Annotated in this window: 54 protein-coding genes and 2 pseudogenes (2 of these 56 only partly in view); 28 read left to right on the forward strand and 28 right to left on the reverse strand. The window is 72.6% G+C overall.

The window, feature by feature from the left end; genetic code table 11:
* The 9 genes and pseudogenes from ACFYV5_RS12675 to ACFYV5_RS12715 form a co-directional block, all read left to right on the forward strand.
* Positions 1-1,253 carry the 3' portion of a carbamoyltransferase gene (locus tag ACFYV5_RS12675; protein WP_389167636.1) on the forward strand. The gene continues 412 nt to the left of window position 1, outside the view, so 1,253 of the gene's 1,665 nt are visible here — the last part of the coding sequence; its start codon lies off the left edge, out of view; the stop codon is at positions 1,251-1,253.
* Entirely contained in the window at positions 1,250-2,317 is a 1,068-nt protein-coding gene (locus tag ACFYV5_RS12680; RefSeq protein ID WP_389167639.1) for a glycosyltransferase family 2 protein, read from the forward strand. The genes ACFYV5_RS12675 and ACFYV5_RS12680 overlap by 4 nt, the downstream gene beginning before the upstream one ends.
* Positions 2,314-3,108: an HAD-IIIA family hydrolase gene (locus ACFYV5_RS12685; RefSeq protein WP_355110215.1), complete on the forward strand. Its 795-nt coding sequence runs from the start codon at positions 2,314-2,316 to the stop codon at positions 3,106-3,108. Before ACFYV5_RS12680 ends, ACFYV5_RS12685 begins: the two co-directional genes overlap by 4 nt.
* A complete protein-coding gene (locus ACFYV5_RS12690) occupies positions 3,105-4,184 on the forward strand; it encodes a glycosyltransferase family 9 protein (protein ID WP_389167643.1) in 1,080 nt (359 codons plus the stop codon). Before ACFYV5_RS12685 ends, ACFYV5_RS12690 begins: the two co-directional genes overlap by 4 nt.
* Positions 4,181-5,146, forward strand: a complete 966-nt coding sequence (locus ACFYV5_RS12695) for a glycosyltransferase (protein ID WP_355110213.1) — start codon at positions 4,181-4,183, stop codon at positions 5,144-5,146. The genes ACFYV5_RS12690 and ACFYV5_RS12695 overlap by 4 nt, the downstream gene beginning before the upstream one ends.
* Positions 5,143-6,396, forward strand: a complete 1,254-nt coding sequence (locus ACFYV5_RS12700) for a glycosyltransferase (protein WP_355110212.1) — start codon at positions 5,143-5,145, stop codon at positions 6,394-6,396. The genes ACFYV5_RS12695 and ACFYV5_RS12700 overlap by 4 nt, the downstream gene beginning before the upstream one ends.
* Positions 6,397-6,576: 180 nt before the next feature.
* Positions 6,577-7,293 carry an SIS domain-containing protein gene (locus ACFYV5_RS12705; protein WP_355110211.1) on the forward strand — a complete coding sequence of 239 codons (717 nt, stop codon included), beginning with the start codon at positions 6,577-6,579 and terminating at the stop codon, positions 7,291-7,293.
* Between the two features lie 10 nt (positions 7,294-7,303).
* Positions 7,304-8,701 (forward strand): D-glycero-beta-D-manno-heptose 1-phosphate adenylyltransferase, encoded by a 1,398-nt coding sequence (rfaE2, locus tag ACFYV5_RS12710; protein WP_389167647.1) that lies wholly within the window; start codon positions 7,304-7,306, stop codon positions 8,699-8,701.
* Between the two features lie 14 nt (positions 8,702-8,715).
* A pseudogene (locus ACFYV5_RS12715) lies at positions 8,716-9,954 on the forward strand (glycosyltransferase family 9 protein); the annotation flags it as partial.
* A gap of 243 nt (positions 9,955-10,197) precedes the next feature.
* On the opposite strand, the gene ACFYV5_RS12720 reads toward ACFYV5_RS12715, so the two are convergent.
* Positions 10,198-11,508: an MFS transporter gene (locus ACFYV5_RS12720; protein WP_389167879.1), complete on the reverse strand. Its 1,311-nt coding sequence runs from the start codon at positions 11,506-11,508 to the stop codon at positions 10,198-10,200.
* Positions 11,509-12,106: 598 nt separating this feature from the next.
* On the opposite strand from ACFYV5_RS12720, the gene ACFYV5_RS12725 reads away from it, so the two are divergent.
* From ACFYV5_RS12725 to ACFYV5_RS12740, 4 genes are all read left to right on the forward strand, one after another.
* Positions 12,107-12,853: an SDR family oxidoreductase gene (locus ACFYV5_RS12725; protein WP_355110209.1), complete on the forward strand. Its 747-nt coding sequence runs from the start codon at positions 12,107-12,109 to the stop codon at positions 12,851-12,853.
* 107 nt (positions 12,854-12,960) lie between these two features.
* Positions 12,961-13,770 carry an SDR family oxidoreductase gene (locus ACFYV5_RS12730; protein ID WP_389167651.1) on the forward strand — a complete coding sequence of 270 codons (810 nt, stop codon included), beginning with the start codon at positions 12,961-12,963 and terminating at the stop codon, positions 13,768-13,770.
* A gap of 90 nt (positions 13,771-13,860) precedes the next feature.
* A complete protein-coding gene (locus ACFYV5_RS12735) occupies positions 13,861-14,379 on the forward strand; it encodes a DUF5709 domain-containing protein (RefSeq protein ID WP_355110207.1) in 519 nt (172 codons plus the stop codon).
* Positions 14,376-14,954, forward strand: a complete 579-nt coding sequence (locus ACFYV5_RS12740; RefSeq protein WP_389167655.1) for a hypothetical protein — start codon at positions 14,376-14,378, stop codon at positions 14,952-14,954. Before ACFYV5_RS12735 ends, ACFYV5_RS12740 begins: the two co-directional genes overlap by 4 nt.
* Positions 14,955-15,036: 82 nt before the next feature.
* Here ACFYV5_RS12740 and ACFYV5_RS12745 read toward each other — a convergent pair whose 3' ends face one another.
* A complete protein-coding gene (locus ACFYV5_RS12745) occupies positions 15,037-16,905 on the reverse strand; it encodes a thiamine pyrophosphate-requiring protein (protein WP_389167658.1) in 1,869 nt (622 codons plus the stop codon).
* A gap of 314 nt (positions 16,906-17,219) precedes the next feature.
* Here ACFYV5_RS12745 and ACFYV5_RS12750 point away from each other — a divergent pair, with 314 nt between their 5' ends.
* From ACFYV5_RS12750 to ACFYV5_RS12760, 3 genes are all read left to right on the forward strand, one after another.
* A complete protein-coding gene (locus ACFYV5_RS12750) occupies positions 17,220-18,299 on the forward strand; it encodes an iron-containing redox enzyme family protein (RefSeq protein WP_389167661.1) in 1,080 nt (359 codons plus the stop codon).
* Positions 18,300-18,365: 66 nt separating this feature from the next.
* A complete protein-coding gene (locus ACFYV5_RS12755; protein ID WP_389167882.1) occupies positions 18,366-19,163 on the forward strand; it encodes a nucleotidyltransferase family protein in 798 nt (265 codons plus the stop codon).
* Positions 19,160-20,344, forward strand: a complete 1,185-nt coding sequence (locus tag ACFYV5_RS12760) for a zinc-dependent alcohol dehydrogenase (protein WP_389167664.1) — start codon at positions 19,160-19,162, stop codon at positions 20,342-20,344. The genes ACFYV5_RS12755 and ACFYV5_RS12760 overlap by 4 nt, the downstream gene beginning before the upstream one ends.
* A gap of 65 nt (positions 20,345-20,409) precedes the next feature.
* Here ACFYV5_RS12760 and ACFYV5_RS12765 read toward each other — a convergent pair whose 3' ends face one another.
* From ACFYV5_RS12765 to ACFYV5_RS12790, 6 genes are all read right to left on the reverse strand, one after another.
* On the reverse strand, positions 20,410-20,607 hold the full coding sequence (locus ACFYV5_RS12765; protein WP_355110201.1) for a DUF2795 domain-containing protein: 198 nt from the start codon (positions 20,605-20,607) through the stop codon (positions 20,410-20,412).
* A gap of 147 nt (positions 20,608-20,754) precedes the next feature.
* Complete coding sequence (locus ACFYV5_RS12770) at positions 20,755-21,246, reverse strand: SRPBCC family protein (RefSeq protein WP_389167667.1); 492 nt, start codon at positions 21,244-21,246, stop codon at positions 20,755-20,757.
* Between the two features lie 110 nt (positions 21,247-21,356).
* On the reverse strand, positions 21,357-22,247 hold the full coding sequence (locus tag ACFYV5_RS12775) for an SDR family oxidoreductase (RefSeq protein ID WP_355110199.1): 891 nt from the start codon (positions 22,245-22,247) through the stop codon (positions 21,357-21,359).
* Positions 22,248-22,301: 54 nt separating this feature from the next.
* Complete coding sequence (locus ACFYV5_RS12780; protein WP_389167671.1) at positions 22,302-22,631, reverse strand: CDGSH iron-sulfur domain-containing protein; 330 nt, start codon at positions 22,629-22,631, stop codon at positions 22,302-22,304.
* A gap of 91 nt (positions 22,632-22,722) precedes the next feature.
* On the reverse strand, positions 22,723-23,373 hold the full coding sequence (locus ACFYV5_RS12785; protein ID WP_355110198.1) for a HemK2/MTQ2 family protein methyltransferase: 651 nt from the start codon (positions 23,371-23,373) through the stop codon (positions 22,723-22,725).
* 65 nt (positions 23,374-23,438) lie between these two features.
* Positions 23,439-24,455 (reverse strand): DNA topoisomerase IB, encoded by a 1,017-nt coding sequence (locus ACFYV5_RS12790; RefSeq protein ID WP_355110197.1) that lies wholly within the window; start codon positions 24,453-24,455, stop codon positions 23,439-23,441.
* Positions 24,456-24,656: 201 nt separating this feature from the next.
* On the opposite strand from ACFYV5_RS12790, the gene ACFYV5_RS12795 reads away from it, so the two are divergent.
* Positions 24,657-26,210 (forward strand): FAD-dependent oxidoreductase, encoded by a 1,554-nt coding sequence (locus tag ACFYV5_RS12795; protein WP_389167676.1) that lies wholly within the window; start codon positions 24,657-24,659, stop codon positions 26,208-26,210.
* 323 nt (positions 26,211-26,533) lie between these two features.
* Complete coding sequence (locus tag ACFYV5_RS12800; RefSeq protein WP_355110195.1) at positions 26,534-26,749, forward strand: hypothetical protein; 216 nt, start codon at positions 26,534-26,536, stop codon at positions 26,747-26,749.
* 46 nt (positions 26,750-26,795) lie between these two features.
* On the opposite strand, the gene ACFYV5_RS12805 is transcribed toward ACFYV5_RS12800, so the two are convergent.
* On the reverse strand, positions 26,796-27,395 hold the full coding sequence (locus ACFYV5_RS12805; RefSeq protein ID WP_389167679.1) for a flavin reductase family protein: 600 nt from the start codon (positions 27,393-27,395) through the stop codon (positions 26,796-26,798).
* 83 nt (positions 27,396-27,478) lie between these two features.
* On the opposite strand from ACFYV5_RS12805, the gene ACFYV5_RS12810 reads away from it, so the two are divergent.
* Positions 27,479-27,916: a nuclear transport factor 2 family protein gene (locus ACFYV5_RS12810; protein ID WP_355110193.1), complete on the forward strand. Its 438-nt coding sequence runs from the start codon at positions 27,479-27,481 to the stop codon at positions 27,914-27,916.
* Between the two features lie 156 nt (positions 27,917-28,072).
* Entirely contained in the window at positions 28,073-29,644 is a 1,572-nt protein-coding gene (gene lnt, locus ACFYV5_RS12815; protein WP_389167684.1) for an apolipoprotein N-acyltransferase, read from the forward strand.
* Here the strand turns inward: lnt and ACFYV5_RS12820 are convergent.
* A complete protein-coding gene (locus ACFYV5_RS12820) occupies positions 29,568-30,473 on the reverse strand; it encodes a Gfo/Idh/MocA family protein (protein ID WP_389167687.1) in 906 nt (301 codons plus the stop codon). The genes lnt and ACFYV5_RS12820 overlap by 77 nt on opposite strands.
* Before the next feature lie 40 nt (positions 30,474-30,513).
* Positions 30,514-31,701 (reverse strand): FAD-dependent monooxygenase, encoded by a 1,188-nt coding sequence (locus ACFYV5_RS12825; RefSeq protein WP_389167690.1) that lies wholly within the window; start codon positions 31,699-31,701, stop codon positions 30,514-30,516.
* An 81-nt stretch (positions 31,702-31,782) separates the two neighbouring features.
* Here ACFYV5_RS12825 and ACFYV5_RS12830 point away from each other — a divergent pair, with 81 nt between their 5' ends.
* Both ACFYV5_RS12830 and ACFYV5_RS12835 read left to right on the forward strand, forming a co-directional pair.
* Positions 31,783-32,487 (forward strand): TetR/AcrR family transcriptional regulator, encoded by a 705-nt coding sequence (locus tag ACFYV5_RS12830; RefSeq protein ID WP_389167692.1) that lies wholly within the window; start codon positions 31,783-31,785, stop codon positions 32,485-32,487.
* Between the two features lie 39 nt (positions 32,488-32,526).
* A complete protein-coding gene (locus ACFYV5_RS12835; RefSeq protein WP_389167695.1) occupies positions 32,527-32,985 on the forward strand; it encodes a hypothetical protein in 459 nt (152 codons plus the stop codon).
* 15 nt (positions 32,986-33,000) lie between these two features.
* Here ACFYV5_RS12835 and ACFYV5_RS12840 read toward each other — a convergent pair whose 3' ends face one another.
* The 12 genes from ACFYV5_RS12840 to ACFYV5_RS12895 form a co-directional block, all read right to left on the reverse strand.
* Entirely contained in the window at positions 33,001-33,474 is a 474-nt protein-coding gene (locus tag ACFYV5_RS12840; RefSeq protein WP_389167697.1) for a hypothetical protein, read from the reverse strand.
* Positions 33,475-33,623: 149 nt separating this feature from the next.
* Entirely contained in the window at positions 33,624-34,307 is a 684-nt protein-coding gene (ung, locus tag ACFYV5_RS12845) for a uracil-DNA glycosylase (protein WP_389167699.1), read from the reverse strand.
* A gap of 70 nt (positions 34,308-34,377) precedes the next feature.
* Positions 34,378-35,955 carry an ABC transporter substrate-binding protein gene (locus ACFYV5_RS12850; protein ID WP_355110186.1) on the reverse strand — a complete coding sequence of 526 codons (1,578 nt, stop codon included), beginning with the start codon at positions 35,953-35,955 and terminating at the stop codon, positions 34,378-34,380.
* A gap of 148 nt (positions 35,956-36,103) precedes the next feature.
* A complete protein-coding gene (locus ACFYV5_RS12855) occupies positions 36,104-36,871 on the reverse strand; it encodes an SDR family oxidoreductase (protein ID WP_389167701.1) in 768 nt (255 codons plus the stop codon).
* 25 nt (positions 36,872-36,896) lie between these two features.
* Entirely contained in the window at positions 36,897-37,658 is a 762-nt protein-coding gene (gene fabG, locus ACFYV5_RS12860; protein ID WP_355110184.1) for a 3-oxoacyl-ACP reductase FabG, read from the reverse strand.
* Between the two features lie 167 nt (positions 37,659-37,825).
* The gene (locus ACFYV5_RS12865) at positions 37,826-38,209 is read right to left on the reverse strand and encodes a DUF3037 domain-containing protein (protein WP_355110183.1); all 384 of its coding nucleotides are present in this window, start codon (positions 38,207-38,209) and stop codon (positions 37,826-37,828) included.
* Positions 38,206-39,051, reverse strand: coding sequence for a HipA family kinase (locus tag ACFYV5_RS12870; RefSeq protein ID WP_389167705.1), 846 nt, complete (start codon positions 39,049-39,051; stop codon positions 38,206-38,208). The genes ACFYV5_RS12865 and ACFYV5_RS12870 overlap by 4 nt, the downstream gene beginning before the upstream one ends.
* Before the next feature lie 313 nt (positions 39,052-39,364).
* The gene (locus ACFYV5_RS12875) at positions 39,365-41,551 is read right to left on the reverse strand and encodes a heavy metal translocating P-type ATPase (RefSeq protein ID WP_389167706.1); all 2,187 of its coding nucleotides are present in this window, start codon (positions 41,549-41,551) and stop codon (positions 39,365-39,367) included.
* 2 nt (positions 41,552-41,553) lie between these two features.
* The gene (locus ACFYV5_RS12880; protein WP_355110180.1) at positions 41,554-41,853 is read right to left on the reverse strand and encodes a DUF1490 family protein; all 300 of its coding nucleotides are present in this window, start codon (positions 41,851-41,853) and stop codon (positions 41,554-41,556) included.
* Positions 41,854-41,941: 88 nt separating this feature from the next.
* Entirely contained in the window at positions 41,942-42,862 is a 921-nt protein-coding gene (locus tag ACFYV5_RS12885) for a metal ABC transporter permease (protein ID WP_389167710.1), read from the reverse strand.
* Positions 42,859-43,737 carry a metal ABC transporter ATP-binding protein gene (locus ACFYV5_RS12890; RefSeq protein ID WP_389167713.1) on the reverse strand — a complete coding sequence of 293 codons (879 nt, stop codon included), beginning with the start codon at positions 43,735-43,737 and terminating at the stop codon, positions 42,859-42,861. Before ACFYV5_RS12890 ends, ACFYV5_RS12885 begins: the two co-directional genes overlap by 4 nt.
* Entirely contained in the window at positions 43,737-44,585 is an 849-nt protein-coding gene (locus ACFYV5_RS12895) for a metal ABC transporter solute-binding protein, Zn/Mn family (RefSeq protein ID WP_389167885.1), read from the reverse strand. The genes ACFYV5_RS12890 and ACFYV5_RS12895 overlap by 1 nt, the downstream gene beginning before the upstream one ends.
* Before the next feature lie 450 nt (positions 44,586-45,035).
* On the opposite strand from ACFYV5_RS12895, the gene rpmF reads away from it, so the two are divergent.
* The 3 genes from rpmF to ACFYV5_RS12910 all read left to right on the forward strand — a co-directional run bounded on the left by rpmF (position 45,036) and on the right by ACFYV5_RS12910 (position 47,341).
* Positions 45,036-45,206, forward strand: a complete 171-nt coding sequence (gene rpmF / locus ACFYV5_RS12900; RefSeq protein WP_282697262.1) for a 50S ribosomal protein L32 — start codon at positions 45,036-45,038, stop codon at positions 45,204-45,206.
* Positions 45,207-45,212: 6 nt separating this feature from the next.
* Complete coding sequence (locus tag ACFYV5_RS12905; protein ID WP_389167717.1) at positions 45,213-46,373, forward strand: GTP-binding protein; 1,161 nt, start codon at positions 45,213-45,215, stop codon at positions 46,371-46,373.
* Between the two features lie 140 nt (positions 46,374-46,513).
* Positions 46,514-47,341, forward strand: a complete 828-nt coding sequence (locus ACFYV5_RS12910) for a class I SAM-dependent methyltransferase (RefSeq protein WP_389167720.1) — start codon at positions 46,514-46,516, stop codon at positions 47,339-47,341.
* Positions 47,342-47,548: 207 nt separating this feature from the next.
* Here ACFYV5_RS12910 and ACFYV5_RS12915 read toward each other — a convergent pair whose 3' ends face one another.
* Positions 47,549-48,940, reverse strand: a complete 1,392-nt coding sequence (locus ACFYV5_RS12915; RefSeq protein ID WP_389167723.1) for a hypothetical protein — start codon at positions 48,938-48,940, stop codon at positions 47,549-47,551.
* A 249-nt stretch (positions 48,941-49,189) separates the two neighbouring features.
* Here ACFYV5_RS12915 and ACFYV5_RS12920 point away from each other — a divergent pair, with 249 nt between their 5' ends.
* The gene (locus tag ACFYV5_RS12920; RefSeq protein ID WP_355110166.1) at positions 49,190-50,275 is read left to right on the forward strand and encodes a DNA alkylation repair protein; all 1,086 of its coding nucleotides are present in this window, start codon (positions 49,190-49,192) and stop codon (positions 50,273-50,275) included.
* A gap of 142 nt (positions 50,276-50,417) precedes the next feature.
* Positions 50,418-50,792 carry a PRC-barrel domain-containing protein gene (locus tag ACFYV5_RS12925; RefSeq protein ID WP_389167726.1) on the forward strand — a complete coding sequence of 125 codons (375 nt, stop codon included), beginning with the start codon at positions 50,418-50,420 and terminating at the stop codon, positions 50,790-50,792.
* 58 nt (positions 50,793-50,850) lie between these two features.
* Here ACFYV5_RS12925 and ACFYV5_RS12930 read toward each other — a convergent pair whose 3' ends face one another.
* Positions 50,851-51,312: a thermonuclease family protein gene (locus tag ACFYV5_RS12930; protein ID WP_389167729.1), complete on the reverse strand. Its 462-nt coding sequence runs from the start codon at positions 51,310-51,312 to the stop codon at positions 50,851-50,853.
* A gap of 287 nt (positions 51,313-51,599) precedes the next feature.
* On the opposite strand from ACFYV5_RS12930, the gene ACFYV5_RS12935 reads away from it, so the two are divergent.
* Complete coding sequence (locus ACFYV5_RS12935; RefSeq protein ID WP_389167732.1) at positions 51,600-52,313, forward strand: DUF4232 domain-containing protein; 714 nt, start codon at positions 51,600-51,602, stop codon at positions 52,311-52,313.
* Between the two features lie 222 nt (positions 52,314-52,535).
* Here the strand turns inward: ACFYV5_RS12935 and ACFYV5_RS12940 are convergent, their stop codons facing one another.
* From ACFYV5_RS12940 to ACFYV5_RS12950, 3 genes and pseudogenes are all read right to left on the reverse strand, one after another.
* Complete coding sequence (locus ACFYV5_RS12940; RefSeq protein WP_355110163.1) at positions 52,536-53,420, reverse strand: geranyl diphosphate 2-C-methyltransferase; 885 nt, start codon at positions 53,418-53,420, stop codon at positions 52,536-52,538.
* A gap of 14 nt (positions 53,421-53,434) precedes the next feature.
* Positions 53,435-54,699, reverse strand: a pseudogene (locus ACFYV5_RS12945) (family 2 encapsulin nanocompartment cargo protein terpene cyclase).
* 136 nt (positions 54,700-54,835) lie between these two features.
* Positions 54,836-56,229, reverse strand: the 3' portion of a protein-coding gene (locus ACFYV5_RS12950) for a family 2B encapsulin nanocompartment shell protein (protein ID WP_389167736.1). 22 nt of this gene lie beyond the right edge of the window; 1,394 of the gene's 1,416 nt are visible here — the last part of the coding sequence; its start codon lies off the right edge, out of view — the gene reads right to left on this strand; the stop codon is at positions 54,836-54,838.

Below are 56,229 nucleotides of genomic sequence, written 5' to 3' on the forward strand. Positions count from 1 at the left end.
ACGCCGAGACCTCCTCCGTCCTCGTCCTCGACGGGCGGGGAGAACGGGCCTCGCACCTGTCGGCCCGGCGCGTCGGGAACCGTCTCGAACCGCTGTACTCGCAGGAGCTGCCGGAGTCCCTCGGCCTGGTCTACGAGGAACTGACCGAGCACCTCGGATTCCTGCGTTCCTCCGACGAGTTCAAGGTGATGGCGCTCGCCTCGCACGGCTCCCCCCGCATGCTGGACGAACTGCGCCGGTACGTGTACCCGACCGGCGACGGGGGCTTCCGCGCCGGTGGCGTGCCCTGGTCCGAGTTCTGTCCGCCGCGCGCGCCCGACGAGCCGTGGACCCAGGACCACGCCGATGTGGCGGCGAGCGCGCAGGCCGTCCTCGAGGAGACGATGCTCGATCTCGTGCGCTGGCTGCACGGCCGCACCCATGACAGGGTTCTGACGCTGGCCGGCGGCGTCGCGCTGAACTGCGTGGCCAATGCGCGGATCGCCCGCGAGGGCCCCTTCGCGCGGGTCTGGGTCCAGCCGGCCGCCGGTGACGCCGGTACGGCGCTCGGCGCCGCCCTGCTGCTGTCCGCGGGGGCGGGCGACGAACCCGAGCCGATGCGAGGAGCCGATCTCGGGCGTGACTGGTCGGACGCGGAGCTCGCCGGCTGGCTCAAGACCGCGGCCGTGCCGTTCGAGCGGCCCCCGGACATCGCGGAGACCGTCGCCGAGGCGCTGGCCGACAACGCCATCGTCGCCTGGTTCCAAGGACGTTCGGAGTACGGTCCGCGCGCGCTCGGGCATCGTTCGCTGCTCGCGCACCCGGGGCACGCCGGCAACCTGGAGCGGCTGAACGACGTGAAGGGCCGAGAGCAGTTCCGGCCCGTGGCCCCGATGGTGGCCGCCGACCGCGCGGCCGAGATCTTCGACGGCCCGCTGCCCAGCCCGTACATGCTCTTCGTCCACGACGTCGCGGCCGCGTGGCGCGAACGCATCCCGGCGGTCGTGCACGTGGACGGCACGGCGCGGATCCAGACCGTCGACCGGGACCAGGAGCCGCTCGTGGCCCGGATGCTCGACGCCTTCGAGCGGCGCACGGGCCTGCCGGTCGTCGTCAACACCAGCCTCAACACGGCGGGGAGACCGATGGTGGACGACCCGCGCGACGCGCTGGAGTGCTTCGGTTCCTCGCCGGTCGATCTGCTGGCCATCGGACCGTACGCGGTACGCCGCGGCGAGGCGTTCCACGCCGGCGCCAACGGGTGGACCCGGTGACGGGCCACGGCGGGGCGCCCGCGTACGCCGTCGTCGTACCCACCCTGGGCCGGCCCAGCCTCGGCCGCTGTCTCGACGCCCTGGCCGCGTCCACCGGGCCCGCGCCCGCACGGCTGGTGATCGTCCACGACCGTCCCGGTGCCGACGGATCGGTACCCGACCTCCCCGTCCCGGACGCGCTGCGGCCCCTCACCGTCGTCGTGCCGGGCCGGGCGGCCGGCCCGGCGGCGGCCCGCAACGCCGGTGCCGCGGCGGCCGGTCCGGTGCCGTGGATCGTCTTCCTCGACGACGACGTGGTCCCCTCGGCCGGCTGGGCCGAGGACCTGGCCCGGGACCTCGCCACGGCGTCCGAGGTCACCGGGGCCGTCACCGCGCACATCGACGTGCCGCTGCCCCCGGACCGCCGCCCCACCGACTGGGAGCGCAACACCGCCGGCCTGGCCACCGCCCGCTGGATCACCGCCGACATGGCGTTCCGCGCGGAGGCGCTGGACGCCTCCGGTGGCTTCGACGAGCGCTTCCGGCGCGCCTTCCGGGAGGACGCGGACCTCGCCCTGCGGCTCCTCGGCGGCGGCTGGACGCTCGCCGAGGGAACGCGCAGGACCGCGCATCCGGTACGGCCCGCGGACCGTTGGGTCTCCGTGCGGCAGCAGGCCGGCAACGCCGACGACGTGCTCATGACGCGGCTGCACGGACCGGACTGGCGGCTGCGGGCGGGCGCCCCTCGGGGCCGCTTCCCCCGCCACGCGGCCGTGGCCGCCGCGGGCGCCGCCGCCCTGTGCTGCGCCGCGTTCGGCCGCAGGACGGCAGCGGCGGTGTGCGGCGCGGTCTGGCTCGCGGGCACCGCCGAGTTCGCCGTCGCGCGCATCGCCCCAGGCCCCCGCACACGGGAGGAGATCACCCGGATGATCCTGACGAGTGCCCTCATACCGCCGGTCGCCGCCTGGCACCGGCTGCGCGGCCATGTCGTCCACCGCGGCGCCCTGCCGCGCGGTCCCGCCCGACCTCCGGAACCGGGGACCGCCAGGGCGGACGCGCCGCGCCGCGCGGAGGTCGGATCATGAACGGACCCTCTCCCGCCCGGCTCCACCCCGTCGACGCGCATGTGGACCAGCGCGTGTCGCCTGGTGTGACGCCCGGCGTGTCCCCCTGCCTGGCCCCTTTCATGGCCCCCTCCGTGTCCCCGAGCGCGTCCGCGAGCGCGTCCTCGCGCGCGGACGGGCCGTGGCTGCTCGACGGCGACCTCGTCGGCGCCCCGGCACCGCCGAGACCGCGATGGGCGCGCGGACCGTACGCACGGCTGCCGGAGGCGGTGCTCTTCGACCGTGACGGCACGCTGGTCACCGATGTGCCGTACAACGGCGACCCCGATCTCGTGGTCCCCATGCCGGGCGCCGCGGCCGCCGTCACGGCCCTGCGCAGTCTGGGCATCCCCGTCGGAGTGGTGAGCAACCAGTCCGGCGTGGCTCGCGGCCTGATCACCCGACGGGACGTCGAGGCGGTACGGCGGCGCGTGGACGGACTCGTCGGCCCCTTCGCCGTGTGGGCGGTGTGCCCGCACGGTCCGGGCGACGGCTGCTCCTGCCGCAAACCGGCCCCCGGTCTGATCCTGGCCGCCTGCGCACGGCTCGGCGTGCGGCCCTCGCGGACGGTGGTCGTCGGGGACATCGGGTCCGACATGGAGGCCGCCCGTGCGGCGGGCGCCCGGGGCGTGCTGGTGCCGACCCCCGCGACCCTGCCCGGCGAGGTGGCCGCCGCGGTCGAGACCGCCACCGGCCTCCCGGCCGTGGTCCGCATGCTCCTCATGGGCGCCCGGGGCCTGGCCGACGCCGCGCACCAGGGCGGTGCGCGATGACCGCGCCGCGCACGCTGGTCGTGCGCCTCGACAGCGCGGGAGACGTCCTGCTCGCGGGCCCCGCCGTGCGGGCGGTGGCGGCGGGCTCCTCGACGACCGCGATGCTGTGCGGGCCGCTCGGCGCGCCCGCGGCCGCGTTGCTGCCCGGCGTGGACGACGTCCTCGTCCACGACGCGCCCTGGGTGGGCCTGGAGCCGCCGCCGGTGTCCCGCCGGGAGTGCGCGGCACTGATCGACGCCGTCGCCGCCCGCCGCTTCGACCGCGCGCTGATTCTCGTCTCGTACCACCAGAGCCCGCTGCCCGCGGCGCTGCTGCTCAGGCTCGCGGGCGTGCCGTGGATCGCGGCGGACAGCGAGGACTACCCCGGGGCGCTGCTCGATCTGCGGCACCGTCGCCTGCCGGGCCGGCACGAGGCGGAGGCGGCACTGGACCTGGCGCACGCCTGCGGATTCGACCTCCCGCCGGGCGACGGCGGGGCGCTGCGGGTCGGCGAACCGCCGGACACCACCGCGTTGACCGGCCCGGAGCCGTACGTCGTGCTCCACCCGGGCGCGGCGGTCCCGGCCCGCGCGTGGAGCCCCGCCCGGGCGGCCCGGGCGGCCGACGCGCTGCACCGGGCGGGCCACCGGGTGGTGGTGACGGGCGGCCCGGCCGAGAAGGCCCTGACGGCGCGGGTCGCGGCCCGGCACGGCCTCGACCTCGGCGGGGCGACCGCCGATCTCGCCGCCCTCGCGGGGGTGCTGGCCCGCGCCCGGGTCGTCGTGACCGGCAACAGCGGTCCCGCGCATCTGGCCGCGGCCGTGGGCACCCCCGTGGTCTGCCTGTTCGCGCCGGTGGTGCCGGCCGAACGGTGGCGGCCCCACAAGGTCCCCCACGTCCTGCTCGGCGACCAGAACGCCCCCTGCGCCCTGAGCAGGGCACGCGTCTGCCCGGTCGAAGGCCATCCCTGTCTCGACGGCGTGAGCGACGCCGAGGTCCTCGCGGCGGTGTCCGCGCTCCTCGGCCGGACATCCCCCGCCCCCGCCGCGGTACCTCCGGAGGGCGTCCACGGGGCGGAACGAGGAGCGACCGTATGAACATCCTCCTGTGGCATGTGCACGGTTCCTGGACGACCGCGTTCGTCCAGGGGCCCCATACCTATCTGGTCCCGGTGACGCCGGACCGGGGAGCCGACGGGCGCGGTCGGGCCGAGACCTTCACCTGGCCGTCGACGGTGCGCGAACTCTCCCCCGAGGAGCTCGCGGACGCCCCGGTGGACCTGATCGTGCTCCAGCGTCCGCACGAGGAGGAACTCGCCACCCGCTGGCTCGGCGGGCGCCGCCCCGGCCGGGAGATCCCCGCCGTGTACGTGGAGCACAACACGCCGCGCGGCGACGTGCCCGACACCCGGCACCCGATGGCCGACCGGGCGGACCTGACACTCGTTCACGTCACCCACTTCAACCGGCTGTTCTGGGACAACGGCACCACCCGCACCGCCGTGATCGAACACGGCATCGTCGACCCGGGCCACCTCTACACCGGCTCCGTGCCGAGAGCCGCCGTCGTCGTCAACGAGCCGGTCCGGCGCCGCCGTTACGTCGGTACGGACCTGCTGCCGCAGCTGGCCGAAGCCGCGCCGCTCGATGTCTTCGGCATGCGGACGGAAGGGCTCGCCGACCATCTCGGACTCTCCGCCGACCGATGCCGCACCGCCGACCTCCCCCAACGGCACCTGCACGCCGCCCTGGCGGAACGCCGTCTGTACCTGCACCCGGTGCGGTGGACCTCGCTGGGGCTGTCCCTGCTGGAGGCCATGCACCTGGGCATGCCGGTGGTGGCCCTCGCCACCACCGAGGCCGTGGAGGCCGTACCCGCCGGAACGGGCACGCTCTCCACCCGCCCCGAGGTGCTCGCCCGCGCGGCCCGGCGCTATCTCGCCGAACCGGAGGCGGCGGCCCAGGACGGTGCGCGCGCCCGGCAGGCGGCCCTCGAACGGTACGGCCTCAAGCGCTTCCTGGACGACTGGGAGCACCTCATCGCGGAGGTTCGGTCATGACATCCTTCTCCTCCCTCGACGGCCGTCCCCTGGACATCGCCCTCGTCTCGGAGCACGCCAGCCCCCTCGCCGCGCTCGGCGGGGTGGACGCCGGCGGGCAGAACGTGCACGTGGCCCAGCTCGCCGGGGCGCTCGCCGACCGCGGCCACCAGGTGACGGTGTACACCCGGCGCGACGCCGCGGAGCTGCCGGTCCGCAGACCGCTGCGGCCGGGAGTGGAGGTCCACCATGTGCCGGCCGGTCCGCCGCGACAGGTCCCGAAGGACGAACTGCTGCCGTACATGAGCGAGTTCGCCCGCTACCTCGCGGGGCGCTGGCGGACGGGTGCCCCCGACGTCGTCCACTCGCACTTCTGGATGTCGGGTCTCGCCTCGCTGTGGTCGACGTACGAGCTGCGGCTGCCGCTGCTGCACACGTACCACGCGCTGGGCACGGTCAAGCGGCGGCACCAGGGCCGCGCGGACACCAGCCCGGCCGCCCGGATCGCCTGTGAGACGGAGGTCGGCCGGGGATGCGACCGGGTGATCGCCACCTGCCGGGACGAGGTGGACGAGCTGGCCGCCATGGGGATACCGCGCGAGAAGGTCGATGTCGTTCCCTGCGGGGTCGACCCGGAGGTGTTCCGGCCGGACGGACCGGTCGCGGACCGGGGCGCGTACCCCTATCGGCTTCTGCAACTGGGCCGTCTGGTACCGCGCAAGGGCGCCGCCGTCGCGATCGCGGCGCTGGCCCGGCTGCCGCGCACGGAGCTGGTGGTGGTCGGAGGCCCGCCCGCCGGAGGGCTCGACACGGACCCCGAGGTCCGGCGCCTGAGGAGGCTGGCGGCGGAGGCGGGCGTGGCGGACCGGGTCCGCCTCCTGGGCGGCGTACCGACGGCGGAGGTGCCGGCCCTGATGCGCGGCGCCGACGTGGTGCTCTGCCCGGCGGACTACGAGCCCTTCGGCATCGTCCCGCTGGAGGCGATGGCCTGCGGCCGGCCGGTCGTCGCCAGTGCCGTGGGCGGACAGCTGGACACGGTCGCCGACGGGGTCAACGGGCGGCTCGTGGAGCCGCGGGACCCCGAGGCCCTCGCCACGGCGGTCGCGGGCCTGCTCGCCGACCCCGCGCTGCGCAGGGCGTACGGGAACGCGGGCCGCCGGCGCGTCCTCGACCGCTTCTCCTGGGCGCGGGTGGCGGCGGCGACGGAGGCGTCCTACCGCACCGCGCTCGCCTCGCGCGCCCCTGTCGCGGGAGCGCTCCGACCTCTCTGACCCCTGCCCCCACCGCCCCCGGGGCCCGGTCCGCCGCGCCGGACCGACCCGACCCCACGACTCGAAGCCGTCACGACTCGAAGTCCAACCACTCGAAGCCGCCAGGACGCGGAGCCCGGAAGGCTCGAAGCCGGAAGGAGGTGCGGCGGGCGCGCTCGACGAAGCGCCGGCCGACACACCATGAGCGAATCGCACACCTATGAGAGCGCACAGCTCCACTGCCAGTCGCTGCAGACCGCCCTCGACCGGCTGCGCCGCCAGGGCCTGGGGCGCCTCGCGCAGTGGGGCGACCGACTCGCCGAGGTGCTTCCCGCGGGTGGCCGGCTTCTGGCGGCGGGCAACGGCGGGAGCGCCGCCCAGGCCCAGCACCTGACGGCCGAACTCGTCGGCCGGTACCAGCGGGAGCGGCCCCCCTACTCGGCGCTCTCCTTGCACGCGGAGACCTCCAGCCTCACCGCGATAGGGAACGACTACGGCTTCGAGCAGGTCTTCGCGCGCCAGGTCGCCGCGCACGGACGCGCCGGCGACCTCCTCGTGCTGCTGTCGACGTCCGGCCGCAGCGCGAATCTGCTGTCGGCCGCGATGACGGCGCGCTCGGGCGGCCTCACGGTCTGGGCCATGACGGGACCGGCCCCCAATCCCCTGGCCGAGGCGGCCGACGAGGCCCTGTGCGTGGACGGGGCGACGACGGCGACGGTCCAGGAGGCGCACCTGGTGGCTGTCCACCTGCTCTGCGAGTTCTTCGACGCCGCCGTGGCGGCGGCGCCGCCGGAGGTCACGACCGGGGTGTCCGCCGCGCCGCCGGACGCCACGGCCGGGCTGTCCGCCGCGCCGCCGCACACCGGCGCCCTGAACGGCCGGCCGCACCCGCCGGCCCGCCCCCTGTCGCCCCGCTGAGGAGGACGCCGTGAACGAAGACGGACCGCTTGTGGTCGTCGGCGACGTCCTGCTCGACCAGGACGTCGACGGCCGGGCCACGCGCCTGGCCCCCGACGCGCCCGTGCCCGTGGTCGACGTCGTGGAGGAGCGGGCCCGCCCCGGCGGGGCCGGACTCGCCGCCGCGCTCGCGGCGCGGCACCACCGCCCCGTCGTCCTGGTCACGGCGCTCGGTCGGGACGAGGCCGGCGACATCGCCCGCCGCGCCCTCCAGGGCCGCGTGAGCCTGGTCGAGATCCCGTTGGAGGGCACGCTGCCGGTGAAGACGCGCATCCTGGCCGACGGCCGTCCCGTGGTCCGGGTCGACCGGGGCGGCGGGACACCGGGACGGCCCGGCGCGCGGGCCCTGTCCGCTCTCGCCGAGGCGCGGGCGATCCTGGTCGCCGACTACGGCCGCGGCACGGCGGACGCCCTCCGCTCGGCGCTGACCGCGGCGGCGCCCCACGTCCCGCTGGTGTGGGACCCGCACCCCCGGGGCGGCTCGCCCGTGGCCGGGGCGCGGCTGGTGACGCCCAACGCCGCCGAGGCGAGCGCGCTCACCGCTGTGGCGGGGACCTCGCTCGGCGCACACGCCGACCGTGGCCGCGAGCTGGCCGAGCGGTGGGCCGCGGGCTCGGTCGTCATCACGCTCGGCGAGCGGGGCGCGCTCCTCGTCCGGCCGGGCGCGGCCCCGGTACTCGTACCGGCCCCGTACCGCGCCGGAGGCGATCCGTGCGGGGCGGGCGACTGCTTCGCCGCCGTGGCGGCCGTCGCCCTGGCCGAAGGCGCCCTGCCGGAGGAGGCCGTCACGCGCGCGGTCGCCGAGGCGGCGGCGTTCGTCGGGGCGGGCGGTGCGGGCAACCGCGGCCTGTGGGAGCCGCCGACCGTGCCCGCCGTCGAGCCGCCGCTCCCCCGCGACGCCATGCGGCTGGCCCGGGAGGTCCACGCGCGCGGTGGCACCGTGGTCGCCACGGGCGGCTGCTTCGATCTGCTCCACGCGGGACACGTGGGACTGCTGGAGAACGCGGCACGGATCGGCGACTGCCTGATCGTCTGCGTGAACTCCGACGCCTCCGTGGCCCGGCTCAAGGGCCCGGGCCGGCCGCTGAACCCGCTGGCGGACCGCGTGCGCGTGCTCAGTGCCCTGGACAGCGTGGACGCGGTGATCGCCTTCGAGGAGGAGACGCCCGTACGGCTCCTGGAATCGCTGCGGCCCGACGTGTGGGTCAAGGGCGGGGACTACGCCGCCGAGGACCTTCCCGAGGCGGAGGTGCTGCGCACCTGGAACGGCCAGGCGGTCGTGCTGCCCTACCTCGACGGCCGCTCCACGACGTCCCTCGCCCACCGCGCGGCCCGCGCCGCGGCCGGCCGCCCGCCCGCCGCCCGATGACGGCGGGGCGCACGATGCCGCCCGCGGGGGCGGGGAAGGCGAGGACGGGAGCGGAGAGCGGCGCCGACCGCGACCGGAGGGCCCCCGTGCCGGACGGCGCTCCTTCCGGGAAGGACGCGCGCGTGCGGGACGGGTCGCGCGCCGGGAAGGGCGTGCGGGTGCAGGACGGATCCCGCGCCGGGAAGAACGCGTCAGAGCCGGACGGCACCCGCCCCGCAAACAGCACCCCCGTGCCGGGCGGCACCGGAGGCGGGCGGCCCACGGTGCCGGGCGGCGCTCCTTCCGGGCAGAACGCGCGCGTGCAGTACGGATCCCGCGCCGGGAAGAACGCGTCCGAGCCGGACGGCACCCGCCCCGCGAACAACGCCCCCGTGCCGGGCGGCGCTCCTTCCGGGCAGAACGCGCGTGGGCATGACGGATCCCGCGCCGGGACGAACGCGTCCGTGCCGTACGACACCCGCCCCGCGAACAGCGCACTCGTGCCGTACGGCACCCGAGGCGGGCGGCCCGTGGTGCTGGTGTTGCGGGCTCTCGGGCTGGGTGACGTGCTGACCGCCGTGCCCGCTCTGCGGGCGCTGCGTCGGGGGTTCCCCGGTCACGAGATCGTGCTGGCCGCGCCGGGGTCGCTGGCGGAGGTCGTACGGGCCACGGGCGCCGTGGACCGGCTGCTGCCGACGAGCGCCCCGGGGCGAGCGGTCCCGGCCGCGCTGCCGTGGGCAGGGCCGCCGCCCGCCCTGGCGGTCGACCTGCACGGCAGCGGGCCGCTCAGCCATCGGCTCCTCGAACGGCTGGGACCCGGCGTGCTCTGGGCGTTCCGCCATCCGGAGTTCCCCGCGCTCGACGGCCCGCCGTGGCGGCCGGACGAGCACGAGCGGGACCGCTGGTGCCGGCTCCTGCGCTGGTACGGCCTGGCCGCCGAGCCCGAGGAGACGCGCATCCCGGTTCCCTGCGGCCCGTCCCCCGCGCCGGGGGCCGTGGTGATCCACCCCGGCGCGGACTCCCCGGCCCGGCGCTGGCCGACGGAACGGTTCGCCGCCGTGGCCGGGGCCGCGCGGCGCGCGGGCCACCCCGTGGTGGTGACGGCGGGGCCGGGAGAGGAGCCGCTGGCACGGGCGGTGGCCGCCCGCGCGGGCCTGCCCGCCACGGCGGTCCTGGGCGGAGCGCGGGGCGTGCCGTTCTCCGCGCTGTGCGCGCTGCTCGCGCACGCCCGCTGTCTGGTGGTGGGCGACACGGGCATCGCCCATCTCGCGACGGCGCTCGGCGCGCCGTCCGTCGTGCTGTTCGGCCCGGTGGCGCCCCGCCTGTGGGGCCCGCCGGCGGGCGGGCCGCACCACGTCCTGTGGCACCCCTCCCCCGGGGCCGACCCGCTCCGGCCCGGGGACGCCCACGGCACCTCGCCGGACCCGCGTCTGCTGCGCGTCACGGTCGGCGAGGTGCTGGAGGCGATGGAGAGCGTGGTCCGTTCCGGCGAGGCGGGCCGGGAGGGACCTGCGGGGTCAGACGGCGGTGCCGAGCTCGGTACGGGGAGAGGACAGCTGGGCGGTCTTCGGCACCAGGGCCTCGGTGAGCGGGGCTTCGACGACGGTGGTGGTCAGCCTCGCCGTGGCCGCGGCCTTCGCCGTGCGCCGGCCGCGGGCGAGGAAGGCCGTGCCGACGGTGGAGGCGACCAGAAGGCCGCCCGCCACGAGCGCTCCGCGGGCCCCGAGCACCTCCATGAGGAGGCCGAGCGTCGGGGGCGCGGCCAGGCCCCAGACCGTACGGATGCTGCTCCAGGCACCCAGCACGCGGCCGCGCATATGAGCCGGCGGGTCGGTCTGCAGGACGGTGTTCTGGGCCGTGTCCGCGACGGACTCGGCGATCGCCATGGGCAGGACGAGTACGAGCAGTACGGCGACCGACGGCGAGAGGCCGGCGAGCACCTGGAGCAGCGCGCCGGCGAGCGTCAGCATGCCCACGAGGCGTACGCCGGGCCGCTGCAGGCGGGCGCCGAGCACCGCTCCGACGATTCCGCCGACGGCGAGGACGGTGGCCACGGTGCTGAACGTGCCGGCGTCGCCCGCGAGGGGACCGGTGACCAGGACCACCAGGGTCAGCGAGTAGTTGCGGCCGAAGAGCGCGCTGATGCCGTTGAGGCCGGCGAGCGCGACGAGCCGGGGACGGCGGGCGAAGAAGACGAGGCCCTCGCGTACGCCGCCGGTGTCGCGCGGCGCCCTGCCCCCTCGCCCCTTCGGGCGCGCCGCGGGGACGGCGCGCTCCTGGCGTCGTACGGGCTTGAGGAAGGGGATCACACAGGCCACGAAGAGGAACGTGAATCCGTTGGCGACGTAGGCCGCCGCCGTGCCCAGCACTCCGACGGTCACGCCGGCGAGCGCGGCTCCGGCCAGCCGCCCCCCGCTGTGGGCGAGGGAGCCCACGCCGATGGCCGAGGGGATGTCCTCGGTACGGACGAGGTCGTTGCCGAGCAGGGCGCAGGCAGGGCCGTCCACGGTCGCGATGACACCGGTGAGCGCGGCCAGGACCATCAGCAGGGGAAGGTTCAGCTGGTCCAGCGCGACGAGGACGGCGGTGAGCACGGCGACGACGCCGAGCAGGACCTGGCCGACCGCGGCCGTCAGCTTCCTGGGCCAGCGGTCGACGAGCGCGCCGCCCAGGGTTCCCAGGAGCAGACCGGGTGCGGCCTGGACGGACATGGAGAGGCCGGTCGCGGCGGCGGAGCCGGTGATCTGGAGCACCAGCAGGTTCTGGACGGTGAGCTGCATCCAGGTGCCGGCGTTGGAGACGAAGTTGGCGACGGCCCACCAGCGCATGCTGCGTCCGCGCAGCGAACGCCACGGCGAGCGGTCGCTTCGGGGCGCTCCGGCACCGGGGACGCCCGTGGGGGCGACGGCCGGAACGGCGGCGGACCGGGTGTCGGCGGACGAGGGCGTGGTGGACGAGGGCATGGGGGAGGAAGGCACAGGGATACCAGGGGGGTGCGCGGCGACGCGGACGGGGAGGGCGGCAGGGATCCGCCCCGTCCGCGGTGTGCCTGAGCGGCGTTCCGCGGGGACTCGGTGAGCGGCGGGAGGTCCCGGCGACCCATCGTGGCAGACGGCTCTCGAGAAGCCGTCGGCCGATCCGGCGAGGCCGCGGGCGAGAGGACCTCGGGGGCCCCAACTGCCGTACGGGGAAAGGCTTTCGACGCTTCTGGTGGGCTTGCTCACACCCGTCGCGGACCCTGGTCGCGGACCCCGTGCGCGGCCCCCGCGAGGTGAGGCGGGCCACACGAGGACCGAAGGCCGGAGGACCCGGCTGAGCCCGGTTGGCCACGGTGGGGCCCGGTTGGGCCCTGCGGCCTAATCCGCCGCGCCCGCGACGGCACGCCGTCCGCAGAGTGGGACAACGACCACATCGGAGGGAAACGGAATGAACAGCGGAGTACAGGTGGAGCTGAGCGGCAAGCAGGCGCTGGTCACGGGCGGCGCCCGGGGGCTCGGGGCCGCCATCGTGGGGCGGCTCGCCCATGCCGGGGCGTCCGTGCTCGTCGCGGACGTACGCCAGGACCTGGCCAAGGAGCTGTGCGAGGGACTGCTCGCCGAGGGCTGCCAGGCCCGGCCCGTCATCCTGGACGTCCGGGACCCGGAAGCGGTGGCGGAGGTCTTCCGCGATCTCGAGACGAGCGGTGAGGCGGTCGACATCCTGGTCAACAACGCCGCCGTGGACGTGACGAAGTCGGTGGCCGAGCTGACCGCCGAGGAGATGACCCTGGTCATCTCCACCAACCTGCTGGGCCCCATGTATCTCTGCCGCGAGGCGTACGGGCGGATGGTGGCGCGAGGCGGCGGTCACATCGTGAACATCCTCTCGACGGCGGCGATCCGCACGTGGACGGAGGCGGGCCCCTACGCCGCGGGGAAGACCGGGCTGCGGACCTTCACCCACACCCTTTTCAAGGAGGCCCAGCGCGACTGCCCCGGTATCGGGGTCACCGGCGTCGTGGCCGGGGGGATGGAGACGGCCTTCATCATGGACCGCTTCCCCGACACGGACGTGTCGCTGCTGCAGAGCCCCGAGATCGTGGCGGACACCGTGATGTACGCGCTGTCCGTGCCGGCCGGCAGCGCGCTGGCCGAGGTGGTCGTCGTACCGCGCCGCGAGACGTCCTGGCCCTGATCGATCGAGACTCCCCATCGGGGGAAGGCGACGGAAGGCAACGGACAGCGAACCGTCCGGACGGGTCCCTCCGATCCGGAATCGTCCTTCGAGGAGGAAGCACAGCCATGGCCGACACACTCGGGTTCAGCCCCAGGACGGCGATCGTGACCGGCTCCGACTCCGGCATCGGGCGTGCCGTCGCGGTGCGGCTGGCCGAAGACGGCCTGGACGTCGGTATCACCTGGCACAACGACGAGGAGGGCGCCTCCGCCACGGCCGAGGAAGTGCGCGCTCACGGGCGGCGGGCCGCGGTGGCCCGTCTGGACCTGACAAGGCTGCCGGAGGCGGCTGACGTGATCGACCTCCTCGCCGAGGAGCTCGGCGGGGTCGACGTCCTCGTGAACAACGCGGGCGTCGGTACGGCCACTCCCTTCCTCGACCTCGACCTCGCGACCGTCCGGCAGGTGCTCGACGTGGATCTCGTCGGCCCCCTGCTGTGCTCCCAGCGGGCGGCCCGCCGGATGATCGGCCAGGGCACCGGGGGCCGCATCGTCAACGTGACCTCGGTCCACGAGCATCAGCCACGGGTGGGCGCGGGCCCGTACTGCGCGGCCAAGGGCGGCCTCGGGCTCCTCACCCAGGTCATGGCGCTCGAGCTGGCGGAGCACGGGATCACGGTCAACGCGGTCGCTCCCGGCGAGATCGCCACACCGATGACCGGCCAGGAGGACGCGAACGTCCGTGCCGCCTCCCGCCCGGGCATCCCGCTCGGCCGCCCCGGGGACGCCCGCGAGGTCGCGGCCGTGATCGCCCTGCTGGCGGGTCGGGACGCCTCGTACGTGACGGGGGCTTCCTGGGCGGTGGACGGCGGGATGCTGCGGATGGGGCCGATGGCGGGCTCCCACCTCGACAGTGACGACTGGCGGAGGCCGTAGACATCCCGCCGGCCGGACCCTCCGCTCGTGTGTCGGGCGGCGGGACCCGGGAAGCCGCTGTGCGTACGTGTACGGAGGAAGGAGCCGATCATGACCGAGAACGAGCCGGGCCAGGACGCGGGAGCGGAGGGAAACGGAGGCCGTGGCGACGACGTCTACCAGCCGACGAACGCGGACGTGGACAACCGCCCGACCGACGAGCTCGACCTGGAGAACGCCGTCGACGTCAACCAGCTCGACGACATGCGTACGCCGGGCTACTCACCGCCCGACCGCCCCCGGGCCGTCACGCGGCACGGCACGACCAACCGCGAACAGCGCGAGGGCGAGTCGCTCGACGAGCGCCTCGCGCAGGAGGTTCCCGACGTCGGGCCGCCGGAGGGCGACGGCATCGGCGACCTCGTCGGTGGACAGGGGGAGACCGTCGACCCGGAGGCGGGTGCCGCGCGGGCGGGCCGCCTCACCCCGGTCGACACGCCGCCGCGCCAGCACACCGGCGCCGTGGCCCGGGACGTGGGCATCGACGACGGCGCGGCGTCGGCCGAGGAAGCGGCGATGCACGAGGAGACCGGAATCGAAGGTCCCGAGGAGAACACGGACGAACCATGAACGGCACACTGTCGAACCCATCGAACCCGTCGAACCCGTCGAAGGACACCTCGTCGACGCGGGACTCCGGTCCCGCGCTGCTGGGCATCTATCTCAACGACCATCTCACCGGCGCGGGCGCCGGCGTCGAGCTCATGCGCCGCATCTGCCGCGCGCACCGGGGCCAGGACTTCGCTCCCCAACTCGCCGAACTGGCCCAGGAGGTGAGCGAGGACCGACGCACTCTGCGCACGATCATGGAGTCGCTCGGCGTCCGCCCGCTGCGCGGCAGGACCGCCCTGGGCCAGGTCACGGAGAAGGTCGGCCGGCTGAAGCTCAACGGACACCTCTTCTCCCGTTCCCCGCTCAGTGACCTCCTCGAACTGGAAGCCATGCGCCTGGGAGTGGAGGGCAAGGCGGCCGGCTGGCGCTCCCTCCACGCGCTCGCCCGCACCGACGCCCGTCTGGACGCGGCCGAACTGGACGGGCTCGTCCAGCGCGCGCGGCGCCAGTCGCAGACGCTGGAGTCCCTGAGACTCCGGGTGGCGGCGCACGTCCTGGCGACGGGCGACAGGCTGCCCCCGGGCCATGCGTGAGGCCCCCGGGCCGTGCGTAAGGAGCGGCCGGTCCTCCGCCGAGACGGAGGACCGGCCGCGGTGTGGCTCGGGCCTGCCGTCCTCACCTCTTGCCGGCGAGCCGTGTGCGCCCCGTGTGCCCCGTGTGCCCCGTGCGACCCGTGCGTCCCTTGGGCCCCGAGCGTCCCGTGTGCCCTGCCAGCATCTCCTGGACCTTCGCCCTGAACCCCTGCCGGAGCACGGCCGCGCGGTCGCTGTCGCCCTTCAGCACGGCCACGGCCGCCGCCTCGATCTGGTCCAGTGAGGCGTGGGGCGGGATCGGCGGCACCGCCGGGTCGGTGACGAAGTCGAGGACGCACGGCCGGTCCGCACCGAGGGCCCACTCCCAGGCGCCGGTCACGTCGCCGGGCTTCTCCACCCGCGCGCCCTCCAGGCCGATGGAGCGCGCGAACTCCGCGTACGGTACGTCGGGAAGCGCCTGCGAGGGCAGGAACTGCGGGGCCCCGGTCATGGCGCGCATCTCCCAGGTCACCTGATTGAGGTCCCGGTTGTTGAGCACGGCGACGATCAGCCGCGGATCCTCCCAGTCCTCCCAGTACTTGGCCGCCGTGACGAGCTCGGCCATGCCGTTCATCTGCATGGCGCCGTCACCGACCAGTGCCACCACCGGCCTGCCCGGGTGCGCGAACTTCGCCCCGAGGGCGTACGGCACACCGCACCCCATCGTGGCGAGGGTGCCCGAGACCGAGCCCCGCATCCGGCCGCGCATCCGCAGATGGCGGGCGTACCAGTTCGTCGCCGAGCCGGAGTCGGCCGCGATGACGGTGTCCTCGGGCAGGAACGCGTCGAGGGTGTGCACGACGTACTCGGGGTTGATCGGATCGGCCTCCACGGCGGCCCGTCGTTCCATGACCTCCCACCACCGGGCGGTGTTCTTCTCCACCGTCTCGCGCCAGCGCCGGTTCTTCTTCTTGCGGTCCAGCAGCGGCAGGAGCCGCGCCAGGGTCGTCTTGGCGTCACCGACGAGGTTGACCTCGAACGGATAGCGCAGGCCGACCATGAAGGGGTCGATGTCGATCTGCACCGCGCGCGCCTGGTCGAATTCCGGCAGGAACTGCGTGTACGGGAAGCTGGAGCCGACCACCAGGAGCGTGTCGCAGTCCCGCATCAGCTCGTAGCTCGGGCGCGTCCCGAGCAGCCCGATGGCACCGGTCACGTACGGCAGGTCGTCGGGCAGCACATCCTTGCCCAGCAGCGCCTTGGCCACCCCGGCCCCGAGCAGGTCGGCCAGCCGGTCGATCTCGGCCTCGGCGCCCCGCGCCCCCTGCCCGATCAGGATCGCAGGCTTCTTTCCCGCGTTGAGCACCTCGGCCGCCCGCGCCAGGTCGTCGTCGCCGGGGACGGGCAGGGAGGGCGCGATGCCGAGGCTGGAGGGGACCATCTTGAAGGCGTGCTCCGGCGGGGAGTACTCCAGCTCCTGGACGTCGGCGGGGATGATGACGGCGGTGACGGTCCGCCTGGCGGCGGCCGTGCGCATCGCCCGGTCGATGACGTTGGGCAGCTGCTGCGGGACGGTGACCATCTCGCAGTACTCGGCGACGTCCTTGAACAGGCTCAGCAGGTCGACCTCCTGCTGGTAGGAGCCGCCCATCGCGCTGCGGTTGGTCTGCCCGACGATCGCCACCACCGGTACGTGGTCGAGTTTGGCGTCGTAGAGCCCGTTGAGCAGGTGGATGGCGCCGGGCCCGGAGGTGGCGGCGCAGACGCCCGTCCTTCCGGAGAACTTGGCGTAGCCCACCGCCTGGAGCGCGGCGGTCTCCTCGTGCCTCGCCTGGACGAACATCGGCCGGTTGTCGGCCCGTCCCCAGGCGGCGAGCAGACCGTTGATGCCGTCGCCCGCATAGGCGAAGACGTGCTCCACTCCCCACTCGCGCAGCCGCTGCAGAACGTGGTCGGACACCTTGATCGACACGGATCCCTCTCCTCTCGGTGAAGATTCCCCCGACGGAGGGCGGCTTCCCCGGAGAGCCCGGTGTGAACGTCGGCGCGCGGCGTGACCGTGCCGCGACCTGGTGTGACAGATCCTGTGGAGAGGGTCACTGTGCGTCGTCACCGTCCCACCCGGGCATGATCGGCGGCGCTGCGGGCAGCAGCACGACGTCAACATCGGGGCGGCAGAGGGGCGCGACACCGGTCCCCGGGACCGGTCGATGCCTTCGCCGTGGCAGCGGACGTCAGGTCTGTCCCGCACGCCACGGCGGCCGCCGAACGAAGGGACTGCCGGTCATGAGCACGGTGGTGAGGACGCGTGAGCCGGGGCTGGACACGGTGCCGGGCGTGCGAGTGCACCCACCCGAACTACCCGAGCCGCGCGGCGAGTTGTCGGACTCCGTACGCGCCTTCCTGCTGGGGCGCCCGACGCCCCGGCTCGCCGACCGATCCCAGGTGCGGCGGGCGGACCCGTACGGCGAGGATCTCCAGCTCGCCCTCCACCTCTGCTACGAGCTGCACTACCGGGGCTTCGCCCAGGTCCCCGACGACAAGGAGTGGGACCCCGACCTGCTGCGGTTGCGGGCGCTCATGGAGGAGCGGTTCGAGGACGCCCTGCGGAGCCGCTGCGGACGGTTCGGGTCCTTGGACGAGGCGTTCGACGCGATCCTGACGGAGCCCGCCGACGGCGACGGTGCCTCTCACTTCCTGCTGCGGCGCGGCGAGTCGTGGCATCTGCGGGAGTACGCCGCGCTGCGGTCGGTGTACCAGCTGAGGGAGGCCGATCCCCATCTGTGGGTCATCCCGCGGCTGCGGGGCCGCGCCAAGGCGGCGATGGTGACGGTGGAGTACGACGAGTACGGCTGCGGCCGTGCCGAGCGCATGCACGCGAGGCTCTTCGCGGACCTCATGGAGGACCTGGACCTGGACCCCGGCTACGGCCGGTATCTGGAATCGGCCGGGGCGGAGACGCTCGCGACGGTGAACCTCATGTCGCTCCTGGGGCTCCACCGCGCCCGCCGGGGCGCTCTCGTCGGGCATTTCGCCGCCGTCGAGATCACCTCCTCCCCCGCCGCGTCCCGGATCGCGGCCGCGCTGCGTCGGCTCGACGCGGGCGACGCGGCGGTGCGGTTCTACGACGAGCACGTCGAGGCCGACGCCGTACACGAGCAGCTCGTACGGCGTGAGGTCGTGGGCGGCCTGCTGGAGGACGAGCCCGGCCTCGCCGGCGACGTGGCGTTCGGCATCGAGGCGACGGCGCTGCTGGAGGACGACCTCTCGGCGCACGTGACCGGTGCCTGGCGGGAGGAGCGCTCGGCGCTGCGGGTTCCGCTCGACCAGGACGGGGACAGGGATGCATCCCGTTCCAGTGGGTAGAGGCAGGTCTCCCGCCGCTCGAACGGCGTGCGGTCGAACCTCCGGGAGGAGCCACTCATGAACCTCATGGCAGGGCGCCGGGAACGGCCCGGCGCGGCCACCCGCCCCCCGCAGGACGCCGTACCGCAGGACACCGCACCGGAACCCGGTGCGACGCAGGACGTCGCGGCGGACGGCGGCACGCCGCAAGCCGGTGCGCCGCACAACGACCGCGACGCCCGTGACGCCCCCGGCGCCCGTGACGACGACCGTGACGCCCATGAGCGGGCGCTGCCCCCGGACCACACCCAGGCGATCCTGGAGGCGACCAAGCACGTCGCCGCGGTCCTGAAGACGTCGGGGTGTCCGTTCGCCCTGATCGGAAGTGTCGCCGCCTACGCGCACGGCATCCCGGTCCGGCTCCAGCACGACACCGATTTCGCGGTGCGGCGCGAGGACGCGCCGACGGTCACGCGCCTGCTCGAGGAGCACGGCGTGCGGATCGTCGATCCCCCGGAGGACTGGCTGGTCAAGGCCCGCTCCCACGGCGAGCAGATCGACCTCATCTTCGCCCTCGCCGGGCGTCCGGTCACCACCGAACTGCTCGACCGGGCTCAGACGCTCCCCGTGGACTCGGTGCACATGCCGGTCCTCGATCCCACCGACCTCCTGAGCAGCCGGCTGGCGGCGCTCTCCGAGCACCACTGCGATTTCGGCGCCCTCCTCCCGGTCGCGCGCGGTCTGCGCGAACGGGTCGACTGGGACCGGCTCCGGCGGGAGAACGAGGAGTCGCCCATGGCCGCGGCCTTCCTCTACCTGCTCGAACTGCTCGATGTCATCGACGGGCCCGCGTCCCGCGACGGCGAGGAGGACGATGCTCCATGAAGGCCGTGACCTGGCAGGGCCGCCGCAAGGTGTCCGTGGAGTCGGTGCCCGATCCCACCCTCCAGGACCCCACCGATGTCATCGTGAGGATCACCACCTCCGGTCTGTGCGGCTCGGATCTGCATCTGTACGAGGTGCTGGGCCCCTTCCTCGACGCCGGTGACGTCCTCGGCCACGAACCCATGGGCATCGTCGAGGAGACCGGCCCCGAGGTGCGGAACCTGCGGCCCGGACAGCGCGTCGTGGTCCCGTTCAACGTCTCGTGCGGCCGGTGCCCGATGTGCGACCAGGGCCTGCACTCCCAGTGCGAGACGACACAGGTACGGGAGTACGGCACGGGAGCGGCGCTGTTCGGGTACACCAAGCTGTACGGCCACGTACCGGGCGGACAGGCCGAGTACCTACGGGTGCCATTCGGTGACACCCTGCCGATTCCGGTGCCCGAGGGCCCGCCGGACGACCGGTTCATCTACCTCTCGGACGTCCTGCCGACCGCCTGGCAGGCCGTTCAGTACGCCGATATCCCCCCGGGCGGCTCCGTCGTGGTCCTCGGGCTGGGGCCGATCGGCGACATGGCCACCCGGATCGCGGCGTTCCGCGGTGCCGGGCGGGTCATCGGCATCGACCTCGTACCGGAACGGCTCGCCCGGGTGGCGGCACGGGGCGTCCGCACCCTCGACCTCGTCGAGGAGGGTGAGGACCTGGTGGACACGGTCCGCGAGCTCACGGGCGGCCGTGGCCCCGACGCGGTCATCGACGCGGTGGGCATGGAGGCCCACGGCGCGCCGCTCGCACGCGGCCTGCACACGATGGTGTCCCTGGTGCCGGCACCGCTCGCGCGGCGCCTGATGCGGCGTTTCGGCGTCGACCGGCTCTCCGCGATCCATCTCGCCGTCGAGCTGGTCCGGCGGGGCGGCACCGTCTCCCTCAGCGGGGTGTACGGCGGCGCGGCCGACCCCATGCCGCTGCTCGTCATGTTCGACAAGCAGATCCAGTTGCGGATGGGCCAGGCGAACGTGCACCGCTGGGTGGACGACCTGCTGCCCCTGCTGACGGACTCCGACCCGCTCGGTGTCGACGAGTTCGCCACGCACCGCGTCCCGCTGGCTGAGGCGCCGGAGGCGTACGAGATGTTCCAGCAGAAGCGGGACGGGGCGGTGAAGGTCCTGTTCACGCCCTGAGCGCGTGCGCCGACGTCGAAGAACCCTCCACACACTCGGTGTGGAGGGTTCTTTCGACGTCGGCGTCATCCCTGGCCGAAGAGGGCCTTCTGCACGTCGTCGGGGCCGCTGTACTCCTTGCCGCCGGACGCGCTCCTGAGCTTCTCGGCGACGCTGTCGTCCGCTCCGTTGTCACGGGCGAGGCCGGCCAGATCCTCCCCGGAAGCCGGGTAGTGCGCGCCCTTGAGGGCCTTCTGCACGTCGATGGGGCTGATGTCCGCCATGACGTCCTCCCGTCCTGTCTCTGTCGGGCCGAATTCTTCCTCTTCCGCCACTCACCCTCAGGGCGCGGCCCAAACGTCATGAAAAGGGCCGGGCTCGCGAGCCCGGCCCTTTTCGTCAGCGCTCCGTCACGTGGTCTCCGGCGGCTCTCACATGCCGCTCGGCGTCGTCCCTGTGTCGGAGTCTCCGGGCTTGATGCGGCCACGCCACCCGCCGCTCTCCTGCCCGCGCTCCTCGATGTAGCCCTTGAACCTCCTGAGGTCTCCGCGGATCCGCAGATCGAGGAGCCCCGTCTTGTCCCCGGCCTGCTCGACCATGCCCTCCGGCTCGAAGTCCATGGCCAGGCTGACGCGCGTGTGCGCCTCGTCGAGCGGCTGGAACGTGACGACGCCCTTCTGCTGGGTGTCGCCGCCGACCGTGCGCCAGGAGATCCGTTCGTCGGGGAGCTGGTCGACGATCTCTGTGTCGAACTCACGCCGGACTCCGGAGACCTTCGTCTTCCAGTGACAGTGCTGGTCGTCCAGCTGGCGGACCTCCTCGACGCCCTCCATGAACGTCGGGAACTCCTCGAACTGTGTCCACTGGTTGTACGCGCGGCGCACCGGTACGTCGACGTCGATGGATTCCTTCACCATACTCACGGAAATTCCTCCTCACTCGGTCAAGCCGGACGAACCGGCCTGCCACTCGCGTGCCCGACGCTCGTGACTTCATTCATCCCGGGACTCACCCCGGGCCTCAGGGGCCACCGTCAGGGCAGCGGTACGCCGCCGGTGGCGTTGAGAATCTCGCCCGTGATGTAACTGGCCTGGGGGGACGCCAGGAAGACGTAGGCGGGCGCCATCTCGGCCGGCTGCGCGGGACGTCCGAGCGGCGACTGCTTCCCGAACTCGACGGTGTCGGGCATCGTCGCCGGGATGAGAGGCGTCCAGACGGGTCCCGGGGCCACCGCGTTGACCCGGATGCCGTCGGACGCCACCATCTGCGCCAGGCCCTGGGTGAACGTGACGATCGCGCTCTTGGTCATCGCGTAGTCCAGCAGCGGGGGGCTGGGTTTGTAGGCCTGCACGGACGTGGAGTTGATGACGCTGCCGCCCCGCGGAATGTGCGGCAGCGCGGCCTTCGTCAGCCAGAACATCCCGTACAGGTTGGTGCGCATCACGCGGTCGAACTGCTCGGTGGTGATGGCTTCGATGCCGTCGGGCTGGGCCATCTGGTAGGCGGCGTTGTTGATGAGGACGTCGATGCGCCCGAAGTCGGCCACCGTCCGTGCGACCAGCTCCGTGCAGCGGTCCTCCTCGCGGATGTCGCAGGCGACAGCGACGGCCTTGCGTCCCGCGGCCTCGACGAGCCGGGCGGTCTCGTCGGCGTCGGCCTGTTCCTCGGGGAGGTACGTGAAGACGATGTCGGCGCCCTCGCGCGCGCAGGCGAGCGCGACCGCTCTGCCGATGCCGGAGTCTCCTCCCGTCAGCAGGATCGTGCGGTCGTGCAGGAGCGCGTGCCCGTGGTAGCTCTCCTCCCCGTGGTCGGGCGGGGGGTCCATGGGGCCCGTCCAGCCGGGGTGCTCCTGCTCCTGGTCGGGAAAGTCGGGGCGCGGCCGGCCGGCCGCCGGGTCCGCGTCGGGGGTGGGGTACGGGGTCACGCCGTTCCTCCTTCGTACGGGTACGGGGCGAACGCGAGGACGAGGCGCGGGAGGTCACTCCGGCGCCCGTTCCTCCGCCTTCTCCTCCTGCTTGTCCTTCTCGGCCTTCTCGGCCTTCTCCTCCTTCTCCCGCTCGCGTCGCTCGCGCCGCAGACGAGGCCGGTGGCTGGTGTCGCAGAAGGGGGAGCGCAGGCTGCGCCGGCACATGCAGAGGGCCACCACGGGACGGTCGCAGCGCTCCACCGTTCCGTCCGGCATGACGATCTCCACCGGGCCCTCGACCAGCAGGGGGCCCTCCCGCAGCGGGGTGAGGCGCGTCGCCTCGGCCCGTTGGGGCTGTTCAGGACTCCGGTGCCCTTCCGTCCGTTCCGTCGGGAGAGACATCGTTCACCACCGATCCGCTCGGTTCCGTCCCCCCGCAACTGCCCGCTCACCTGCCGGTCATGCGGAGGGCCCGCCCGGCGCGGGACCGTCGTCAGGTGGGGGTGGCACGGATGACGAGCAGTTCTTCGGTACGCAGGCCCGTGGGGACCAGGCCGCTGGCCTCGAACCAGTCCGCCCGCGCCCTCATCACGGGTCCGAAGGCCTGGGTGCGGCGGCCGACCACCTCGGCCTGCAGCCCGGCCCGGCGCAGGCCGTCCAGGCTCGCGGCGACACCGGAGAGGGACGACTGGACGAGCAGCAGTACCCCGGTCCTGGTGAGGAGGGCGGGCGCCTGGCTGCAGATGCGGTCGAGGAGCAGCCGCCCGTCCGGGCCGGCGTCCCAGGCCCTGCGCAGTCCGTGCGCGGGCGGGCAGGGGTCTTCGGCCGGTACGTACGGCGGGTTGGCGGTGACCAGGTCGAACCGTTCCCGGGCCACCGGTTCGCCCAGGTCTCCTCTGCGCAGCCGCACCTGGCAGGCGTTGAGGCGGGCGTTGAGCCAGGCGGTCGCCACCGCCGTCCGGGAGACGTCGACGGCGGTGGCGTCCAGGCCACGGCGGGCGGCCTCGATGGCGACGACCCCTGTGCCGGTGCACAGGTCAAGCGACCGGGAACCCGGCCGGAGGTCCTCGGCCGCCAGGGTCTCCACCAGCAGTTCCGTGTCCCCTTGGGGTGCGTAGACGCCGGGGGGCGTGATCACTCTCATGAACCGCGAATGCCCGGCCCGGCGCGATACACGCCTCCCTCCCTCGTGACCGCCGTGCGCGCCGGTCACGCGCTGAGGAGCTCCAGAACCGCCCGCTCCACCGCGCCCTGGGTGGCGGGTCGGCCGAAGGTGCCGTGTTCTCCGAGACGGTCGAGCACGGGGGCGATGGTGGCACCCTCCTCGAAGCGCTCGAAGACGCGGGGGTCGATGTAGGAGGCGCGGCAGACGGCCGGGGTGTTGCCCAGGTAGCGGCTGACCTCCCGCACCGCCCGCGCCTCGGTGCGCCGGGTGCCGTCGCGGTCGTCATGTGCCTCGTCCGTGGTGACGGCGAGTGCGACGGCCGCCAGGACGGTGGCGTGCCAGGTGCGGAAGTCCTTGGCGGTGACCTCCGTTCCGGAGAACCGCCGCAGCGCGTCGTTGAGATCCTCGGCGGTCAGATCGCGCCAGGCGCGCGACTGCCAGTACGCGAAGAGGCGCGCGCCGCCCGCTGGGCGGCGCAGCAGCGCCCGTACGACCGTCTCGGCCGGGGCGTCCACGAGGCCGCGGACGACGTGCTTGCCGCCCTTCGCCGGATAGCTGAACGTCATCGTGCCCCGGCCGCAGGCCACATGGTCGCGCTCCATGGTGGTGAGCCCGTAGGTGTGGTGGTCACGCGTGTAGCGCTCGGACCCGATCCGGAAGAAGCCGAGGTCGAGGAGGCGTACGGCGCAGGCGGTGACCCGGTCGTGGCTCAGCCCCCGGCCCTGGAGGTCCTCGGCGACCCGCGCGCGCACGTCGGGGAGGGCGGCGGCCATCTCCCGTACGTGCTCGTGCTTGGCCCGCTCCTGCCGGGCGCGGAACTCCGGGTGGTAGAGGTACTGCCGCCGGCCCGCGTCGTCCGTGCCGACCGCCTGCAGGTGACCGTTCGGCCAGGGACAGATCCAGACGTCCCGCCAGGCGGGCGGGATGACGAGGGAGCGGACGCGGGCGAGCTGGTCGGGATCTCTCAGCGGGGCGCCCGAGGTGTCCCGGTAGGCGAATCCCCGGCCGTGCCGGACCCGGCTGAAGCCCGGTCGGCGGGGGTCGCTCGTCCGCAGTCGCATGGTGGTCGTTCCTCCGGCCGGCCGGGCGCGAGGCATCCTCGCGCGGTACGCGTCGGTTCGCCTCGCGGGTGCCCGCGGACGCCCCCGCTCATGCCGCGCCCACCGCCCACGCCCGGCGCTCCGGGCGCCCCGGTCGCTCCAGTTGCTTCGGGCGCATCGGTACCGGGGGATTTTCGCCGACCTTCCGGGCAGTCGCCTCACATGAATCGTCTCCCCGGCACAAGCGGCTCCCACTGGATGCGAACGGCGGCGATCCCGGCCCACCCGCCCCTGACCGAGGACACCGACGCGGATGTCGCGGTGATCGGTGCGGGCATCGCCGGGCTCAGCACCGCCTGGGAACTCTCCCGGGCGGGCCGGCGGGTGATCGTGCTGGATGCCGGCCGCGTGGCGGCCGGTGTCACCGGCCACACCACGGGAAAGCTGACCGCCCTCCACACCACCGTCTACGACGGACTGCGCTCCTCGCACGGACCCGACGCCGCACGCCTGTACGCCGAGTCACAGATGGACGCCCTACGGCACGTGGCGGACGTCGCCACCGAGCTGGGCGTCGACTGCGAACTGGAGCCTCGGCCGGCGCTCACCTACTGCGAGGACCCGGAGGGCGTCGACGCCCTGCGGGCCGAGGCGGAGGCCGCGAAGAGCGCCGGCCTGGACGCCTCCTTCGTCACGGAGACGGATCTGCCGTACCCCGTCGCGGGCGCGGTACGGGTGGAGGGCCAGGCCCAGTTCCATCCCCTGAAGTACCTGCGCGCGCTGGCCGCCGATCTGGTCGCGCGTGGCGGACGGATCCACGAGCACGCCCGGGTGACCTCCCTCGACCGGGGGGAGCGCTGCCGGCTGACCACGTCCTCGGGCGTCACCGTGACGGCCGAGAGCGTCGTCGTCGCCACCCACCATCCCGTCTTCGACCGCGGCATGCTCGCCGCCCGCCTCACCCAGCACCGGGACCTGGTCGTCGCCGGACCGCTGCCGAGCGGTCAGGATCCCCAGGGCATGTACATCACCACGGAGGACGGGAAACGCTCGGTCCGCACCGCTCCCTACGGCGACGGCAGGCTGTTGATCGTCACCGGCGAGGTCTTCGCGCCGGGCACGGAGGGTGACACCGAGGGCCGCTACACCCGTCTGGCCGAGTGGACGCGCGAGCGGTTCGGCGTCACGGTCACGCATCGCTGGGCGGCCCAGGACAACGCCGCCACCGACACGGTCCCGCTGATCGGGCCGCTCCACCACGACGACCACCGGGTGTTCGTGGCCTCCGGGTTCGCCGGCTGGGGCATGGCGGGCGGAGTCCTCGCGGGCCGGCTGCTGAGCGGCCTCATCACCGCCCCGGACGCCCCGGCCGCGTGGGCGGACCTCTACGACCCCCGGCGCCCGGGTTCGGTGATCCGCAGCGCGCCCGCCGTCGCCAAGGCGCAGTGGGACGTCGGCAAGCACTTCGTCAAGGACCGCCTGGACACCGTGGTGGGGGGCGACGTGGCCCGCACGGTGGACGACATCGAGCCCGGTGAGGGTGCGGTGCTGCGGGTCGACGGCAAGCCGTGCGCCGTCCATCGCGACGAGGCGGGGAACCTCCACCCGCTGTCGGCCGTCTGCACGCACCTCGGGTGCCTCGTCTCCTTCAACCCGGCGGAACGGACCTGGGAGTGCCCCTGCCACGGCTCCCGGTACGACACCGACGGTGAGGTCCTGCAAGGGCCGGCTCTGCAGCCGCTGGAGCGGTACGACCCCGAGGACCTCAAGCGCTAGAGGGCGCTTCGGCGACGTGCGTCCGGAGCCCGTCCGTGGCCGGCGGGAGGGTCGATGGACCGCCGGGCGGCGGACGGGCTCATGTCCGTTCGGGCGGGTACCGGGTTCCGCGCCACAATCGGGACGGGCCGCCGGACTCGGGGGGTTTCCGGCGGCTCTTCTCTGGTGCGTCCCTCCCGAAAGGACGCCACGATCCTCCCGCCGACGGGGCGGAGCGGCGAGCGTGTGCGCCGTCCCTGTCGAGGCGTTCCGTTCACACCCCGTGTGAACCCGATGGCGGGACCCGCCGGGCGGGATCGCGGCGCTCGTCGCACCCTGGAGGCATGGCCTGGCAAGCACCCATCGTCGTGCACCGCCTGTCCCCCGGGGGCGGGCGGCGCGTCACCGTCCGCGGGCAGATCGTGGGCCTCGCGCACAACGACACCGACCTCGTCGAGTTCCTGCGCCGCGCCGGACTCGAGGACGCCGACATGATCCTGGACGATCCCCATCTGGTGGAGTGGCGCGGCGGCCGCCCCCACCGGTGGGAGGCGGCGTGAGTGCGGGGCTCGTAAGTGCGGGGCTCGTGAGTGCGGGGCTCGGGGCCTACGGTCGGCCGGTGTACGGCACCCGGGCGATCTCCCGGATCCCGCCCAGCGTCCCCCACTCGTTGCGGCCCAGCCGCGTCAGCGGACGCATGAGCGTGATCTCGGGGTGGCCGTCCGCCATCACGGACTCGTCCACCGCCGCGTGCACGACCCGTCCGAACACGACGGTCGAGTCGCCGATCCGCAGCGTGCTGTGCAGCTCGCACTCCAGCGCCACCGGCGAGTGCGCCACCCGCGACGGCTTGACCCGCAGGCTGGGCTCGCGCTCCACCTCGCAGGCGTCGAACTCGCTCACCCCACGCGGAAAGTCCGTGGCCGTGGCGTTGATCTGCTCGAAGAGCGGTTCGGGCGCGAGGTTCACCACGAAGGCCCCGGTGTCCTCGATGTTGCGTAGCGAGTCCTTGCGGCCCACCGAGGTGAACTGGACCACCGGCGGGTTCACCGAGGAGATCGTGAAGAAGGAGTGCGGGGCCAGGTTGTCGGTCCCGTCGGCCGAGGTCGTGGAGATCCAGGCGATCGGCCGGGGCACGACGGTGGCGGTGAGCAGCCGGTAGAAGGTGTTCCGGTCGCTGCGGTCGGGATCGATGTCGATGCGCATGACGAAAAGTATGACCGGTATCCGACCATGCCCATCCCGCACGGCTCTTGGCCCCGCGCCTCCCCCTGCCCGACACTGAGCCGATGACACAGCGCGTGGATCTCGCGACCGTGATGGACCGGCTGGCCATCGACGACCTCGTCACCGGGTACGCGGTGGCCGTGGATGACTCCGACTGGACGGGCTACCGGGCGCTTTTCACCCGCGACGGCCGGGCCGACTACCGCGGTTCCGGTGGTGTCGAGGGCCCAGCGGCCGATGTCGCCGACTGGCTCGCGGAGACGATGCGACTGTTCCCGGTACGCCAGCACCTCATCGTGAACCGCCGGGTGAGCATCCAGGACCTCGGCGGTTACCCGGGCGACGCGGCGGAGGTCCACGCCGACTATGTGAACCCGATGCGCCTCGAGTCGGGCGAGGACTTCGTCTGCGGTGGGCGTTACGCGTTCTCCCTGCTCCGGACGGACGCCGGCTGGCGGCTCCGATCCGTCGTCGTACGGGAGAAGTGGCGCCGCGCCTAGGGGCGGCGCGGCGCGCACACTGGAGGCGACACCTGGAGGCGCGGCGTGGGGATTGCGTTCGGCCGTCGCGGCACCGGCGCGCAGCAGGGGCCCGGTGCCCCTGCGTGGCGCCCGCGCCGTTCTCGTACGGGAGCCGGCGACCCGTCCCGTAGCCCCGTGAGGACCCCGCATCGCGGCGCCCGTGCCGCGCTCGCGGTCGTCGCGGGCGCGCTGCCGGCGCTCGCCTTCCCGGGCCCCGCCCTCTGGTGGTTCGCCTACGTCGCCCTCGTCCCGTGGCTGCTGCTGCTCCGCACCGCGCCGACCGCACGGCGCGCGGCCCTGGAGGGCTGGCTGGGCGGCATCGGGTTCATGGCGGCCATGCACCACTGGCTGCTGCCGAGCCTGCACGTCTTCCTGCTCGTACTGGCCGCGTTCCTGGGCCTGTTGTGGCTGCCCTGGGGGTGGCTGGTGCGGGCGATGCTCGGTGACGGGCCGTCCGGTCCACGCGCCGCCGCCGCGATCCTGGTCGTCCCTTCCGGCTGGCTGATGATCGAACTGGTCCGTTCCTGGGAGGGCCTGGGCGGGCCGTGGGGTCTGCTGGGCGCGAGCCAGTGGCAGGTCGCGCCGGCGTTGCGGCTCGCCTCGGTCGGCGGGGTGTGGCTCGTGTCCCTGCTGGTGGTGGCGGTCAACACGGCCGTGGCGCTTCTTGTGGTGTCCGGGGCCGCCGTCCGGATGGCGGCACTGGTGGGACTCGTGGTGTGCGCGCTCACCCTGGGCGTCGTCTGGTGGGGAACCGCACCACCACGGGAGCGGGGGACGGCCCGGATCGCCGTCGTCCAGCCCGGGGTGTTCGACGGGTCCGGCGGTGCCGAGCGGCGGTTCGCCCGGGGCGAGGAGCTGACGCGTGAGCTCGTCGGCCGGGATCTGGACCTGGTCGTGTGGGGCGAGAGCAGCGTCGGGGCGGATCTGACCGCCCGCCCCGACCTCGCCGCCCGGCTGACGGCCCTCTCCCGTGCCGTGGACGCGCCGATCCTCGTCAATGTGGACGCCCGCCGCTCCGACCGGCCGGGCATCTTCAAGAGCGCGGTGCTGATCGGGGAGCAGGGTCCCACCGGCGACCGGTACGACAAGATGCGGCTCGTGCCGTTCGGCGAGTACATCCCGGCCCGCACCGTCCTCGGCTGGGTGACGTCGGTCGGCAAGGCGGCGGGCGAGGACCGGCGGCGCGGCACCCGGCCCGTGGTGATGACCCTGCCGGCCGACGGCGCCGATCCGGCGCTGCGGATCGGTCCGCTGGTCTGCTTCGAGTCGGCCTTCCCCGACATGTCGCGCCGCCTGGTCCGCGACGGCGCCGACGTGCTGATCACCCAGTCGGCGACCTCGACGTTCCAGGACAGCTGGGCGCCCGCCCAGCACGCCTCGCTCGCGGCGCTGCGCGCGGCGGAGTCCGGCCGTCCGGTGGTGCACGCGACACTGACCGGTGTCAGCGCCGTCTACGGCCCCGACGGCCGCCGGATCGGTACGCCCCTGGGCACCGACCGCAGCGCGGCGGCCGTCCACGAACTGCCCTTGACCCGGACGACCACCGGTTACGCACGGTTCGGCGACTGGCCGCTGTACGGCGCCCTGACCGTGCTGGCCGCGCTGTGCGCCGCCGAGGGCATGGGGGCGCTCAGGAGGCCTGCGTCAACGCTTCGCGCACCACGCGCTCACACAGCTCGTGGGTCGACAGGGCGTCCCTGGCGCTGAGCCGCTTCCCGGCCCGTACGGCCTCCAGGAAGGAGAGGACGGCCTGCTCGATGCCGCGCTGCCGGGCCACCGGCACCCAGTCCCCGCGCCGCCGGACGGTCGGCTGGCCCTTGTGGTCCACGACGTCCGCGAGGTTGAGGACCTGGCGCTTGGTGTCCTGGCCCGAGACCTCGAGGATCTCCTCGGTGGAGCCGTTCATCCGGTTCATCATGCCGATGGCGGTGAATCCGTCGCCGGAGAGCTGGAGCACGACGTGGTGCATCAGCCCGTCGCGGATGCGGGCCCGTACATCCGTGTGCTCCACCTCTCCGGGCAGGAGGAAGCGCAGGGTGTCGACGACGTGGATGAAGTCGTCGAGGACGAGGGTGCGGGGATCCTCGGGCAGGCCGATCCGGTTCTTCTGCATGAGGATCAGCTCGCGCGGGTGGTCCAGGCACTGCGCGTAGCTGGGGGCCAGACGTCGGTTGAAGCCGACGGTCAGGCCGACCCCGTGCTCCTCGGCGAGCTCCACGAGCCGCTCGGACTCGGCGTATTCGTACGCCAGGGGCTTGTCGACGTAGGTCGCCACGCCGGCCTGGAGGAGCCGGGTGACGATCTCGGCGTGCACGGCCGTCGGCGCGTGCACGAAGGCGGCGTCGAGGCCGGCGGAGAGCAGCGAGTCGAGGTCGCTGTGGCGCCGCACGGCCGGAATGTGGTGGGTCTCGGCGACCCGCTCCAGGGTGGCCCTCGTCCGGGTCTGCAGATGGAGCTCGACCCCGGGCAGCGCGGCGAGGACAGGGAGATATGCCTTCTGCGCGATGTCGCCGAGTCCGATGCAGCCGACCTTCACGTGGTCTCCCTAGTGCTGGGTGATCTGTCGTTCGCGCCGGTCAGCTTACTCGCGGGCGGTTCACGGGCGCCGGGGGCCGCCAGTCCGCGATGCCGTCGAAACCGCGCAGGACGAGGCCGGGGCCGACCCGCGAGACGGTGGCGATCAGCCCGTCGCGCAGGGCGACGGCGGGGCGGGCGGACAGGAGGGTGAGCCGGCCGGTCCGGGCGGCCTTGCGGACGATCGCCGTGGTGCGCGGCAGCCGGTCGGCGGTGTACGCGGCCAGCGCGCGGCTCGGCGGAAGTTCCCGGCCCGCGTGGTGGGCGAGGACGATCGCGTCCTCGATGGCCTGGTTGCCGCCCTGGCCGAGGGTGGGCTGCATGGCGTGGGCGGCGTCCCCGAGCAGGGCGACGCGGCCGTGGTGGAAGGCGGGCAGCGGCTCGGGCATGTGGTGGACGTCGTGGCGCAGGACGTCCACCGGGTCGACGGCGGCGAGGATTTCGGGCACCGGGTGGTGCCAGTCGCCGAAGAGGCGCAGGAGTTCGGCCTTCTCGTCGTCGGGGGCGTGGGCGCCCTCGGGGGCGGCGGCCATCGCGTAGGCGTAGACGCGGCCGTCCTTGAGTGGCTGGGTGCCCCAGAGGCGGCCGGGGCCCCAGGTCTCGTGCGGGGCGAACGGCCGCTCGGGGGCGGGGACGACGACGCGCCAGGTGGTGAAGCCGGAGTACACGAGTCCGGTGTAGTCGGGGAAGAGGGCGCGGCGGACGGTGGAGCGGATGCCGTCGGCTCCGAGGACCAGTTCGGCCGCGATGTCCCCGTCGGGGGTACGGACGACGGCGGGCCGCTCGTCGTCGCCGGGGTCGGCGAGGGAGGCGGTCACTCCGGTCCGTACGACTCCGTCGGGGAGGGCGGAGGTGAGGAGGTCGACGAGGGTGGCGCGGTGGAGCAGGACGAGGGGGCCGCCGAAGCGGGCGGCGGCGGCCTTGGCGTGGGTGCGGGCGAGCCAGCGGCCGTCGGGGGCGCGCATCCCGCCGTCGCCCTGCCAGGCGGACAGGTCACGGACGCGGTCGCCGAGCCCGATGACGTCCAGGGCGCGCTGGGCGTTGGGGGCGAGGCCGATGCCGGCACCGACGGGGGTGAGGGCGGCGGCGCGTTCCAGGACGGTGACGTCCCAGCCGTCGCGGTGGAGGGCGACGGCGGCGGTGAGCCCGCCGATGCCGGCTCCGACGACGACGGCACGGTGCTGTTCCATGACTGCTCCTCGGAGACTACAGGTGTAGTGACTCCGTGACCGTACTACAGGTGTAGTCAGCCCGGTAGTAGGTTGTCTCCCATGACCGCACGCACCCCGGAATCCGCCTCCCGGTCCGGCCCCTCCGCGTCCGGCCCCTCCGCCTCGGCGTCCCGCGCCGAGCGGATCGGCGACGCCGCACTGGACCTCCTCGTCGAACGCGGCATGCGCGGGCTCACCCACCGGGCCGTGGACGAGCGGGCGGGTCTGCCGCAGGGCTCGACGTCCAACCACGCCCGCACCCGCCAGGCACTGCTGGAGACGGCGGTCCGCCGCCAGGTCGAGCTGGAGGCCGGGGTTCTCACCCCGCACGAGATGCCGGGCCCGGGCGCCGGAGCCGGGGATCTGGTGGACGCCCTCGCGCTCGCCCTGCACCGGTACCTCACCGACCACCGGGCGCTGCTCGTCTCGCGCTACGAACTCGCGCTGGAGGCCACCCGCCGCCCCGAGCTGCGCGCCTTCTTCGACGCGGCGGGGTCGGTGTTCCACGGGCCGCTGATCGCGATGATGGCGGACGCCGGCTCGCTCGCTCCCGAGCGGCACGCGCTGTCCCTGATCGCCTGGTGCGAGGGGCTGATGTTCTCCTGCGCCGCGGGTTCGTTCCACTCCGCCGTGCCGAGCCGGGCCGAACTGCGCACCGGTTTCGAGGAGTTGTTGCGCGGCATGCTCGGTAGCCGAACCGCGCCGGATCGCCGCGCGTCACCCGGTGCGCGGCCATCACCCGTGCGGGGCATTCCCCGCCGGTAGGGGCGCGAAGATCACCGCCCGGCCAGCAGAGTTGCGCGCGTGCATGGAACGAGAACCACAGCGAAGATCCTGGTCGGGGTGGCCGTCGCCGCCCTCTCCGGCTGCGTCTCGATCGAGTCGCCGTCCCCGGCCCCCGAACCGCCGAAGGAGGTCAGCCGGCCCGTCCAGGACGCGGACGGAAAGGCGGACGTGGCCCCGCAGATCGTCGAGGGACCGGCCCGCGAGGCCCTGGAAGCGGCGCTACCGCCTCCCCCGCCGTCGCCCCGCACGACCCCGGCGAAGAAGCACAAGGAGAAGAACCGGGACAAAGGTTCGACGGCCAAGCAGCGGCCTCCGTCCGTGCCGCGGAAGGACGCCCGGGTTCCGGACAAGAAGCCGCCCGAGACACCCCGTCCGCCCCGCTCCCGGATGGAGGTCTGCGACCTGGGCGAGCGGTACGGAGGCTGGCACCCCGGCAGCGACCAGGCGAAGATCTGCCGCGGTACGTACGGGAACTGAGCCCCGCCCCTCCGGCTAGGGCGAGCGGAGCTGTACCTCCAGGCGCTCGATCGCGGCGCGCACCCCGTTGCCGTACCCGTCGTCGTCCAGGGCGTCCGACGCCGCGCGGGCCCGGTCCAGATGGACCCGCGCCGCGTCGGGCCGCTGCAGCTTCACATAGTCGGCGGCCAGGTTGAGATGGAGCGAGGGGTACAGCGCCCGCAGCGCGACAGCGGAGTCGTGCTCGGCCGGCCGCTCCTCGCTCAGCCCCTGGGCCGCCAGAAGGGCCCGCAGGTCCCAGGCCAGCTCGGCGTCCGGGTCGTCCTGCGCATCGGCCATGTAGTGCGCGAGGGTGCAGCGGTGCAAGGGGTCGCCGTCCGGGCCGATCTGCCCCCACAGCTCCTGGAAGCGGTTGCGCGCCTCCTCGCGGTCCCCGCCGTGGAGCAGCATCATCGCCTGCCCGATCCGGGTCATGACGCCGTCGTCCGCCACCTGCTGTTGCTCGGTCACTACGGCCTCCACGTGCGCTCCGTCCAGGATCTCCGAAGCTAGCCGCAGGCGCCGCCGATGCGGCACAGGCTCGGGCGGGGACCGGGGCCTGTCAGCCGGGCGGGCTCACCGCCCGGCCGACACCCCCGGCCGACACTCCGGCGGACGGCTCAGCCGAGGTTCGGGATGCGCCAGTCGATCGGGGCGTGGCCCTGGGCCGCGATCGCCTCGTCGATCTGGGTGAAGGGGCGGGACCCGAAGAACTTCTTCGCCGACAGCGGCGAGGGGTGGGCACCCTTCACCACCACATGGCGCTCCTCGTCGATCAGCGGGAGCTTCTTCTGCGCGTAGTTCCCCCACAGCACGAAGACCGCCGGGTCAGGCCGCGAGGCCACCGCGCTGATCACCGCGTCGGTGAACTTCTCCCAGCCCTGGCCCTTGTGCGAGTTGGCCTCGCCGGCGCGGACGGTGAGGACCGCGTTGAGCAGCAGCACGCCCTGCTCGGCCCACGGCATCAGATAGCCGTTGTCCGGGACCGGGTGCCCGAGCTCCTCCTGCATCTCCTTGTAGATGTTCCGGAGGGACGGCGGCGTCTTCACACCCGGCCGGACGGAGAAGCAGAGGCCGTGCCCCTGCCCCTCCCCGTGGTACGGGTCCTGGCCGAGCACCAGGACCTTCACCTTGTCGTACGGAGTCGCGGCGAGGGCGGCGAAGACCTCGTCGCGCGGCGGGTACACCGGCCCCTTCGCCCGCTCCTCCTCGACGAATTCGGTGAGCTGCTTGAAGTACGGCTTCTGCAGCTCTTCGCCGAGGACGCCGCGCCAGGACTCGGGCAGCATGTCGGTGTCGGTCACGTCAACAACCTCCGGTGGACCAGGTCTTCCTACGTACGGAAGAACCTACCGGTGACCACTGACAACGCCGCTACCAGCTCGTCCTGCGGCCGAGCTCCCACATCTGCATGACGGTCTGCGGGTCGAGGGCGCGCTCGGCTCCGGCGATGTCCTCACCGGCCGCGGTGTAGAGCTTGCCCTGCCACAGCGGGAGGAGACGGACGTCCTCCACCATGATCTCCTGCGCCTCCTTGAAGTCGTCCGCGACGGCCCCGCGGTCGCTCTCGCGCCGGGACTTCGGGAGGATCTCGTCGGTGATGCGGGGGCTGACGTAGGGCGTCCCCAGCGCGTTCTGCTTGCCGACGAAGGGGGCGATGAAGTTGTCCGCGTCCGGGAAGTCGGGGAACCAGCCGCGGCCGAAGACCGGGTACTCGCCCTTCTGGTAGCCCGCCGCGAACTCCTTCCACGGCCTGCTCTTCAGGGTCACGTCGAAGAGCCCCGACGAGTCGAGCTGCCGCTTGAGCTCGGCGAACTCGAGCGCGGTGCCGGAGCCGTACCGGTCGGTGGTGAACCAGAAGGTCAGCTCGACGGGCTCGGTGATGCCGGCCTTGCGCAGGATCGCCTTGGCCTTGGGCACGCTGGGCTCGCCGAAGCGGTCGTAGAACTCGGTGGTGTGGCCGACGATGCCCTTGGGGACCATGGAGTACAGCGGCTCGGCCGTGCCCTTGTAGGCCTTGGCGACCAGTTCCTCGCGGTCGACGATCTGGGCGATCGCCTTGCGGACCGGCTCCTTGGCGACGGAGGAGTCGCGGGGGTTGAAGACGAGGTAGCGGATGTCGGCGCCGGTCGACTCCACGAGCTGGAGCTTCTTGTTCGCCTCGGTGTCCTCCTGGAGGTCGACCACCTCCTCGGCGGTCAGACCCCGGTAGGTGACATCGATCTCGTTCTTCAGCAACGCGTTGACCATCGGCTCGGACTCCTTGAAGTACCGGATGGTCACGCCGCCGTTCTTGCGGTCCGCGAACCCCTTGTAGGTGGGGTTCTTGGTCAGCTCGGCCTTGTCGCCCTCGGTGTACTCGTCGAGGACGTAGGGGCCGGAGCCGGTGAGCTTGCCGTCCTCACGGAGCTTGTCGGCGGGGTACTCGGCCGGGTCCACCAGGGACATGGCGGGCGTCGCGAGGACGAAGGGGAAGGTCGCGTCGGGCTTGTTCAGCTTGAACACGACCGTGCGGTCGCCCACGGTCTCGATCGAGTCGAGCGAGCCGAGCATCCCGTTGGGGCCGCCCTCGACGTTGATCGTGCGGATGCGCTCGATGGAGTGCTGGACCGCCTTGGCGTCCAGTTTGCTCCCGTTCGAGAAGGTCAGACCGTCGAGGAGTTTGCACTCGAAGACCCGGCTCGCGGTGTCCGTGAATTTGCAGTCGGCGGCATCGGACTGCGGGATCGTACTGCCGGTCGGAAAACTCACCAGCGTCTGGAAGACATTTCGGAACAGCTCCCAGGAATTGTCCCAAGCGGCTGCCGGATCAAGCGTGGTGGGAGAACTCGTCGTGCCGACGACGATTCTCTGCTCCCCGGCGGATTCAGCGTCCGAAAACAGGCTGCATCCGGACACCAGGGATATGGACGCAAGGGCTGCAGCGGCCTGCAGACTGGTCCGGTTGAACACGTGCACGCTCCTCGTTCAGCCATGGGTCGGCAGACCATACCGCAGCGCCCCGCCAGGTCAATGTTCGACCCCGACGGGGCACTTGAGGCATTCACTGCATAACCGGGGCCAAACCGGTCACGAATTCAGCAAAGTGTCCGGATATCGGTCACCCGACACCGGCGTTGAGGAAAATCCCCCCGTCGACCACGAGAGTCTGGCCGGTGATCCAGTCCGACTGGTCGGACGTGAGGAAGGCCGCGGCGCCGCCGATGTCCTCCGGGACACCGAGTCGGCCGAGCGGGTACGCGGCCGCCGCCTCCGCCTCCCGGCCCTCGTAGAGCGCCTGGGCGAACTTGGTCTTCACGACGGCCGGGGCGATCGCGTTGACGCGGACCACGGGCGCGAATTCGTGCGCCAGCTGGAGGGTGAGATTGACCATGGCCGCCTTGCTCATCCCGTACGCGCCGATGAACGGCGAGGCGGAGATACCGGCGACCGAGGCGATGTTCACGATCGCGCCGCCGTTGTCCTTCTGCCAGGCGCGCCAGGTCTGCTGGGCGAATCCGAGCGCCGAGATCACATTCGTCTCGTAGACCTTGCGGGCGACATTCAGGTCGAGCTCGGCGATCGGCCCGAAGACGGGGTTCGTGCCGGCGTTGTTGACCAGGAAGTCGACCCGGCCGAAGGCCTCCATCGTCGCCGCGACGGCGGCGGCCTGGTGGGCCTCGTCGTGGGCCTTGCCTGGCACGCCGATGACCCGGTCGGCGCCGAGCCGCTCGACGGCCTCCTTGAGGGCCTCCTCGCCGCGGCCCGTGATGCACACACGGTCGCCGCGGGCGACCAGCGCCTCGGCGACGCCGTAACCGATGCCCCGGCTGGCGCCGGTGACCAGAGCGACCTTGCCGGACAGCTCGGGCAGTTCCTTCGTGCTCATGTACGTCTCCTCTTCCCGCTGCGCGTCAGTTGAGCGGGCCGCCGGCCACGTACAGGACCTGGCCCGAGACGAAGCCCGCGTCGTCGCCCGTGAAGAAGGCGATGGCGTTGGCGATGTCCTCCGGCCTGCCGACCCGCTGCACGGGGATCATGGAGGCGGCCGCGGCCTGGAAGTCCTCGAAGCCCATGCCGACCCGCTCGGCGGTCTGCGCGGTCATCTCGGTGACGATGAAGCCCGGGGCGACGGCGTTGGCGGTGATGCCGAACTTGCCCAGCTCCTTGGCGAGGGTCTTGGTGAAGCCCTGCAGACCGGCCTTGACGGCGGAGTAGTTGGCCTGGCCCCGGTTGCCGAGCGCGGAGGACGAGGAGAGCGAGACGATCCGGCCGAAGCCCGCGTCCACCATGTGCTTCTGGCACGCCTTGGCCATCAGGAAGGCGCCCTTGAGGTGCACGTTCATGACCGTGTCCCAGTCGGACTCGGTCATCTTGAAGAGCAGGTTGTCGCGGAGCACGCCCGCGTTGTTGACGAGGATCGTCGGGGCGCCGAGCTCGGTGGCCACGCGCGCGACGGCGGCCTCCACCTGGGCGCTGTCCGAGACGTCGCAGCCGACGGCGATGGCGGTGCCACCGGCGGCCGTGATCTTCTCGACGGTGTCCTTGCAGGCCGCCTCGTCGAGGTCGAGTACGGCGACGGCGCGGCCCTCCGCGGCCAGCCGTACCGCGGTGGCGGCGCCAATGCCCCGCGCCGCGCCGGTGACGACGGCTACGCGCTGCTCGGTGGTCGACATGCTGGTTCTCCTCGCCCTTGGATCATCCCTGGATGCGGCCCCACACGGTGCGTCCCATACATGAGCGACCGCTTAGTACCTTCCGCAGACGAGACGCTAGAAGCCCTGGCACCCGGTGTCAACGGCCCACCGGGTGCACCGGATCACTCGCACGGCGTTCCGGGCGCTCAGCGCACCAGCAGATCGAGCAGCCTTTCGACCTCGCCCTCCGGGTCGGCGGTCAGTCCGGTGTGCACCGGGCCCGGCTGGACGACCGTGGAGCGGGGCGCGATCAGCCAGCGGAAGCGCCGTCCCGCGTCGTCACGGGCCGCCTGTCCGGCGTCCTCGCCGCCCCGGCACACCCCTTCGACGCCGTGCAGCGCGGCCCGTACGCCGATGACGTCCGCCCCGGGGTCGAGCGCTTTCAGCTTGGACTCGTCCAGGTGGGTGCGGGCGGCGACGAAGGACTTGGCGCGGCAGTAGACCACCACGCCCGCGTTGAAGAACTCCCCGCGCTCGACGCGGGGAACGACGCGCAGCACCGCGTACTCGAAGACATCGCGGTCGGTCACGTCGTTCGGTCCTTCTGGGTGGGGTGCAACCGGGGGGCGAGGCGTTCGGCCAGCCAACCGGGGGGTTGCGAGGGCCTGCGCTCGGTACGGGCGCCGAGGGTGATCCGCTCGTGGATGGTCGCGGCGCGCGGCAGCAGCGCGTCCACATAGGCGCTGCGCAGCGCGTCGGTGGAGTCGAACCCCGGCTCGTCGACGAGCCACTCGTCGGGCACGTCGGCGGCGACCTCGGTGAGCAGCTCCCTGGTGACCAGGGGCGCGAGCTCGGCCGCGGCGGAGGCGACGTCCGGCGAGAAGGGCGCGAGGGCGTGGTCGGAGGCGTCGTACGGCTTCGCGGCGGAGGCCTGGGCGCCCGGCCAGCTGTGGTGCCAGATCATCGTGGCGCCGTGGTCGATGAGCCACAGGTCACCGTGCCATACCAGCATGTTCGGGTTGCGCCAGGACCGGTCGACGTTGTTGATCACCGCGTCGAACCAGACGACCTTCCCCGCCTCCTTGGGGTCCACCTCGTACGCCAGCGGGTCGAAGCCCAGCGAGCCGGGGAGGTAGTCCATGCCGAGGTTGAGCCCGCCGCTCGCCTTCAGGAGCTCCTGGACCTCCTGGTCGGGCTCGGAGAGCCCGATGACAGGATCGAGCTCGATGGCGACGAGCTCCGGCACGCGCAGCCCGAGCCGACGGGCGAGCTGCCCGCAGATCACCTCGGCGACAAGGGTCTTGCGCCCTTGGCCGGCACCGCTGAACTTCATGACGTACGTACCGAGATCGTCGGCCTCGACGATCCCGGGGAGCGAGCCGCCCTCACGCAAAGGCGTGACGTAGCGGGTCGCTGTCACCTCTGTAAGCATATTCCGAGGCTATCCATTCATTCAGCCTTGCATCCAAAGAGGGCTCGCCACTCCCCAGCCCTGGGGAGAATCCGGGGAGTTTCAGGCAGCGACGCCCCTCCCCTGACAAGCGCGAGGGGGGAGCCCGTCACCAGCCTAGGCGCCGTGATCGCCCTCCCCGAACGGAAATCACGCTGACTCGGAGGACTCTCCCACCCCCCTCGCTTCCCCATGGCCGGCCGGGCCGTACCCGTCCCGCACAAGGTGCGGCACGGCCATCGACTTGTAGCCGTCAGCGGTTGAAGCCGGCAGCTCACAGGCGGCTCCACACGGCTCAGCGCACGCGACGCTCCTCCAAGGGTGCCGCGTGCAGGACCTCGTCGCTCACGTGGGGGAGGTGGGGCGTGTGGTTGACGAGGCGGGCGGAGTTGCCGACGACCGCGATGCTGCTGGTGTTGTGGAGGAGGGCGGCGAGAACCGGGTTCATGGAGCCGCCGGCGCCCGCGACGAGGCCGAGCAGGTTGACGCCGATGGCGAGGCCGTAGTTCTGGCGGACGACGCGCAGGGTGTGGCGGCTGAGCTCGACGACCGCGGGGACCTGGCGCAGGTCGTTGCCCGCGAGGGCGATGTCGGCGGTCTCCAGGGCCACGTGCGAGGAGTGCTCGCCCATCGTGATGCCGACATCGGCAAGGGCGAGCGCCGGGGCGTCGTTGGTGCCGTCGCCGACCATGGCGACGATGTGGCCCTCGGCCTGGAGGTCGCGGATCAGCTGGAGTTTGGCCTCCGGCAGGGCATGGGCGTGCACCTCGGTGATGCCGAGCGCGTCCGCCACGACCTGGGCGGTTTCCGGGGCGTCGCCGGTGAGCAGGACCAGCCGTTGGACGCCGAGATCGCGCAGCTGCCGGATGACCGTGTCGGCGCCCGCCCGTACGGCGTCGGAGACGCCCAGCAGACCGATGAGGTCGGCGTCATGGGCCAGGCAGATGACGGTCTCGCCGCCGCGGCGCAGGTGGTCGGTCCAGTCCTGAGCGGCTTCGGTGAGCTCGATGCCGTGCCGGCGCAGCAGGGCGGGGCTGCCGACCAGAAGCCGGGTGCCGTCGAGTTCGGCGCGCATCCCCATGCCGAGGACGACCTCGCACGCCTGGTGGAGCGGGACGTGCAGGTGCTGTTCCTCGGTGTGGGCGACGATGGCCTGGGCCAGGGGGTGGCGGGCATGCAGCTCGCCGGACGCGGCCAGGCTCAACACCTCGTCGGCGCCGAAGCGTTCGCCGAGGGTGACGACGCTGGTGACCAGCGGCTTGCCGAAGGTCAGGGTGCCGGTCTTGTCGAAGACCACGGCGGTGACCCGGCCGACGCCCTCGAGGTGGGTGCCGCCCTTGATGAGGGTGCCGCGGCGGGCACCGTTGCCGATGGCGGCGCTGATGGCGGTCGGGGTGGCCAGGCCCGCCGCGCAGGGGCAGGCGATGAGCAGCATCGTCATCGCCCGGCGCGCGTCGCGGGTGACCGCATAGGTGAGGGCGGCCAGGGCGAAGGAGACGGGGACGAAGCGCTGGGTGAAGCGGGCGGCGACGGTCTGGATGGGGGCCCGGTCGGTCTGGGCCTCCTCGACCCGGGTGATGATCCGCCCGACCGTCGTGTCCCGGCCGACCGAGTCGGCGCGGACGGTCAGCGAGCCGGAGGTGACGATGGTGCCGGCGTAGACGTGCGCGCCCTCGCGTGCGTACACGGGCAGCGCCTCGCCGGTGACGGCGGCCTGGTCGACCAGGGCCTCGCCGCCGACCGCGTGCCCGTCGACGGGGATGCGGTGGTGCTCGTACACGGCGACGGTGTCACCGGGCTCCAGTTCCTCCAGGCCGACCTCCACCTCCACGCCGTCCGCTCTGACCAGCCAGACCCTCTCCTCGCCGATGGTGAGGAGGTCTTCGATGGCTCGGCGGGTGCGGCGCAGGGTGAGGGTCTGGAGGAACTCGCCGATGTTGAGCAGCCACAGGACGGTGAGGGCGACCACATTTTCCCGCAGGATCAGGGAGATGACCGTGGCGGCGGTGACCAGGGTGTCCGTCCCGGGACTGCTCCGGCCGCGCAGGGTGCGCAGCGCGCCTCGGAAGAACGGTAGACCGGTGAAGACCGTGATCGCGCCGAGGAGACCGGAGGAGCCGATGCCGATTCGGGGCCGGGCCAGCAGTCGGCGCAGTGCCACGACGGCGAGGACGGCTCCGCCGACCACGAGCCGGGCGACCTCTCCGGTGGAGGAGTCAGGCGTGGACCGGGTGGCCTTGGCGGGTGCGGACGGCGGCGGGGCCTCTTCGAGAGCGTCGGTCAGGGCGTCCACGTCGAGGGCGGCGGGCTCCATCCAGATCACGACACTGCCGGTGCGAGGGAAGATCCGCAGGGCGCGAAACCCGGACAAGCCGGTGAGCCGGTCGTCGACGAGGCCGGCGCAGCCGGGACGGTCCCGCAGCCAGGACACGGTCAGCCGGGCCCGCCCCGTCGCGACCGAGCGGACGAGTACGGTCGACATGATCAGTGCTCGTGGCCGTGATCGTCGTGGTCGACCTTGACGGCCGAGGGCGGCGGGACCTCCTCGCCGAGCGAGGTGCGGGCCTCCGCGAGCATGTCCCCGGCCTTGAGCCGGGCCTCCTCGGCGGCCGAGGACAGCCACCGGCTCGCCACGATGCCTCCCGCGAGCCCGCCGACCAGCGCTTTGCGCGCGGCCGGCTTCGCATCGGGCAGTTTCTGCAGGATCACTGCGCCTACGACGCCGGACACGGCGTAGTGGGCCAGCTTTCCGGCGGTCGCACCGACGACGGCGAGGGGATGCATGAACGCCTCCTTCCGCGCGCACCCAGCAGGGTGCGACGGACCTCTCTTCCAGTCTGAACCCCAGGGCGTGCAAGGTCGAGCGGCACCCTCACACACGGGTCTCGGGCTCGGCGACGGGCACGACCCGAGCGGTGCGCGCGGCTCGCCGGGAGCCCACCAGGCGGCAGGCGAGGTAGATCAGGAACGACAGGGTCGTCACGTACGGGCTGATGGGAATGCTGCTGCCGACGGCGAGCAGGACGCCGCCCTCCATGGCGGCGAGTGCGAACAGGACGCTCAGCACGGGCAGCAGCACCGGGGACGCGGTGACCCGGGCCGCCGCCGCGGCCGGGGTGACCAGCAGGGACAACACCAGAAGAGCTCCCACGATCTGCACGCACAGGGCCACCGCGAGACCGAGGATCAGCATGAACGCCAGCGACAGCGCCCGGACGGGCACCCCGCGGGCCTCGGCCACGTCGGGATCGGCACTGGCGAACGTCAGCGGCCGCCAGAGCACCGCGAGGGCGGCGAGGACGACGACGGACGTGCCCACCAGCCAGGCCGTCTGCGGGGTGTCGACGGCGATGATCTGCCCGGTCAGAATGCCGAACTTGTTGGCCGCGCGGCCCTTGTAGAGGGACAGGAACAGCACGCCGAGCCCCAGGCCGAACGGCATGATGATCCCGATCACCGGATTACGGTCACGGGCTCGGATCCCGAGCAGGCCGATCGCCGCGGCGGCCATCAGCGAGCCGACGATCGACCCGGCGACGACGTTGAACCCGGCCAGGAGCGCGGCCGCCGCGCCCGCGAAGGACAGCTCGCTGATGCCGTGCACCGCGAACGGCAGGTCCCTCATGATCACGAACACCCCGACGAGGCCGCCCACGAGGCCGAGCAGGGCCCCGGCAAGCAGCGAGTTGTGCACCAGTGCCAGCAGGTCTCCGTAGTCGGCGAAGTTGAAGATCTGCTGCCAGATGCCCGGATCGGCACCGTCGGCGGCGGGCGGGCCGGTCGGCACGCTCATGGCGGTCCTACCCCGTTGGGCCGGGCGCCGGGGTGGTGGGCGGGGGCCGCGTCGGGTGCCCCCACGACCACGATGCGGCCCCGGACCCGTACGACGTCCACCTGGGTCCCGTACAGCCGCGACAGAACGGCGGAGGTCATCACCTCCTCCGGCGGGCCGATCCGGAAGCCGCCCCCGGCCAGGTACAGCACCCGGTCCGCCGGTCCCAGGACCGGATTGATCTCGTGGGTCACGAAGACCACCGCGGTGTCGGCGGCCCGGCAACGCCGCTCCACAAGATCGGTCACCGTGCGCTGGTGCTGGAGGTCGAGGGAGAGCAGCGGCTCGTCGCACAGCAGGATCCGCGGATCCGTGGCCAGCGCCTGCGCGATCCGCACCCGTTGCTGCTCGCCCCCCGAGAGCCGGCCGACCGGGACGTCGGCGTACGCCAGCGCCCCGACCGAGTCCAGAAGTTCGTCCACCCTGCGACGGGCCGCCCTTCCCGCGAGCGGCAGCCCCCAGCGGTGCCCCTCCAGGCCGAGCCGTACGAGATCCCGTGCGCGCAGCAGCGTGTGCGGGGGCAGCGCCTTCTGCTGCGGGATGTAGCCGATGAGCCCACCGGCGCGGTACGGCGGGCGGCCGAGGACCGAGACGGATCCCGAGGTGAGCGGCTGCCGACCGAGGAGGACGCGCAGCAGGCTCGTCTTGCCCGACCCGTTCGGGCCCAGGACGGCGAGGAACTCGCCCGGCCTCACGTCGAGGTCCAGGTCCCGCCACAGCAGCCGGTCGCCGTGGGAGAGCTCGGCGCCGCGAAGGCACACCGCGGGCGAACCGCCGTCTCCGTGCTCCCTTCGCAGCGGGAGCGGCTGGGGCGTGAGGCGGTCGGTGCGCTGCATCAGCGCTCCAGGGCACGGTCGAGGGCCGTGATGTTGTCCGCCATCCAGCCGGGGTAGTCCTTGCCCTGCGGGAGCGTCTCCGTCACGGGCACCACGGGGATCGCGTTGTCCTCGGCAGCCTCTTTGACCTTCTCCGTCTGCGGACCGCTGGTCTGCTCGTTGTGGACCAGGGCCTGCACGTTCCGGCCGGTGAACAGCGTCAGTGTCTCCTGGAGCACCCTGGGCGATACCTCGTCGCCCTCCTCGACGGCCTCGCTGAAGGCCGCCGGTGTCCTGTTCACCAGGCCGCAGGCATCCGTCAGGTAGAGCGGGACGGGCTCGGTGACCGCGACCGGGGTACCGGCGTGGCGCGCCTCGATCCGGTCGGTCCGCGCCTCGAGCCCGGCCAGCCCGTCCTTGAACTCTTCGGCGTTCTTCGTGAAGACGTCGGCGTCGGCGGGCGAGGCCGTGCCGAGGGCCTGGGCGATCCGGTCGGCGAGACGGTCCATCGTCGGCAGGTCGTACCAGACGTGTTCGTTGAACTCCCCATCGCCGTCAGGGGCCTTGCCCGAGGTCTGGACGGCGTCGATCACGTGGGGCGAGGAGTTGTCCGAGCTGCGCAGCATCTCACCCACGAAGTCGTCGTAGCCGCCGCCGTTCTGGACGACCACCTCGGCCCGGGAGAGCTCCAGCCGGGTGCGTGTGCTCGCTTCGTAGGAGTGCGGGTCCTGTGCCGGATCACTGATGATCGAGGTCACGGAGACCCGCCCGCCGCCGATCCGCCCGACGACGTCTCCGTACACGTTCGTGGAGGCGACCACAGGGATCGGAGCGGGGGCGGCCTCCACGGGGCCACCCCATACGCACATCAGCGCCAGAGACACTCCGAGCGACACACCTGGTGCGCGAATCGGCACGCCACGCATACGTCCTCCCTGCGCCAGGGAAGCGAAATGGCAATCACCTTGGATTATCCCCCTGTGTGGCCGGGCTCTCCAGCGGACCCCTGGGGAGGAGGAGGCCGACACCCGGGCATGGGAAGCCGCCTCCGCACAGCGCCGCACGCTCGCCTGCCGGCTCTGGGACGACTACTACGGCGAGCGGCGCAACGAGATCAGATTCACCGGACCCGGCCCCGACGCCGAACGCATCACGGGCGCGCTGGACGGCGCGCTGGTCACGGACGCCGAGCTGTCGCTGGGCCGTGCGGTCTGGAGTGAGTGGTCAGACCCTCTCTCCCGTCACACGGAGCCAGATTGAGAATGGGATCCATTTTCATATAGCCTTTCCGTGTCAGAACCGGACCGAGGAGTCTCACGATGGCCGTCCCCAAGCGGAAGATGTCCCGCAGCAACACCCGCCACCGCCGCGCCCAGTGGAAGGCGACCACGCCGCAGCTGGTCCCGGTCACCGTCGACGGCGTCGTCCACCAGGTCCCGCAGCGCCTGGTGAAGGCGTACGAGCGCGGCCTGATCCAGCCGGAGGGCTGAGCGCTCATGACGCCCACCGACCGGCTGCCCGTGACCGTGCTCTCCGGGTTTCTCGGGGCCGGGAAGACCACGCTGCTCAACCATGTGCTCGGCAACCGCGAAGGGCTGCGGGTCGCGGTCATCGTCAACGACATGAGCGAGGTCAACATCGACGCGGCGCTCGTGCGCGGCGGCGAGGCGGCCCTGTCCCGTACCGAGGAACGGCTGGTCGAGATGACCAACGGGTGCATCTGCTGCACCCTGCGCGACGACCTCCTGGAAGAGGTCGACCGACTGGCCCGCGAGGGCCGGTTCGACTACCTGCTCATCGAGTCCAGCGGCATCTCCGAACCCATGCCGGTCGCCGCCACCTTCTCCTTCCCCCGGGACGACGGCGCCACCCTCGGCGACCTCGCCCGCCTGGACACGATGGTGACCGTCGTGGACGCCGCGAACTTCCTGGCGGAACTCGGCGGCGGCGACGAACTCGTCGCGCGCGGCCTCGACCAGTACGAGGACGACGAGCGCACCGTCAGCGACCTGCTCATGGACCAGGTCGAGTTCGCCGACGTCATCGTGCTAAACAAGCTCGACCTGGTCGACCCTGAAGAGGCGCGCCGACTCCGCGCCACGCTGTCCCGGCTGAATCCGGAGGCGCGGATCGTCCCCGCCGTACGCGGGCAGGTCCCCCTCGAACACCTCCTGGGCACCGGCCTGTTCGACGTGGAGAAGGCACAGCAGGCCCCCGGCTGGGTGAAGGAGCTCAACGGCGATCACGTGCCGGAGACCGAGGAGTACGACATCTCCTCGCTGGTGTTCCGCTCCGACCTGCCCTTCCACCCCGGACGGCTGTGGGCCTTCGTCACCAAGGGCCTCGACAGCGGTACGTTCGGGCGCGTCCTGCGCTCCAAGGGGTTCTTCTGGCTCGCCAGCCGGCCCCGGGTGACCGGACTGTGGTCCCAGGCCGGCGCCGTCGCCCGCTTCGAACCGTCCGGTGCCCGCGGTCCGGAGACCACGCAGGGCCAGGAACTGGTCTTCATCGGCACCGGCCTGCGCGCCGACGCCCTCCGCGCGGCCCTCGACGCCTGCCTGCTGGTGCCCGGCGAGACGGTCCCCTCCGACGACGACTTCCCCGACTGGGAGACGTACGGCATCGAGGACGCCTGCGAACACGAGCAGGCGGCCTGAAACGCCGGCCCCGCACACTCCGGGCCGGACGGTGGTCGCAGCCACGGCACCGTCCGGCCCGGCTTCTTTTTCGGCAGGCCCTCGGCGGAGGCGGGGCGAACCCCGGACTCCCTCCGGTACGGGCCAGGACGGAGGCAAGAGTGACGACGCACGGTCCCTTCCTGGGCGCGGTCCAGGAGACACTGCTCATTCCGCTCTACGGACGGGCGGTGGAACACCGTAAGGAGGACGCCGCGCTGCGCGACGCGCGGGCCGAGGAGATCGTGGCGGCGCTGCCGTACGACTTCGGACGCTTCGACGGTCTGCCGAGCCTCGCGGGCACGGTCCTTCGGACAGTCCTGTTCGACAGGTGGGTGCGGGACTTCCTCACCACCCACCCGGCCGGCACGGTGGTCGAGATCGGTACCGGTCTCAACACGCGCTACGAGCGTGTCGACAACGGAAGGGCGCGCTGGTTCGAGCTCGATCTTCCCGACGTGGTCGACGTGCGGCGTTCGTTCTTCACCGACACCCCGCGCCGGACGATGATCGCCGCGTCCGTGACCGACAGCGCGTGGACGGAGACGGTGGCGGCCGACGCCGACGGCCCGTACTTCTTCAGTGCCGAGGCCGTGCTGCCCTTCCTGGACGAGACCGATGTCCGCGCCGTCGTCGGCATGCTCGCCGAACGCTTCCCCGGGTCGTGGCTCGCCCTGGACACCGCGGGTCCGGCCATCGTGGACGACCAGGACCGGCATGACGCCCTCAGCAAGGTGGACGCCCGTATGCGCTGGTCCTGTGCCGGCCCGGACGTCGTCACAGGGTGGTGTCCGGGGACCGAGCTGCTCGCCTCCCACACGCTGTCCGCTCTGCCCCCGCGTGTGCACGATCCTCTTCCCGCCGCCTACCAGGAGATGCTCGCCGGTCTTGCCGAGCAATGGCTGCCCCAGGTGGAGGAATACCGGCTCAACCTGTTCCGGCTTCCGTAGGACAGCAACCACGTGGGGCGCCGCGAGAAACTCGCGGCGCCCCACTGGAGAGAAGCCGGAACGGACGTGCCGCCCCGGGTCGCCGTTGCTGGGGTCGGGGCCTTCGACTATGTCAGCGGCCGCGTCCGGGCCGGCCGGGTGCCGCTCGGCGAACCACGCGGCACCTTCCCGAAGTACGCGTCGGCGGGCTGCTGACGGCTGTCGGGGTCAGTCGCCGCCGCAGCTCGACCCGCAACTGGAGCCGCAGCCGGCCCCGGTGTGCCGGTTGCCGGAGTCGCTCCGGCGTTCCCGGGTCGACGAGCCGCGCGGTACGTTCCTGCGGCGCTCCTCCGCCTTGCGCTGTTCCTCCCGGTAGCGCTCCGCTTCCTCCTGGGCCTCGCGGAGCCGCGCGCGCTGTCGGGCAGGGCCGTCCGCCGGTTCCCACGGGCCCAGCCCGTGGCGGCGGTCCGGGCGGAGCGGGGCCGTGGTGACGGTCGCGTACATCCGCCCCATCCCCTGGTGGCGGTGGTATTCGGCACAGGCGTATTCGAGGGCGACTTCGTCGCCCTCCGCGAGGGTGCCGTACAGGACCGCTTCGAAGGGCTCGTGCCGAGGGTCGATGTCGTGGTGTCCGTTCCCCACTCCGTACACCGAGCCGCTGCCCAGGAGCCGTGTCCTGGCGCGGGTGTCGCTCTCGCGGGGAACGTACGCGATCAAGGGGGCGGACGAGCGGGTGCGGGCGTCCGCGCACACCCAATGGCGCCCGTCCGCCCCGGCGCGCACGCCCACGATCAGGGCCGGCTGGGGCTCCTCGTGCAACCGCCGGGCCGCCCGGTAGGCGAGCTGGCCCCAGCCGTAGAAGGTCGTACCGGCCACCAGGAGCACCAGAGCGACGCCCTGCTGCCCGACGGCGTCGTAGGCAACGCCGGACGCGGTCGGTTCACCGAACAGGCCGTCGGCGAGGATGGCTGGGGCGACCAGGCAGAGCACCAGCCCGAGGTAGACCTGCTGGTGTCCGCGGTGGCCGTCCGATTCCGGGGTGCCTTCGGGCAACGGGAAGCGGCGCTCTCCCGCGGCGGCGAGGGCCAGGGCCCGCTGTCGGCGTCGGGCCCGCAGCCGCAGACAGCCTCCTGTGAACGCGACGGCGCAGGCGGCGAGGACGATCAACCAACCGGCCCTCGCCGGACGGTCCACGTCGCCGGGCCGGGCCAGAGTCAGAACCGCTTCCACAGCGACGAACACAGCCGCCGGTATGGCCGCGACCGGAACGTACCGATACCAGAACGGCAGGGCGGTCAGCAGGATCAGTCCCGGATACCTCAGCCAGTCCGTCCCCTCCCCGTGCCCGCTGTGCCAAGCCGCGGACGCGGACGAGAGCCCGAACAGCAGGACGTACGCCGCCGCCACCAGGGCGGCCAGGACCCAGCCGCCCACGGCCGGGGCGAGAACGGTCGGGACCGCCGCCTTCCGCCACCGTTCGGCGTCGGCCACAGCCCAGGTGGCGACGCCGCCTCGGGTCACGGACCGGGAGACGACACCGTCCCCGGTCACCGACCAGATGCCGACACCCTCTCCGGGCAGAGTCCCGGTCGGCAGATACTTGATGTGATACGCCGTCACCGAACCACCGCCACGCGCCCCCGTATACCCATCCCCCACGCCCTCCGCTCGCTCCTCCAGGCATTCCCGGCCAGTCTGCCCGTCACGCTCCTCCGCCCCACCGCGCAGAGCTCTTTCCAGCCAAGCTTTCCGGTCCGGGGGTGACAACGCGCTGAGCGTTCGAGGCGATGGCCGGTCGCGTGCAGGCGTCGTGGCGGGGATGATCACCCGGCCGGACCTGCTCGCCCCGAGACCAAGGAGAATGACGCTGTGCCCTCGGCAGACGAACTACTCAGCGCGGCCACCGTCGCGGACCTCGCCCGATGCCTCACGCGAGCCGGTGACGAGATCACGGCGCGGCAGACCCGGGGGTGCGGCGCCGCCCTGGACGGGCTGAGCTTCACCGAGCGCGTCACCCTGATCAGGAACGCCGTCCTGGCCGATCTTCCGGCGGACTACCCGGCCTTCGCCGACGTGTTGCGCGCCGCACTGCGGGACAGCGATTTCACCGGTTGGATGATCTTCCCTGTCACCGAGGCCGTCGCCGTGCGGGGCCGGGACGCCTTCGAGCCCGCCCTCGCCCTGCTGGCGGAACTCACCCCGCGCCTGACCGCGGAGAGCGCCGTCCGGCCCTTCCTCCGTACCGACCTGGAACGCGCGCTCCAGGTCATGACGCCGTGGACCGCGCACCCCGACCCCCATGTCCGCCGCCTGGTCAGTGAGGGCACACGGCCGAGACTCCCGTGGGCGCCCCGGCTCCCGGAGCTGATAGCGGATCCGACGCCCGCACTGCCGTTGCTCGACGCGCTGTACCGGGACGACTCCGAGTACGTCCGCAGATCCGTGGCCAACCACCTCAACGACATCAGCCGGGACCACCCCGACATCGCCGCCGGTGTCGCGGCGCGCTGGCTGAACGACCCGGCACCGACGACGACCCGGGTGGTCCGGCACGGCCTGCGGACCCTGATCAAGTCCGGCCACGCCGGGGCCCTCACGCTGCTCGGCCACTCCCCGGACACTCCCGTCGCCGTCGAAGGCCCGCATGTCCACGCGTCGGAGATCCGGGTCGGCGACCATCTGCTGTTCGACTACGCGGTGACCAACACGCACGACCAGGCCGCTCACCTCGTCATCGACTACGTCGTCCTCCACATGAAGGCCAACGGGACCCGGACCCCCAAGGTCTTCAAGCTCGCCACGCGGTCCCTGGCTCCCGGCGAGACCTGGCGCGCGACACGCAGACATTCCTTCAAGCCGATCAGCACGCGGCGCTACCACCCGGGGGTCCATCTGGTGCGGCTCCACGTCAACGGCCGGTCCCACGGGGAAGCCGCGTTCACGCTGCACTGCTGAGGGCGACCGGGCGGGTGTGGGTCCCGGTCGTCGGGGCAGGCGGTCCTCCTGAGGTCGCGGCGGGAACACCGCCGCTACCCGCTCGAGGCGACGTGGAGTGACGGGTCTCGAGCAGACATCCGAGAACGGAGGAGTGATCGGCATGACGGAGAACGCGTGGACCTACGGGGCGACGTCCGGTTATCCGGTGGGCACGAACCTGGCCGGATGGAGGGTCGAGGCGACCGACGGGCACATCGGGAAGGTCGACAAGCACTCCGCGGACGTCGGTGACGCCTATCTGGTCGTCGATACCGGGGTATGGATCTTCGGCAAGGAAGTACTGCTCCCGGCGAGCACGGTGACGCGGGTCGACCTGGAGGAGCACACGGTCCACGTCGACCTGACCAAGGAACAGATCAAGGACGCACCGGAGTTCCACTCCGACAAGCACCTCGCGGATCAGCAGTACCGGGAGGAGATCGCCGTGTATTACCGGACGGGCGGGCCGTTCGGGGGCGGGCCGAGCCCCCTCTGACGTTCGGCCGACACGACGAGGCGGTTCCCGCACCGAGGCGCGGGAACCGCCTCGTCCGTCAGGCCGTCGGACACGCCGACCACAGACCGGCGCCGGCCTTCCGGGCATCGGCCTCTGCCTCGCTCATCGTCTTCCAGTGCTTGTCGTTGGGCTCGAACAGCACGCTTTTCGCGTGACCGCTGCGCACCAGGGACTCGTTGACGAAGACGCCCTGCTCGTTCCACACGTAGAGCAGGTAGCGGCCGTAGCGGTCCTTCAGCTCGACGTCGATCTCCGTCCGCAGCGTGCTGCCCGGCGGCAGCAGCTCGGCGGTCCGGGCCGTGGCCTGGCGGCTGTAGCAGGCTCCGCGCTCCGGGGTGTCGATCTCCAGCAGGCGCACGCGTGCGACGTCGCCGGCGGGAACGACCCTGCCCGTGCCACGCACCTCCAGGGTGTCGCCGTCGATGACCCTGAGGACGATGGGGCCGGGCGGGGCGGCCTGTGCGGGGACGGCCGGAGCGACGAGGCCGAGACTCAGCAACGCGGTGACCGAGGCCAGTACGGCACCTGACTTACGGGGTGAAGAGTTACGGGATGAAGAGCGCATGTCCCACCCCTTTCGACGGGGGTTCCTCACTCTCAGTACACCATCGGCTCCGTGCTCACGCGACCGCGCTGAGCGGGGTCCCCTCACGGAACCGCCTCTTCCCTGTCCCTCATCGGTAACAGAGCCGCAGGGCAGGCGTGTCGAGGTCCCTTTCCGGTGAGACTCTCCCCGCAAGCGAGAGTCGACAGCGGCCGGGTACGGCCGACCACGGGGGAATCACCATGAAGAGTGCTGCCTGCACGCACCGCAAGAGCCCGAGGGGCTGGAAGTACGCCATCGGGGCCGCGGTGGTCGCCGCCCTGCTCGGGTCCACGGCGTGCCGGTCGGACACGGCCGGCGGTTCGGACGCGACCAGGCCCTCGGGCCGGTCGAGCGCGACGAACTCGGCGAAGCCGGTCGAGACGGCGCCGTCGAAGCCCGGTGGGACGGCTTCGCCGAAGCCGGGTGGCACGTCCGGCACCCCCGGCGGGAACGGCGGCAGCGGCCCCGTCGCCGCCTGCGCCGCGGCCGACCTCGCGGTCTCCGCCGTGAAGGAGCCGGCGGACAGCAAGGAGGCCAGGCACCTCCTCATCACCGTCCAGAACGCCGGTGACGAGAAGTGCGACCTCTACCACTACCCCCTCGTACGGCTCGGTGCCGACGCCCGGACCACGGTCCCCGTGATCAAGGACAGCGACCCGGACCCGGGGAAGCCCGTCACCCTCGCCCCGGGCAAGGAGGCCTACGCCGCGCTGCTCGTCAGCGGTGGCGCGAGGGACGAGTACGAGGCGCACACCGTGTCGCTCCGCCTCCAGGGCCGCACGCCCGGCAGCAACGCGAGCAAGCCGATGGACGTCCCGCTGCCCGTCAAGACGCTGTACGCGGACGACGGCCAGCTCGTCACCTACTGGACGACCGCTTCGGGCTACGCCCTGGACTTCATCATGTCGAAGTGAGGAACCCCGGCGGGCCCGACGACCGCGCGCGCGTCGGTCAGGCTCAGCCGCCCGGCGACCAGCCTCCAATCGACCGCCGCCACTGATCGGCCCCTGCCGCGGCGAGGGCCCGTGCGTTGTCCGGCTTCCTGGACGACACGTACGGCACCGGGCCGTGAACGAGGACGACCGCCGGCAGCCGACCCGAGGGAGCGGCGGTCGGCGGTCGGTCGACCCCGTGGGTCAGACGCGGTCGGCCGCGATCAGGACGTACTGGAAGGAACCGTCCTTGTAGGAGTTGATGAACGCCTCTTCGATGCCGGTCACCAGGGAGGACGTGGCCCGCAGCTCCCAGTAGGGCAGCGTCGCGGGCGTCAGGTCGATGACGGCCTGCGGTACGAGACGGTTGTCCGCCATGGCCCGCAGGTACTCCCGGCGGGAGTGGATGTTGCACTCGAAGTGCGCGTTGATCTGGGAGACCCACTTCGAGGGCTGGCCGTAACGCGGGTTCCAGCAGCCGGTGATGGTCACGTACCGGCCGCCGACCTCGAGGATCCGCGAGTGCTCGGCGAAGAGGTCGTGCAGGTCGACGTACATGCTCGACTCGTTGTTCCACGAGCCCGCTGCCTGCCCCGTCTCGAAGGGCATGTCGAGCATGTTGCACACCTGGGCGCGGACGTGGTCGTCGATGCCGAGTTCCTGGGCGCGCTGGTTGGCGAAGTCGGCCTGCTTGGCCGAGAGGGTGACACCCTCGACCTTGCATCCGAAGCGCTGGTGAGCCATGACCATCGAGCCGCCCCGGCCGCACCCGGCGTCCACGAGCGTGTCGTCACGCCCGATGGAGCCGAGGTGGTCCATGAGGACGTCCGCCTGCGCCGACTCGAGGCGGTGGAGCTCTGCGATCAGCTTCTTCTCGTACGCGCTGTCCTCGGTGTCCCCGAGGGCGGCGTGGTCGACGTCGCCGATGCCGTAGTGGTGGTGGTAGAGCCCGTCGACGTCGCCGAGGCGCAGGTTCACGGGCCGTGCCTCGTCGTTCCAGTAGCGCGCGATGTCGCTCTGGTAGGGCGTCGCCGGTGCCGGGACGAACGCGGAGGTGCCGTTGACGGTGGTGAACTCGGTGCTGGTCACAGATGATTCCGTTCTTACCAGAAATCGGGCAGGCTGTAGCGGTAGGTGTTGGTCTGGTGCCAGTAGTGGTTGCCGTCGACCCACGCGGCCACTCCCCGCAGGAAGCGCTGCAGGCTCGGGACGGGGCAGGCGGCGGCCAGGTCGGCGGCCGCGGCTTCGAAGTCGTGCATGAGGTCGTTGTGGACGTCGACGGCCTTCAGGTAGGCGTCTCGTTCCGAGAGGTCCTCGCGTTCGGCGATCACCACGGGCAGGTTCAGGTGCCGGCCGGGGGCGGCGAGTTCCTTGGTGTACGAGTACAGGTCGTTGACGATGGTGGTCGCGTTTCCGGCGAGCGCGATGACCCGCTGCATGGCGGGCTGGGCATGCAGATCCGCGGGCAGTTCGTATCCGCCGACGGTGTCGGTGATGGTGGGGCAGGGCCGGAAGTTGTTGAACTGGCGCATCGCCAGGTACTCCCAGACCTCGGGCGTGTGGTCCGTCTGTGCCCAGGCGGCCTCGGCGAGGTACCCGAGGTGGAGGCGTGCCATGTCGTGCCGGAACCGGTCCGCCTGGGAGGCGGTGGACTGCTGGACGAAGTACTCCATCGCGGAGCGGTAGGCGCGCCGCGGGGCGTCCGCGTGGAGCGACTCCGCCCACTGCGGTTCGTACTCCTTCGTCGCGTGGAGGTGGTCGAGGGCGGTGTGCGCCAGAAGAAGGCGTCCCCCGAGGCCGACGGGCGAACCCCCGTGGTCCTCGCAGTAGCAGTCGTCGACCGCGTTCTCGGCGACCATCAGCCGCGTGGCGACCATCAGGTGGTCGATGGTCGGAGCGTCCGGATGGCAGGCGACCATGTAGCGCCCGACGGAGAAGCCGTCGAACTCGCCCTCCCACTCCTCCGGGTACAGGTCGACCTCGTCCAGCGCCCAGGTCTTGATCCTGCGGCTCACCTCCTCCACGCGCGCCGGGTCGGGTTCCGGCACCGGGTGGTGGTACAGGCCGGGGATCGGCCTGCCCTCCGTCGGCGCCTCGGGCGCCGGAGGCGTCGGCGGCTCCTCGCGGAGGGTCAGTTGCAGGCCCGCCGTGCCCAGACCGCTGGGGCCGCGCAGGACCCGTTCCAGGGCCGGGCTCGGTCCGCTCGGTCCGCTCGCTCCGGCGGCGATCACCGCGCCTCCCGGCCCGTCGTCGGGCGTCGGCGCGGACACGGAGAGGGAGGGCAGTGTCGGCAGGCCGGGCAGGCCGGGCAGGCCGGGCAGGGCGCCGACGACGGCTTCGCCGAAGCGGGCCGCGGCCTCGGGCAGATTCGACTGCAGAGGGGAAAGCCCGGGTTCGGGCATCCGTGACTCCTTGATGAGGTGGGGGGGGTGTCGCGGAGCCGGGCATGCTCGCCCGGCCCGGGAAGATCGGATCCGGGCTGTGGTGGGGGGCGGACGGATCCTCTAGTCGCGCCTGCGGGCGATCTGTACGTTCTCCAGCACACCGAGCGCGTTGGGCACCAGGATGGCGGCGGAGTAGTACGTGGTGACCAGGTACGAGATGATCGCCTGCTCGTCGACGCCCATGAAGCGCACGGACAGGCCCGGCTCGTACTCCTCCGGCAGGCCGGTCTGACGCAGACCGATGACGCCCTGGTTGTCCTCGCCGACGCGCATGGCGAGGATCGAGCTGGTCTGCTCCTCGGTGATCGGGATCTTGTCGCAGGGCAGGATCGGGACCCCGCGCCAGGCCTGCACCCGCTGCCCGTCGAGGTCGAGCTGGTCCGGGTAGATCCCGCGGGCGTTGAGCTCGCGCCCGATCGCCGCGATCGTCCTGGGATGGGCGAGGAAGAGCTTCGTACCGCGACGGCGGCAGAGCAGCTCGTCGAGGTCGTCCGGGGTGGGCGGGCCCGAGTGGGGCTGGATCCGCTGCTTGAAGTCGGCGTTGTGGAGCAGACCGAACTCGCGGTTGTTGATCAGCTCGTACTCCTGGCGCTCGCGCAGCGCCTCGATGGTGAGCCTGAGCTGCTCCGCGGTCTGGTTCATCGGCCCGTTGAAGAGGTCGGCGACGCGGCTGTGGACCTTCAGAACGGTCTGCGCGACGGAGAGTTCGTACTCGCGCGGCTTGAGCTCGTAGTCGACGAAGGCCCCGGGCAGCGCGACCTCGCCGACATGGCCGGCCGACATCGCGATCTCGGCCTCGCCGTGCCGGTTCTGGCGTTGCAGGGGAAGGGAGCTGAACGCGCGGATGTGCTCCTGGAGGCTCGGCGCCGTGGACTGCACGGCGGCGAAGTCGGCGCGGGAGAGGGTGAGCAGGGTGCCGGCCGTCTCGGCGGTCGCGGTGTAGTCCCATCGGGCATCCGCGTCCAGAAGGGCGTTCTCCCCGAACCGGTCACCGTCGGCGAGTACGGCGACGCTGACCTCGTCGCCGTACTTGCCGACGGAGCTCTGGCTGATCCGGCCGTGGGCGATCAGATGAATCTCCCCGGCGGGGGTCCCGCGCTCGACCAGCACCTCGCCGGCCCGGAAGTCGCGCTGGACGCACCGTCCGGCGATCGCGGTCAGCACCTCGAGGTCGTCGAAGCCGCGCAGCAGGGCCAGTTCGCCGAGTTCCCGGGGGATCACCCGGACGTCGGCACCGTCCTGGACGAAGTCGATGCGCCCGTCGCCGACGGTGTAGCTCAGCCGGCGGTTCACCCGGTAGGCGCCGCCCTTGGTCTCCACCCAGGGGAGCATCCGCAGCAGCCACCGATCGGTGATCTCCTGCATCTGCGGGGCGGACTTGGTGGTGGTGGCGAGGTTGCGGGCTGCCGCGGTGCTCAGGCTGGATTGCCGGGGCGGCTCCAGCTCCTGCGCTT

This window comes from Streptomyces sp. NPDC003035 (assembly GCF_042888285.1).
GTDB lineage: Bacteria > Actinomycetota > Actinomycetes > Streptomycetales > Streptomycetaceae > Streptomyces.

Coding starts and splice junctions, on each gene's coding strand:
- ACFYV5_RS12685 (WP_355110215.1), top strand. CDS start 2,314: ATGAACGGACCCTCTCCCGCCCGGCTCCACCCCGTCGACGCGCATGTG.
- ACFYV5_RS12690 (WP_389167643.1), top strand. CDS start 3,105: ATGACCGCGCCGCGCACGCTGGTCGTGCGCCTCGACAGCGCGGGAGAC.
- ACFYV5_RS12695 (WP_355110213.1), top strand. CDS start 4,181: ATGAACATCCTCCTGTGGCATGTGCACGGTTCCTGGACGACCGCGTTC.
- ACFYV5_RS12700 (WP_355110212.1), top strand. CDS start 5,143: ATGACATCCTTCTCCTCCCTCGACGGCCGTCCCCTGGACATCGCCCTC.
- ACFYV5_RS12705 (WP_355110211.1), top strand. CDS start 6,577: ATGAGCGAATCGCACACCTATGAGAGCGCACAGCTCCACTGCCAGTCG.
- ACFYV5_RS12720 (WP_389167879.1), bottom strand. CDS start 11,508: ATGCGCTGGTGGGCCGTCGCCAACTTCGTCTCCAACGCCGGCACCTGG.
- ACFYV5_RS12725 (WP_355110209.1), top strand. CDS start 12,107: ATGAACAGCGGAGTACAGGTGGAGCTGAGCGGCAAGCAGGCGCTGGTC.
- ACFYV5_RS12730 (WP_389167651.1), top strand. CDS start 12,961: ATGGCCGACACACTCGGGTTCAGCCCCAGGACGGCGATCGTGACCGGC.
- ACFYV5_RS12735 (WP_355110207.1), top strand. CDS start 13,861: ATGACCGAGAACGAGCCGGGCCAGGACGCGGGAGCGGAGGGAAACGGA.
- ACFYV5_RS12740 (WP_389167655.1), top strand. CDS start 14,376: ATGAACGGCACACTGTCGAACCCATCGAACCCGTCGAACCCGTCGAAG.
- ACFYV5_RS12750 (WP_389167661.1), top strand. CDS start 17,220: ATGAGCACGGTGGTGAGGACGCGTGAGCCGGGGCTGGACACGGTGCCG.
- ACFYV5_RS12755 (WP_389167882.1), top strand. CDS start 18,366: ATGGCAGGGCGCCGGGAACGGCCCGGCGCGGCCACCCGCCCCCCGCAG.
- ACFYV5_RS12760 (WP_389167664.1), top strand. CDS start 19,160: ATGAAGGCCGTGACCTGGCAGGGCCGCCGCAAGGTGTCCGTGGAGTCG.
- ACFYV5_RS12765 (WP_355110201.1), bottom strand. CDS start 20,607: ATGGCGGACATCAGCCCCATCGACGTGCAGAAGGCCCTCAAGGGCGCG.
- ACFYV5_RS12780 (WP_389167671.1), bottom strand. CDS start 22,631: ATGTCTCTCCCGACGGAACGGACGGAAGGGCACCGGAGTCCTGAACAG.
- ACFYV5_RS12785 (WP_355110198.1), bottom strand. CDS start 23,373: ATGAGAGTGATCACGCCCCCCGGCGTCTACGCACCCCAAGGGGACACG.
- ACFYV5_RS12790 (WP_355110197.1), bottom strand. CDS start 24,455: ATGCGACTGCGGACGAGCGACCCCCGCCGACCGGGCTTCAGCCGGGTC.
- ACFYV5_RS12795 (WP_389167676.1), top strand. CDS start 24,657: ATGAATCGTCTCCCCGGCACAAGCGGCTCCCACTGGATGCGAACGGCG.
- ACFYV5_RS12800 (WP_355110195.1), top strand. CDS start 26,534: ATGGCCTGGCAAGCACCCATCGTCGTGCACCGCCTGTCCCCCGGGGGC.
- ACFYV5_RS12805 (WP_389167679.1), bottom strand. CDS start 27,395: ATGCGCATCGACATCGATCCCGACCGCAGCGACCGGAACACCTTCTAC.
- ACFYV5_RS12810 (WP_355110193.1), top strand. CDS start 27,479: ATGACACAGCGCGTGGATCTCGCGACCGTGATGGACCGGCTGGCCATC.
- ACFYV5_RS12825 (WP_389167690.1), bottom strand. CDS start 31,701: ATGGAACAGCACCGTGCCGTCGTCGTCGGAGCCGGCATCGGCGGGCTC.
- ACFYV5_RS12830 (WP_389167692.1), top strand. CDS start 31,783: ATGACCGCACGCACCCCGGAATCCGCCTCCCGGTCCGGCCCCTCCGCG.
- ACFYV5_RS12855 (WP_389167701.1), bottom strand. CDS start 36,871: ATGAGCACGAAGGAACTGCCCGAGCTGTCCGGCAAGGTCGCTCTGGTC.
- fabG (WP_355110184.1), bottom strand. CDS start 37,658: ATGTCGACCACCGAGCAGCGCGTAGCCGTCGTCACCGGCGCGGCGCGG.
- ACFYV5_RS12870 (WP_389167705.1), bottom strand. CDS start 39,051: ATGCTTACAGAGGTGACAGCGACCCGCTACGTCACGCCTTTGCGTGAG.
- ACFYV5_RS12875 (WP_389167706.1), bottom strand. CDS start 41,551: ATGTCGACCGTACTCGTCCGCTCGGTCGCGACGGGGCGGGCCCGGCTG.
- ACFYV5_RS12880 (WP_355110180.1), bottom strand. CDS start 41,853: ATGCATCCCCTCGCCGTCGTCGGTGCGACCGCCGGAAAGCTGGCCCAC.
- ACFYV5_RS12885 (WP_389167710.1), bottom strand. CDS start 42,862: ATGAGCGTGCCGACCGGCCCGCCCGCCGCCGACGGTGCCGATCCGGGC.
- ACFYV5_RS12890 (WP_389167713.1), bottom strand. CDS start 43,737: ATGCAGCGCACCGACCGCCTCACGCCCCAGCCGCTCCCGCTGCGAAGG.
- ACFYV5_RS12895 (WP_389167885.1), bottom strand. CDS start 44,585: ATGTGCGTATGGGGTGGCCCCGTGGAGGCCGCCCCCGCTCCGATCCCT.
- rpmF (WP_282697262.1), top strand. CDS start 45,036: ATGGCCGTCCCCAAGCGGAAGATGTCCCGCAGCAACACCCGCCACCGC.
- ACFYV5_RS12905 (WP_389167717.1), top strand. CDS start 45,213: ATGACGCCCACCGACCGGCTGCCCGTGACCGTGCTCTCCGGGTTTCTC.
- ACFYV5_RS12925 (WP_389167726.1), top strand. CDS start 50,418: ATGACGGAGAACGCGTGGACCTACGGGGCGACGTCCGGTTATCCGGTG.
- ACFYV5_RS12935 (WP_389167732.1), top strand. CDS start 51,600: ATGAAGAGTGCTGCCTGCACGCACCGCAAGAGCCCGAGGGGCTGGAAG.